The 57671-nt window shown below is 48.3% G+C and carries 47 protein-coding genes (1 of these 47 running past the window's edge); 20 read left to right on the forward strand and 27 right to left on the reverse strand.

The annotated features are described in order from the left end of the window. Positions 1-68: 68 nt before the first annotated feature. The 9 genes from tnpB to FT643_RS20205 form a co-directional block, all read right to left on the reverse strand. Complete coding sequence (gene tnpB / locus FT643_RS20165; RefSeq protein ID WP_156873225.1) at positions 69-287, reverse strand: IS66 family insertion sequence element accessory protein TnpB; 219 nt, start codon at positions 285-287, stop codon at positions 69-71. Then, on the reverse strand, positions 287-580 hold the full coding sequence (gene tnpA / locus FT643_RS20170) for an IS66 family insertion sequence element accessory protein TnpA (protein ID WP_156873226.1): 294 nt from the start codon (positions 578-580) through the stop codon (positions 287-289). Before tnpA ends, tnpB begins: the two co-directional genes overlap by 1 nt. Before the next feature lie 13 nt (positions 581-593). Continuing rightward, positions 594-896 (reverse strand): hypothetical protein, encoded by a 303-nt coding sequence (locus tag FT643_RS20175; protein ID WP_156873227.1) that lies wholly within the window; start codon positions 894-896, stop codon positions 594-596. After that, a complete protein-coding gene (locus tag FT643_RS20180) occupies positions 897-1319 on the reverse strand; it encodes a secondary thiamine-phosphate synthase enzyme YjbQ (protein WP_156873288.1) in 423 nt (140 codons plus the stop codon). Positions 1320-1323: 4 nt separating this feature from the next. Beyond that, positions 1324-1692 carry a hypothetical protein gene (locus tag FT643_RS20185; protein ID WP_156873228.1) on the reverse strand — a complete coding sequence of 123 codons (369 nt, stop codon included), beginning with the start codon at positions 1690-1692 and terminating at the stop codon, positions 1324-1326. A gap of 1 nt (position 1693) precedes the next feature. After that, entirely contained in the window at positions 1694-2212 is a 519-nt protein-coding gene (locus FT643_RS20190) for a hypothetical protein (protein WP_156873229.1), read from the reverse strand. A gap of 90 nt (positions 2213-2302) precedes the next feature. Then, positions 2303-3670 carry a hypothetical protein gene (locus FT643_RS20195; protein WP_156873230.1) on the reverse strand — a complete coding sequence of 456 codons (1368 nt, stop codon included), beginning with the start codon at positions 3668-3670 and terminating at the stop codon, positions 2303-2305. Between the two features lie 2 nt (positions 3671-3672). Continuing rightward, complete coding sequence (locus tag FT643_RS20200; protein ID WP_156873231.1) at positions 3673-5517, reverse strand: site-specific integrase; 1845 nt, start codon at positions 5515-5517, stop codon at positions 3673-3675. Further along, complete coding sequence (locus FT643_RS20205; protein ID WP_156873232.1) at positions 5504-7039, reverse strand: tyrosine-type recombinase/integrase; 1536 nt, start codon at positions 7037-7039, stop codon at positions 5504-5506. Before FT643_RS20205 ends, FT643_RS20200 begins: the two co-directional genes overlap by 14 nt. Positions 7040-7079: 40 nt before the next feature. On the opposite strand from FT643_RS20205, the gene FT643_RS20210 reads away from it, so the two are divergent. The 12 genes from FT643_RS20210 (at position 7080) to FT643_RS20265 (ending at position 22075) form a co-directional block, all read left to right on the forward strand. Then, positions 7080-7667 (forward strand): restriction endonuclease subunit S domain-containing protein, encoded by a 588-nt coding sequence (locus FT643_RS20210; protein WP_156873233.1) that lies wholly within the window; start codon positions 7080-7082, stop codon positions 7665-7667. A gap of 72 nt (positions 7668-7739) precedes the next feature. After that, a complete protein-coding gene (locus FT643_RS20215) occupies positions 7740-9278 on the forward strand; it encodes a type I restriction-modification system subunit M (RefSeq protein ID WP_156873234.1) in 1539 nt (512 codons plus the stop codon). Then, a complete protein-coding gene (locus tag FT643_RS20220) occupies positions 9268-10500 on the forward strand; it encodes a restriction endonuclease subunit S (RefSeq protein ID WP_156873235.1) in 1233 nt (410 codons plus the stop codon). Before FT643_RS20215 ends, FT643_RS20220 begins: the two co-directional genes overlap by 11 nt. Beyond that, positions 10500-11795, forward strand: a complete 1296-nt coding sequence (locus FT643_RS20225) for an AAA family ATPase (protein WP_156873236.1) — start codon at positions 10500-10502, stop codon at positions 11793-11795. The genes FT643_RS20220 and FT643_RS20225 overlap by 1 nt, the downstream gene beginning before the upstream one ends. Next, positions 11792-12274: a hypothetical protein gene (locus tag FT643_RS20230; protein ID WP_156873237.1), complete on the forward strand. Its 483-nt coding sequence runs from the start codon at positions 11792-11794 to the stop codon at positions 12272-12274. The genes FT643_RS20225 and FT643_RS20230 overlap by 4 nt, the downstream gene beginning before the upstream one ends. A 43-nt stretch (positions 12275-12317) precedes the next feature. After that, entirely contained in the window at positions 12318-15647 is a 3330-nt protein-coding gene (locus FT643_RS20235; protein WP_156873238.1) for a type I restriction endonuclease subunit R, read from the forward strand. A 14-nt stretch (positions 15648-15661) separates the two neighbouring features. Further along, entirely contained in the window at positions 15662-16414 is a 753-nt protein-coding gene (locus FT643_RS20240; protein WP_156873239.1) for a M48 family metallopeptidase, read from the forward strand. Between the two features lie 7 nt (positions 16415-16421). Further along, entirely contained in the window at positions 16422-18026 is a 1605-nt protein-coding gene (locus tag FT643_RS20245; RefSeq protein ID WP_156873240.1) for an SAVED domain-containing protein, read from the forward strand. A gap of 11 nt (positions 18027-18037) precedes the next feature. Next, the gene (locus FT643_RS20250; RefSeq protein ID WP_156873241.1) at positions 18038-19300 is read left to right on the forward strand and encodes a nucleotidyltransferase domain-containing protein; all 1263 of its coding nucleotides are present in this window, start codon (positions 18038-18040) and stop codon (positions 19298-19300) included. 1 nt (position 19301) lies between these two features. Next, positions 19302-20960 carry a HesA/MoeB/ThiF family protein gene (locus FT643_RS20255; RefSeq protein ID WP_198043750.1) on the forward strand — a complete coding sequence of 553 codons (1659 nt, stop codon included), beginning with the start codon at positions 19302-19304 and terminating at the stop codon, positions 20958-20960. Next, a complete protein-coding gene (locus FT643_RS20260; protein WP_156873242.1) occupies positions 20957-21442 on the forward strand; it encodes a Mov34/MPN/PAD-1 family protein in 486 nt (161 codons plus the stop codon). The genes FT643_RS20255 and FT643_RS20260 overlap by 4 nt, the downstream gene beginning before the upstream one ends. A gap of 42 nt (positions 21443-21484) precedes the next feature. Continuing rightward, positions 21485-22075: a 3'-5' exonuclease gene (locus FT643_RS20265; RefSeq protein ID WP_156873243.1), complete on the forward strand. Its 591-nt coding sequence runs from the start codon at positions 21485-21487 to the stop codon at positions 22073-22075. Between the two features lie 261 nt (positions 22076-22336). Here the strand turns inward: FT643_RS20265 and FT643_RS20270 are convergent, their stop codons facing one another. Further along, the gene (locus tag FT643_RS20270; protein ID WP_156873244.1) at positions 22337-22549 is read right to left on the reverse strand and encodes a helix-turn-helix domain-containing protein; all 213 of its coding nucleotides are present in this window, start codon (positions 22547-22549) and stop codon (positions 22337-22339) included. Between the two features lie 89 nt (positions 22550-22638). Here FT643_RS20270 and FT643_RS20275 point away from each other — a divergent pair, with 89 nt between their 5' ends. Further along, on the forward strand, positions 22639-22920 hold the full coding sequence (locus FT643_RS20275; RefSeq protein WP_156873245.1) for a hypothetical protein: 282 nt from the start codon (positions 22639-22641) through the stop codon (positions 22918-22920). A gap of 40 nt (positions 22921-22960) precedes the next feature. Here the strand turns inward: FT643_RS20275 and FT643_RS20280 are convergent, their stop codons facing one another. Then, positions 22961-23113: a hypothetical protein gene (locus FT643_RS20280; RefSeq protein ID WP_156873246.1), complete on the reverse strand. Its 153-nt coding sequence runs from the start codon at positions 23111-23113 to the stop codon at positions 22961-22963. A 145-nt stretch (positions 23114-23258) separates the two neighbouring features. Next, entirely contained in the window at positions 23259-23537 is a 279-nt protein-coding gene (locus FT643_RS20285) for a YjbQ family protein (protein WP_156873247.1), read from the reverse strand. A gap of 141 nt (positions 23538-23678) precedes the next feature. Between FT643_RS20285 and FT643_RS20290 the strand changes: the two genes are divergently transcribed. Beyond that, the gene (locus FT643_RS20290) at positions 23679-24200 is read left to right on the forward strand and encodes a 2-thiouracil desulfurase family protein (protein WP_198043751.1); all 522 of its coding nucleotides are present in this window, start codon (positions 23679-23681) and stop codon (positions 24198-24200) included. Positions 24201-24237: 37 nt separating this feature from the next. Here FT643_RS20290 and FT643_RS20295 read toward each other — a convergent pair whose 3' ends face one another. Together FT643_RS20295 and FT643_RS20300 are read right to left on the reverse strand one after the other, a co-directional pair. Beyond that, entirely contained in the window at positions 24238-25641 is a 1404-nt protein-coding gene (locus tag FT643_RS20295) for a mechanosensitive ion channel domain-containing protein (RefSeq protein ID WP_156873249.1), read from the reverse strand. A 30-nt stretch (positions 25642-25671) separates the two neighbouring features. Beyond that, positions 25672-32238: a PAS domain S-box protein gene (locus tag FT643_RS20300; RefSeq protein ID WP_156873250.1), complete on the reverse strand. Its 6567-nt coding sequence runs from the start codon at positions 32236-32238 to the stop codon at positions 25672-25674. A gap of 295 nt (positions 32239-32533) precedes the next feature. Between FT643_RS20300 and FT643_RS23220 the strand changes: the two genes are divergently transcribed. After that, positions 32534-33283 carry a lysophospholipid acyltransferase family protein gene (locus tag FT643_RS23220; RefSeq protein WP_198043753.1) on the forward strand — a complete coding sequence of 250 codons (750 nt, stop codon included), beginning with the start codon at positions 32534-32536 and terminating at the stop codon, positions 33281-33283. 28 nt (positions 33284-33311) lie between these two features. Here the strand turns inward: FT643_RS23220 and FT643_RS20310 are convergent, their stop codons facing one another. After that, positions 33312-34082 carry a sterol desaturase family protein gene (locus tag FT643_RS20310; protein ID WP_198043755.1) on the reverse strand — a complete coding sequence of 257 codons (771 nt, stop codon included), beginning with the start codon at positions 34080-34082 and terminating at the stop codon, positions 33312-33314. 90 nt (positions 34083-34172) lie between these two features. Further along, positions 34173-36626 carry an efflux RND transporter permease subunit gene (locus tag FT643_RS20315; protein WP_156873252.1) on the reverse strand — a complete coding sequence of 818 codons (2454 nt, stop codon included), beginning with the start codon at positions 36624-36626 and terminating at the stop codon, positions 34173-34175. 339 nt (positions 36627-36965) lie between these two features. Here FT643_RS20315 and FT643_RS20320 point away from each other — a divergent pair, with 339 nt between their 5' ends. The 4 genes from FT643_RS20320 to FT643_RS20335 are packed head-to-tail and all read left to right on the forward strand — an operon-like array spanning position 36966 to position 41696. After that, on the forward strand, positions 36966-37445 hold the full coding sequence (locus FT643_RS20320) for a hypothetical protein (protein WP_156873253.1): 480 nt from the start codon (positions 36966-36968) through the stop codon (positions 37443-37445). A 2-nt stretch (positions 37446-37447) separates the two neighbouring features. Beyond that, positions 37448-39037, forward strand: coding sequence for an OmpA family protein (locus FT643_RS20325; protein ID WP_156873254.1), 1590 nt, complete (start codon positions 37448-37450; stop codon positions 39035-39037). Then, on the forward strand, positions 39025-39549 hold the full coding sequence (locus FT643_RS20330; protein ID WP_156873255.1) for a Rab family GTPase: 525 nt from the start codon (positions 39025-39027) through the stop codon (positions 39547-39549). The genes FT643_RS20325 and FT643_RS20330 overlap by 13 nt, the downstream gene beginning before the upstream one ends. Next, positions 39546-41696, forward strand: coding sequence for a putative bifunctional diguanylate cyclase/phosphodiesterase (locus FT643_RS20335; RefSeq protein ID WP_156873256.1), 2151 nt, complete (start codon positions 39546-39548; stop codon positions 41694-41696). The genes FT643_RS20330 and FT643_RS20335 overlap by 4 nt, the downstream gene beginning before the upstream one ends. Here the strand turns inward: FT643_RS20335 and tmpT are convergent. From tmpT to FT643_RS20370, 7 genes are all read right to left on the reverse strand, one after another. Then, entirely contained in the window at positions 41693-42334 is a 642-nt protein-coding gene (gene tmpT, locus FT643_RS20340; RefSeq protein WP_156873257.1) for a thiopurine S-methyltransferase, read from the reverse strand. The genes FT643_RS20335 and tmpT overlap by 4 nt on opposite strands. A 71-nt stretch (positions 42335-42405) precedes the next feature. Continuing rightward, positions 42406-43173 (reverse strand): hypothetical protein, encoded by a 768-nt coding sequence (locus FT643_RS20345; RefSeq protein ID WP_156873258.1) that lies wholly within the window; start codon positions 43171-43173, stop codon positions 42406-42408. 94 nt (positions 43174-43267) lie between these two features. After that, on the reverse strand, positions 43268-45313 hold the full coding sequence (locus FT643_RS20350) for a BCCT family transporter (protein ID WP_156873259.1): 2046 nt from the start codon (positions 45311-45313) through the stop codon (positions 43268-43270). 210 nt (positions 45314-45523) lie between these two features. Further along, entirely contained in the window at positions 45524-46447 is a 924-nt protein-coding gene (locus FT643_RS20355) for a hypothetical protein (RefSeq protein WP_156873260.1), read from the reverse strand. A 270-nt stretch (positions 46448-46717) separates the two neighbouring features. Beyond that, positions 46718-48562 (reverse strand): DUF6055 domain-containing protein, encoded by a 1845-nt coding sequence (locus FT643_RS20360; protein WP_198043757.1) that lies wholly within the window; start codon positions 48560-48562, stop codon positions 46718-46720. Between the two features lie 482 nt (positions 48563-49044). After that, a complete protein-coding gene (gene trhA / locus FT643_RS20365; protein ID WP_156873262.1) occupies positions 49045-49671 on the reverse strand; it encodes a PAQR family membrane homeostasis protein TrhA in 627 nt (208 codons plus the stop codon). A gap of 48 nt (positions 49672-49719) precedes the next feature. Further along, positions 49720-50430: a GDSL-type esterase/lipase family protein gene (locus tag FT643_RS20370; protein WP_156873263.1), complete on the reverse strand. Its 711-nt coding sequence runs from the start codon at positions 50428-50430 to the stop codon at positions 49720-49722. A 114-nt stretch (positions 50431-50544) separates the two neighbouring features. On the opposite strand from FT643_RS20370, the gene FT643_RS20375 reads away from it, so the two are divergent. Next, on the forward strand, positions 50545-52167 hold the full coding sequence (locus FT643_RS20375; protein ID WP_156873264.1) for a Na/Pi cotransporter family protein: 1623 nt from the start codon (positions 50545-50547) through the stop codon (positions 52165-52167). Positions 52168-52180: 13 nt separating this feature from the next. Here FT643_RS20375 and FT643_RS20380 read toward each other — a convergent pair whose 3' ends face one another. The 4 genes in view from FT643_RS20380 to speA are tightly spaced (at most 54 nt apart) and all read right to left on the reverse strand, a layout consistent with a single transcriptional unit that may run on beyond the window. After that, complete coding sequence (locus FT643_RS20380) at positions 52181-53344, reverse strand: iron-containing alcohol dehydrogenase (RefSeq protein ID WP_156873265.1); 1164 nt, start codon at positions 53342-53344, stop codon at positions 52181-52183. Continuing rightward, positions 53344-54735 carry an aldehyde dehydrogenase family protein gene (locus FT643_RS20385; RefSeq protein WP_156873266.1) on the reverse strand — a complete coding sequence of 464 codons (1392 nt, stop codon included), beginning with the start codon at positions 54733-54735 and terminating at the stop codon, positions 53344-53346. The genes FT643_RS20380 and FT643_RS20385 overlap by 1 nt, the downstream gene beginning before the upstream one ends. Before the next feature lie 16 nt (positions 54736-54751). Beyond that, entirely contained in the window at positions 54752-56137 is a 1386-nt protein-coding gene (locus tag FT643_RS20390; protein WP_156873267.1) for a glutamine synthetase family protein, read from the reverse strand. Positions 56138-56191: 54 nt separating this feature from the next. Beyond that, positions 56192-57671 carry the 3' portion of a biosynthetic arginine decarboxylase gene (speA, locus tag FT643_RS20395; RefSeq protein WP_156873268.1) on the reverse strand. The gene runs 419 nt beyond the window's last position, so only the last 1480 of its 1899 coding nucleotides appear in the window; its start codon lies beyond the right edge, outside the window; its stop codon occupies positions 56192-56194.

The following is a 57671-nucleotide window of genomic DNA, read 5'->3' on the forward strand; positions in this document are numbered from 1 at the left end:
GTGGTGTTATCAGAAGATAAGCGCCGGTGGAAATTGCCGCCAGGCATGTTGACCATTGTTAAGGATATCTAAGTAAGATAGTTCGTTGAGTTGGCAACTACGTGGTGGAATGACCGGTTACCCTTAAGATGGGTTTTACGTCGATTGATAAACACAAACAGTTGGCCACTGGCCGGATCATCCTGGAGCTGAGATACCACCAGCGCACTGAGGCCATCAAAGGATTTGCGCATGTCCACCGGCTGGGTATACAACCAAATCCTGACGTTGGGTTCGGGCAGAAACATCAGGGCTGACTCAGTAACAACTCGACGCCATTGCCCAGTTTGAGCGTGACCCTCCAGGGGCGGTCTGGCGCATCGGGCCAAGTATTTAATTCAACAAAGCCCGGCTCAGGCAAAGCCGAAGTGGGCTGTGAATCGTCGGACGCCAGAATGCGCTGTCGCCACTTGCAAAAACTGGCGTAAGGTAATGTCTGCTCCCGACAGAATTGCGCTCCGGACAGGCCGGACTGCTGGTATTGATCGATGAGCGTTTCCCAGATGGCGGCGGATCGTCGAATGTATTTTTGGGTTGGCATTGATATGACTCCATCAGTGATCAGATGGAGTTAGCCTATCGCGCGATATTGGGTAAGTGAAGAACGGTGCAAAATGAGCGGTTACGTATGTTCCATTGCCAATATCGACCGTTTTTGCAAAAGCTCCCACTTTCTCTGGGTTAAATACATCAACGACCATTCTTATATTCGAAGCTACGCCTTGATAATTTTCAGATTTCAAGACTGACAGCACCTCTTTTATGTGCTCATCAAGACTGCCAATTAATGGTTCAAAGTCCTCATAGCTATATCCAGGCCCACCGATATAAATTATTGGATTCCCTTTCTTGCTCACTTAAACCTCTCCTTGAATCGTGACGACCAACGACCGAGGCCCGCCATGATTTCGGTGCTCACACAAGTAGATTCCCTGCCAAGTTCCCATGTTCAGACGCCCTTCGGTTACAGGAACGGTCACACTACTCCCAAGTAGACTGGACTTAATGTGGCTGGGTAAATCATCGCTTCCTTCATATATATGCTTGTAATAGGGCTCATCCTCTGGGACTGCACGATTAAAAAAGCTCTCAAAATCTTGACGAACAGTTGGGTCAGCATTTTCATTAATCGTAAGTGATGCTGAGGTATGCTGTATGAAAATATGTGCAATACCCACCGACACTTGAGATAGCTCGGGTAATTTCCTAAGTATTTCATCCGTGATTAAATGAAAACCACGCTTCTTGGGTGATAACTGTATTTCACGTTGAATCCACATAGTTTCAGTCTCTAATAGGTACAACATTCTTTAAACGCCTGAGTTCTTTTTCCAACTGGGCTAGCTTCTCAATCAGCATCAATTCACGATTCAGCGCTTGGTGATATAGCTCTTTATAATTCTGCTTTTCCGCTTTAGCTCTTCTCAACAATTCTTTCGGTTGTACAGAGTTTGAGGCTGTTTCGATATTCGCAGACTCAATAGCAGCAATTAAATCATCAAAACTTTTTCTAGATTTTTTAATAGATCCCCTTCTGCGGCCAGCTTCTAGGGCTACCGTATCTTTATTGATTGGAGATCCAGCGGGAAGTCTAACTGTGCAACCTAATTTCAGCCGATTCAAAGCATCCCAATAGTCCTGAATTCCAGCCAATTTAACCACCTTTATTGTCAACTTTGCATTTGTATCTTCTTAATATATTCAGTTCATCGCTCTCGATTCTTGAAGCCATACTGTCCGGACTAATAGCTTCAAGCTCTTCTACGAATGCAACCTGACGGTCAATAACTTTATTCAACCGGCTAATTTTAATGATAGAACGGTCACAGTTTGTACACGCCGCAAAAGATCTAACAGCTCTTTCTTTACAAGGCCCTACTTTCGTGCACGCGCCCAAAGGAGTCTCTTTATATGCTATAAGTCCATCCTTGAACTGTTTAACAATTTCGGATCTTTCCAGCGGTAGCAGCAATGAACTATGACTTTTACCATCTAGAAATTTGTCAACGTAATTACCATGGCTTCCATATATTTTTTCGTTTGAATTATAAACACAATCGATATAAGCAATGGCATCAGCCTCCGGCTTTATACTTCTAATGATTCCGGCAATATGTTCACTAGCGCTATATTCTTCGGAGATAGAGGACGAGTTGCAATAATATACTGTCATCTCTCGACCTATATGTTTGAACTGCCGCTTTAACGAAGGCAAAGACACAAGACCAGACTGAGAAACATAATACGCAAGCGATCGCCTAAATTAGTGAGTTGAGAATCGCCATCTTGCATCTAACGCGAATTTTTCTTCTTCGCCCCAAGCACGAAACGGATCGATTTTATCTAAAAACTTTACATCATCATAAGAGATTGAAAATTTATCCAAATCTATTAATTCAAATACTTCCATAACCTTATTTGTAAATGAATTAACATTTACATTTATCCCGTCATACCCAATGCTGCTGCAAATCGGCAGGTACGCCAAGGAAATAAATAAAGGAGTCTCTTTTTCTTTTAAGCCAATTTCCTTTCCTGCTATAAGAGCTAAAGATTTTGCAACTTCGTAGGCCTTTTTTATATCTTTAGATGTAATCCAGGACACTGACTTACTTTGACCAACAAGCTTTCTGGTTACACCATGCAGCTTATATATTTTCTTACCATTAACAAGCGACTCTTTCAGGCTATCGACCTTAAGACTTAGCATCTCACTTCTACGCTTCCCACTATATATCAACAATATAAGCGCACAACCATGCTGTATTTTACTCAGAAACGAGCGACACGCTGGGATATTATCTACTTCATAAGTATCTAATAGATTACTTAATCCATACAATTCAATGGCCTTATCAAAATGAGGTTCAAAGTTTCCGGCTGAAAGGCCTTTCTGTCTCTGATATGCCTTGCACCTTCCTAGGTTTTCATTTTCCAATATTGCAATCAAAAACTCTTTTATCCGATCTATATCGTCATGCACATACCCAACAATTTCCTCAAGCGAGTCTATCAATTCAGACAATATTCTCGGAGGTATAACAGGAAACTGTAGCGAGCTTTTATCTATACGGAACCTGAATTTATCAAGTATATTATTGCATTTCTCATTTAGGAGATATCCTGTCAGATTAGAAGGAAGGCAATACAGTTTTCTGAAAACTGAAATAAACCTATCAACTATGTATCGATGCTTTCTACTAAAAATGTACTCTCTCAAGATATGTTGTTGAGCAAACACATCTCTGAAACCAACACTGCTACCACTACAGAAACTGTCTAAATCTCGAACTAGTTTCATATAGCCCACAAGAGTATTCGCACTTAAAACGCTAGCTCTCCCAGAATCAGAGAAGTACATTAAAATAAATATAACCCACTTCGCATCCAGCCTATTCTCTTTAGATACATTAGCGAACATCAACCTCCCCTGAGACCCAGTTAATCCATACGGCCGAAGATCCCAGGTATCGTTCTTGAAAGTAGATATGGCATCACCAGACTTATTCCTTGAAATAACAAAATCAAAATCTGGAAATACAAAGCTCTTTCCTTCCTGAACAAATGCATCAGGTCGACTACACTCACCATCAGCTATTTCAGAATAATAATTCGCACTAAATATTTTCATAATCAATAGAGGACTTCCATCTCATCAATTATTGACAGCTTTTTCTCCCAATAGGGATCAAGATTATAACCTTGAAGAACAAGACTTTTGACTTTCTGAAGCTCCCTGCCAAAAACTTTTCCAGACTGCTCAATAGCCTCGGAAATATATTTTATTCTAGACATAAGAGCTAAATATTCTTCCTCATTGTCATTCCCAAAAAGAAACCTTGTTTCACTAAGAACATATTGATAACTCAATATCTTTCCATAATCTTCAAGATCAGCATTAACTCTATATCTTTCGCAGAAAAGACACCCTTCCCCTGCTTTACAGTCAGGTTGATATATTGGCTTTGATCCAGATATTAGTTTTGGAGAACCATATTCTAGGCATCGACCCACATTCGTATTCGCTAGCTTTTCACACTCAGCAGAAACCACTTCTCGTTTGTATTTATTAAGAAACTCATTCAACTCTTCTTCAGCGTCTTTCTCTGAACCTTCCGAATAGTGTTTCAAAACACTATCAATGGAATTCTGCAGCAGCATAGAAGTTGTTTCTAAATCACTATTTCGAAGTAGCCAGTCGTTCTTATTAGCCCTCCAAGATCTAGTTGTAATCTTGCCGCTAAAATTAAAACAATTCTCCAACCTGCGATGAAAGTCGGTCGACAAATTCATTTTTACCGGAATCAAATCTCCATATTTCAAGCAAAAAAACAGCCTTTCAAATCCATCAGATCCAGCGAACTCAAGCAAATAATTCCTTAGATCGAGATACCTCCTAAACAGCCGCATAAACTTCTTAGATATTAAAAAACTGGTCACCTTGCCATTGGCACGATATTTAATTGACTTAAATCCCTGAACTTCATCTTCAACATCATATTGATCCGACCATCGCAACTCACATATCTGACCCAACCCCATTCCCGTACTAGCTGAAAACAGCATAATGAATGATTGGGCTGCCAATGTAGCAGCGAATATCCTGCGATTATGAAATCGACCACTATTAGCTTTATTGATGTTATTTAATGCAACGTTTCTATTAGATTTCCTTCCTGGATAGTCGTTTTTAATACGACCGTTAATATAGTCGTAAGCTTGAAATCTGTTTTTCAAAGCAGCTTTAATATGAATATTTGAAGGCCCAGCTATTGGTACCGATGTAGGAAAAAACCAAAAGTAATCACTACCTACTTCAATTTTATATGGAAACCTAATGAAGTTTAAAACCATGTCAGAAAGACTTTCAAAAACATCCATATAAACTCGTAGCAACCGACTTACCAAATCTTCATCGGGCTTTTCCGTAACATTAACCGCAATTGATGACTTTCTTATATTTTTCATATCATCGTATAGGTCAATATCTATATCGCTATACATATATCGACCGATCTCAACAAGCGTTCTCTGCCTTGAAGAGGCGGTGTTTACGTTTATTCTGCTTGCGCGAACATCGTCCCAGAGCAACCTGGTGTATTCTGATAGTGATCTAGTGAATAGGCTTTTATTCGAAAGATCATCACTCTTTTGACTATCTAACCATAAAATGAATTTGTTTATCTCATTTAAGCGTTGAGATAGTGTCGTCTCGCGAACACCCATACTGAATTTATGATGTATAAATTCCAAAACTGCTATAACTAACGGCATCCTTGACTCAGAAAAGCTCTCAGGATCTACCAGTACAACTTGTTTTCTCTTTCTGTAGCACCAAGCTCCGACGTCTACGGGGCTAACATATAGCTCCAAATAAACCTGAATAGTAGACGGATCCATCAATGCCACCTTTCCGCTAGAATCGAATGGCAAACTCTCAACACGGAAACTGGATGTTTTCCTTTCAATCCAGCTCACAACACCCCTCAACCGCCTTCAGTAGAGACTCCAAGTGATCTTCGTATCCGTATTGCAGATGAGCAGCCAATTTATAATTCTTCTGATAATTCAGATATCGTTCCGTTGTAGCCAAATTCGTGTGCCCCATGCGTTGCCGTATATACATTAGTAAGCGGAAAAAATTCGGCTGGTTCTGTGCAGAAATATCATCTAATGGATGGCCAACCAATCGATCCTCCAGTAAATTCATACCAAAAGTAGCCCTGAGATCATGAAACCGGAATTCGAAATCGTGCCCCTGCCGGTACAACTCTGGCTTTAGTTGTTGCCTGATAAACTGTGTAACCGCATTTCCCCTTGGTGGGCTACGGTATAAAAAAGTGAAAGGGTCATTATCTGCCATGTAATATGGCTGACCTGCGCGAGTTAGGAATAGGTATTGCTCCCCGCTTTCAGGATATACATGCTTAGAGGAAGATATGCGCCGCTGGCAGCGTTCAGAATTAAGGTACACCTGTACCCGGCGATACAGAAACAGTGGAACCAGCAACACCATCTGTTTGGCATACTTGGTACTGACAAGTGTGCCGCCGCCAACCTTTATGCGATGCGATACGGCCCCTTGATAAGGTTCGCCCAAAAAGTTCTGCCGACGAAGCGTAAATACAGTTTGCAACCTAGCGCCTGTTGCCAAGGCAAAAAAGAAAGCCAAGATCATCTCGGTATTACCGATTGCATTTAGCGCCGCAACCAACGCCATTTGCTCATCTCTAGGTAAGGGCCGTAACTTACCGCCATCATCAATGTATTCACTGTAGTCATTGGTCGATTTTACTACTCGGAAGGAACGCGTCAGATCTGTGCTTTTTACCGACTTACTGCGTTGAAAACCTCTCGCATCTTTAAACTTCAGTGCTTCATCATTCTCAAGCCACAAGGGTAACTCAAATTTGACCCCATCGCCTTCAATCCATCGATAAAAGTTTTGCAAGCTACTCATCCGACGCTTCGCAGTTTGGGCCTTAAGTTTTCCAAAACGGATCTCATCATGAAGGTAGGCGCAATACCTATATGTAGGACGAGCTCTTGGTCTAGAGGAAATTGTCAAAAAGTCTATTTCCTCTTCCAGCAACCACTGCCTGAAGTGCGCAAGATCGCTCGCAATCGACTCAAGAGTCCTGTGCTTGGCTGGCACAATAGCATTCAGCCTGCTCAGTAAATAGCGATTGGCCTCCACCCAGGGTGAGCCATCAGGGTCAACAATCACCGGATAGTGATAAAACACATCATGTGCCACGTCCTGTGCCGAATGCCGATAGTAGTCACAACCTTTGGCTGCAACACGGCATACATGACCACCCACAGGCTCAATTGTGGACGGCTCGTAACATTCCAGCTTGCGGATCACCTCGATCCTTACACGAAAATTTGACTTCATAGGTAATGATGCAACCATCCTCTGCAACAAAAAGCCCTTGAGCAACTTTCTTTGCATCAAAGGCGATGAAACAACTTTAGCTTGACATTTGGCTAGGATCAACCGATTATTTCTGCATCATTGGCTATGAATAGATGAAGACATGAAGCTCAAACAGGTCGCAACCATCAATGCAGGCTATCCATTTAGGGGGAAAATCCCTGATGTGGCAGGCTCTGCTGTGGTCGCGGTTCAGATGAAGGATGTTTCGCTAACCGAAGGGATTCGTTGGTCAAGCTGCCTGGAAACAGAGCTAACCGGCAAACGTGAACCCGACTACCTCGCCACCGGCGATATTTTAGTGGCCGCCCGAGGCAGCCATAACTACGCCGTACAGGTGGATCAGGCGCTGACCTCTACTGGCAAGCAGGCCGTTGCTGCGCCGCACTTTTTTGTGGTCAGCCTGAAGAAGAAAGACATTCTGCCCGAGTTTATGGTGTGGTTACTGAATCAGGCACCGGCTCAACGTTATTTTGAACAGAATGCCGAAGGCACCTTAACAAAAAGCATTCGCCGCAGTGTGTTGGAAGATGCCCCAGTCGTTGTTCCGCCCCTTGCCAAACAGCGAGCAATCATTGCGATGGCCAACACTTTAGGTGAAGAGCAAAGGCTGATACAGAGGCTAGTAAACAACGGTGAGCGAATGATGGGCGCTATCGCCAACGACTTGTACCAGGCACATGGCCACTAAACAGCCAGCATAACGAATTTAAGACTTGAACCGGGCCAGCCATTGATTGGCCCCACTAAAAGGAAGCAATGGATGAACGATAAAATCAATCAAGACAGCATCAACAAAGCGCTGTGGAACGCCTGCGACACCTTCCGTGGCACCATCAGCGCAGACACCTACAAAGACTTCATTCTGACTATGCTGTTTCTCAAGTACATTTCGGATGTATGGCAAGACCACTACGACGGCTACAAAGCTGAATACGGCGACGAGCCGGAACTCATCGAAGAGATGATGAAAAACGAGCGCTTTGTACTGCCCAAAGCTGCCAATTTCTACGCCCTGTACGAACCCCGTCACGAACCCGGTAACGGTGAGCGCATCGACCAGGCGCTGCACGCCATCGAAGAAGCCAACGGCACCAAACTCAAAGACGCCGGAAAAAGCGTGTTCCAGGACATCAGCTTCAACACCGACAAACTGGGTGAAGAAAAGCAAAAGAACACTATTCTGCGTCACCTGCTGGAAGACTTTGCCAAGCCAGAGCTAAACCTTAAACCGAGCCGCGTCGGTACGCTGGATGTGATCGGTAACGCCTACGAATACCTGATCAAAAACTTCGCCGCCAGCGGTGGCCAGAAAGCCGGTGAATTTTATACCCCACCAGAAGTCAGTGACCTGATCGCTGAACTGTTAGACCCGCAACCAGGTGACAGCATCTGCGATCCGGCTTGTGGTTCCGCCTCACTGTTAATGAAGTGTGGTAGCAAAGTTCGAAAAAATCACGACAGTAAAAACTACGCCCTGTATGGGCAAGAAGCCATTGGCTCCACCTGGTCGCTGGCCAAAATGAACATGTTCCTGCACAGTGAAGACAACCATAAAATTGAATGGGGCGACACCATCCGCAACCCCAAGCTGCTCGATAAAAACGGCGACCTGATGCTGTTCGATATCGTGACCGCCAACCCGCCATTCAGTCTGGATAAATGGGGGCATGACGAAGCCGAACACGACAAGTTCAGCCGCTTCCGCCGCGGCATCCCCCCAAAAACCAAAGGCGACTACGCCTTTATTCTGCACATGATCGAAACCCTCAAACCTGCTTCTCAAGGTAAACCCGGGGGGCGCATGGGCGTGGTAGTGCCACATGGCGTGCTATTCCGGGGTTCCAGCGAAGGCAAAATTCGCCAGCAACTGATTGACGAAAACCTGCTCGATGCCGTGATTGGCCTTCCAGAGAAGCTGTTTTACGGCACCGGCATTCCCGCAGCGATTCTTATTTTCAACAAGGATAAATCCGACGAGTCGGTAATGTTTATTGATGCGTCTCGTGAATTTAAAGCCGGTAAGAACCAGAACCTGCTGACTGAAGAGAATATCGCCAAAGTGGTTGAGACGTATCGTGCAGGCAATGACGTCGATAAATACGCCTACGTTGCCAGCCTCGAAGAGATCAAAGAGAACGATTACAACCTGAACATCCCGCGCTACGTCGATACCTTTGAAGAAGATGAAGAAATCGACTTGATGGCAGTACGTGCAGAGCGTGAGCAACTGAAAGCGCAATTGACCGAGCTGGAAACCGAGATGGCCAAGTATCTTGAGGAGCTTGGTTATGGTGCCTAATGGGTGGAAATTAAGCACTATTGAAGAAATAGCCAACGTTTCTTCTGGTGGGACTCCTAGTAGGAAAAATGACACATATTGGAATGGCAATATACCTTGGGTAACAACTGCTGAGGTTCAATTTAAGGTTATAAAAGATACTTCTGAAAAGATAACCGAAGAGGGTCTTGCAAACTCGTCTGCTAAGCTATTTCCGGTGGATACGATCCTTATGGCCATGTACGGACAAGGAAAAACGAGAGGGCAAGTTGCCAAGTTAGGCATTGAGGCTTCGACCAATCAGGCGTGTGCAGCGATAGTGTTGCACCCTGATTATGAAGTTGATTACTACTATCAATTTCTCGTTAGTCAATATGAAAATATTCGAGAAATGGCAAATAGTGGAGGCCAAGAAAACTTGAGTGGTGGAATCGTAAAGTCCATTCAAGTTCCTGTTCCGCCGCTCCCCGAACAAAAGAAAATCGCCCAAATCCTATCTGCTTGGGATAAGACCATTACCACCACCGAACAACTACTCGCCAACAGCCAGCAGCAGAAAAAAGCTCTGATGCAACAACTGCTCACCGGCAAAAAACGCTTGCTGGATAAGAATGGGGTTAGGTTTAGTGGAGAGTGGCGCGAAGTTTCATTGTCAGACATCTGCCAAATTAACCCTAGGAAATCACCTGCACCCAAAGATGGGAAAGTATCCTTTATTGCAATGGAATCTGTATCGGAAGATGCAAAGCTACTTTCGTCCTCGGTTCGCGAGTATGACGATGTGAGTAAAGGCTTTACGTCGTTTGCCGATGGTGACGTGCTTGTGGCAAAAATCACACCCTGCTTTGAGAATGGCAAAGGAGCGTATATCGAGCAAATGCGAAACGGTATTGGATTTGGCAGTACCGAGTTTCATGTACTGAGATCAGGAGCTAAATCTGACTCAAAATATCTTTATTACCTGACAAACATCTCAGAGTTTCGAGTTCGAGGCGAAGCAAATATGCAAGGTTCAGCAGGCCAAAAACGAGTTACAACAGATTACCTGAAGTCATTGAAAGTAACAGTACCAGAAGAACTGTCTGAACAGAAAAAAATCGCTTCGATTCTATCCACCGCCGACCAAGAAATCACTGCCCTGAAGCAACAACTAGATACCTTAAAGCAAGAGAAAAAAGCCCTGATGCAGCAGTTGTTGACGGGTAAACGAAGAGTAAAAGTTGATGATAAGGAGGTTGCATAATGCTAACCCAGATACACATTCAAAACTTCAAGAGCTATCAAGATCAGGTTTTACACTTATCACCGCTGACGCTGATGATTGGGGCAAATGCTTCTGGTAAAAGTAATGCGCTGGAAGCTTTCCGCTTTTTAGCTTGGCTGGCACAAGGCCAGAAATTATCTGTATTGAAACACAGAGTTGATGATTCTGAGCAGATCCTTCGTGGCCAAGTGAGGGACTTAGGGCATTTGAGCGCAACCGCGTTTTCTTTGGGTTGCACAACGGATGGCGCCAACTGGAATCACTTTGAGGTTGAAGTGTCGTTACGTGACGATGAGTTACATATTTCGCAAGAAACCATCACCTCGCCAAAAGAAAATTTCCCTTTATATAAAATTGAACAAAAATCATCTGGCTTAGGCACTGATGTAAGAGTTGCTTATAACAACTTCGCACGAGGTGGGAAAAAACCCCAGGTAAGCTGCACAGACCAAATTGCTATTCTGAATCAACTTGCGTCTTCAGCTATGTTTGAGGCTGGCCATAAGAAAGCGCAGCAAGAAATTCCAAAAACTACCGAAAAGTTTCAAAACCTACTATCAAATACCCTATTTCTTGACCCTGTGCCTTCACTAATGCGTGGTGACAGCTACCCTGAAAAACGCTTACGTGGTGATTGTGCGAATCTTTCAGGCGTGCTTTTCACCTTGTGGAAAGACGAAGCACTGAAGCCCGTCATTATCGACTTCATTAAAAGCCTTCCTGAGCAGGACGTTAAGGATATCAACTTTTTTGAAGATCGCCGGGGCCAGGTTTCGTTGGAGTTGGTGGAAAGCTTTGGCAATAAAGACAGAAAGTGGTCAGTAGAGCTTCTATCCGACGGCACCCTAAGAGTTTTGGCTATTGCTGCAGCCTTGCTCTCCGCGCCTGAAGGATCAACGGTAGTGATTGAAGAAGTTGATAATGGTGTGCATCCTTCAAGGGCAAAACAGCTGCTAGCAACCATGAGGCAGCAAGCTGATGCGAGAAATGTTCGTTTGCTTCTATCAACACACAATCCAGCCCTAATGGATGCCCTGCCAGATTCATCACTTGGAGATGTGGTGTTTTGCTACCGCAGCAAAACCACTGGTGACAGCCAGCTTATCAGGCTTTCCGATCTAAACGATTACCCTGGTTTAGTTTCTCAAGGTCCGCTAGGTGAATTAGTCACTAACGGCGTTGTAGATCGTTTTGTGAAGTCTCCGATGACGCCTCAGCAGAAGAAACAAAATGCCATGGATTGGTTGAGCCAAATGCAGGGAGATGATGAATGAGTTCGATTTGCATCATAGATACGTCAGTTTTCCTGAATCTACTAAACGTTCCCGGCAAAAATCAGGATAAGGATACAGTTACTGCATCTTTCGTAGAGTATGCAGAACTTGGTGCGACCTTCATTTTACCCATGGCCACAATTATTGAGACTGGTAATCACATTGCCCAGAACGGTGACGGTGGAACAAGACGTAAAACTGCTCAGCGTTTTTGCAAAGCTGTAAAAGGTGCTTTTAGTGGTGATGCCCCCTATCAACCAAGTGAATTTCCAAATTCCGCTGAGGTGTTAACTTGGATAGATAAATTTCCAGATCAAGCAGGAGCGAACAAGTCTCCACAAAAAACCGGTGAAGGTACTAGCTTTGGCGATTTAAGCATTATTGAAGAATTCAATAAATGCGTTAGTCGATTCTCAACGCGAGAGGTCTTTGTTTGGTCTTTAGACAGTGATTTAAGCAGCTACCACCAACAACGCTAATTAGGCTGCACCTCGGGTACCAGGGGTTGAAGAGAGATAACGAATGACACAATACACACCCAAATTTCAGGAAGAATACAGTGCCAAGTTACCGGCGCTGACGTTGTTGACCAACCTCGGGTGGTCGTTTCTCTCTCCTGAGCATGCGTTAGCCGCCCGTGGTGGCAAGGCCGATGAAGTGGTTTTACGCCAAGTACTCCGCAGTGAGCTTCAAAAGCGCACTTTCACCTTTGCCGGTAAGAGCTATCCGCTGTCTGAAAAAGCTATTGATAACTTGATTGCTGAGGTATGTAGCCCTGCACTTAACGAAGGCCTTTTAACGGCCAATGAGCGCCTGTACAACCACTTGCTGTATGGCATCTCTGTCACTGAGTTTGTGGATGGTAAAAAGGCCAACCCGACGGTTGCGCTAATTGACTGGCAGAACCCAGCTAATAACAGTTTTGTATTTACCGAAGAATTTACCGTTACCCGCTCTGGTGGCGTCGGCTCTTCATTTCAAGACAAGCGCAGACCCGATATTGTCTGCTTTGTAAACGGTATTCCCTTAGTGGTCATTGAGGCCAAGCGCCCGGATGGCAAGGCCCGATCTGGAAAAGGGGGAGGCCCCACCATTGACGAAGGCATTTCGCAAAGCCTGCGTAACCAGCGCCATGATGAAATCCCGTTACTGTTCGCCTATAGCCAGATGCTGCTTTCCATAAACGGCAACGAAGGAAGATATGGCACCTGCGGTACGCCCGCAAAATTTTGGGCTGCCTGGCGTGAAGAAGACATCACCGATGCCGAGATGTACGCCATCAAAAACAAAACGCTCAAAGACGAACAGCTGGCAGCTTTATTCAGCCACCGCCCGGCAAAAGACCTGGATTGGTACCAGAGCCTGACCGCTGCGGGGGAGCTTGCTGTGACTGGTCAGGATCAATTACTGATCAGCCTGTTAAGCCCTGCTCGGCTGCTGGAGATGACCCTTTACTTCACCTTGTTCGATAAAAAGGCAGGCAAGATTGTCGCCCGTTATCAGCAGGTGTTTGGCATTAAACGGCTAATTGAACGCATCAATACCCGCAGCAGCATCGGTGGCCGTGAAGGTGGTGTGATTTGGCACACCACGGGTTCTGGTAAGTCATTTACTATGGTGTTTTTAAGTAAGGCGCTGATCCTCCACGAAAGCCTAAAACAATGCCGTATCGTGGTGGTCACCGACCGGGTAGATCTGGAAACACAGCTCAGTAAAACCTTCGCCTCCGGCGGCGAGTTGGCCGGTAAAAAGGACAAAGAAGCGGCAATGGCCACTTCCGGTAAGAGACTGGCTGAACAGATTGGTAAAGGCACGGAGCGAATTATCTTCTCACTGATCCAGAAGTTTAATACCGCTACCAAAATGCCTGAGTGTATCAACACCAGCTCTGACATCATTGTGCTGATTGACGAAGGCCATCGCAGCCAGGGTGGAGAAAACCATATCCGCATGAAGCAGGCGCTGCCCAATGCTGCCTTTGTCGCTTTCACCGGCACGCCATTGTTAAAAGATGATAAAACGACCAATAAATTTGGCCCCATTGTGCACGCATACACTATGCAGCGCGCCGTGGAAGACCAAACGGTGACGCCGTTGCTGTATGAAGAGCGCATCCCCGACCTGGATGTGAATGAGCGCGCCATCGACAGTTGGTTTGAGCGTATTACCGAAGGGCTTTCAGACGAGCAAAAGGCCGACCTGAAGCGCAAGTTTGCTAAAAAAGGCCAAGTATACGGTGCGGATGATCGCATTCGTTTGATTGCCCTGGATATTGCCAACCATTTCGTAAAGAACATCGACGAAGGCTTAAAAGGCCAATTAGCCTGCGACAGCAAAGCCTCTGCGATCAAGTACAAAAAGTACCTGGACGAAGCAGGCTTACTTGAATCTGCCGTAGTAATGAGCCCACCTGATAGCCGTGAAGGCAACACTGCTGTGGATGAAGCCACAACACCGGAAGTCACCCAGTGGTGGAAAGACAATGTTGGCAGCCAGGATGAGCAGGCATACACCAAACATCTGGTCGAACGCTTCGACCAAGACGATTCACTGAAGATACTGATCGTGGTCGATAAACTACTCACCGGCTTTGATGAACCGAAAAACGCAGTGCTGTACATCGATAAGCCGCTGAAAGAGCACAACCTGATCCAGGCGATTGCACGGGTAAACCGACTGCATCCGAAGAAGAAATTTGGCTTGCTCATCGACTATCGCGGCATTCTGGCCGAACTGGATACCACCATTCAGAAATATCAGGATCTGGCCTCCCGAACTCAGGGCGGTTACGACATTAATGATATTGCTGGCCTCTACAGCCAGATGAGTACCGAGTACAAGCGCCTGCCACAGCTCTATAAGCAGTTGTGGGCCATATTCGATGGTGTGAAAAACAAGAACGACATCGAGCAGTTGCGTCAGGTGTTGGTACCCAAGATTGAAGAGCAAAAGCCTTTAGCGCCGGGAGAGAGCGGCGAGCTGGTTGACGTGCATCTAAAGGTGCGTGAAGACTTCTACGAAGCCCTAACGGCCTTCGCCAGCTGCCTGAAGGTAGCGCTGCAATCCGCCACTTTCTTTGAAGATAAGAGCTTTAGCGACCAGGATCGCCGCCACTACAAAGAAACCGTGAAGCAATTCTCCAGCCTGCGCCAACTGGTGCAACAAGATGCCGGTGAGAGGATTGACTACGACGAATACGCAGAACAAGTTAAAAAGCTGCTAGACAAGCATGTGGTGGGTGTCGAGGTTAAAGAACCCGGTGGTGTGTATGAAGTGGGCAAGATGGGGCAAAAGCAACAGCCGGAAGACTGGAGCGAAGAGAAGACTCGTAATGAAACTGACATTATCAAAACCCGCGTAACCCGCATGATTGAACAAGAGCTACGGGATGACCCTTACGCTCAGGAAGCGTTTTCCAAGCTGCTGCGCCAAGCCATTGAAGAGGCCGAAAAACTATTCGACCACCCACTGAAACAGTACATGCTGTTCCGTGAATTTGAAGAGCAAGTACTAGAGAGACGCTTGAACGACATACCTGATGCGTTTGCCGGTAATCGCCATGCCCAGGCCTACTTTGGTGTGTTCAAGAAAGTGCTGCCTGAAGCCTTAGCTGTGTTTGATCAGCAGGTTCAGGATAAGTGGGTCAAGGTTGCCTTTGAAATTGACCAGGCGGTAGAAACCTCTGTCGCGGAAAACTCCATCAATCCACAGAACATCGAAGCCGACATTCGTAAAAAGTTACTGCCACGCATGTTCCAGGAATGCAAAGCCATTGGTGGCGGAATGGATCAGGCCAAGAAGATTGTTGAGATGATTGTTCAGATCACTCGGGTCGGGTTGAACGGTGCTTGAACGGGTATAACCAGATGAATGTGCCGATTAAATCTCAAAGTCAGACCATGAGCTTTTGCTACGGCGACGAGCAGATTACGTTTGAGCGAGTCAAGCGCCCGCAAGCCACAGGCAAGGTATTAATCAAGGTTCATCCCGATTGTCGGGTAGTCGCATCGGCTCCTGTGGGGGCTGAGAGCGAAGCCGTGTTATCTGCTGTTAAAAAGCGTGGCCGTTGGATATACGAACAGCTTCGGGATTTCCGCAAACAGCTTGAATTCACCACCCCTCGGCAATACATCAGTGGTGAGAGCCATTACTACCTTGGGAAACAGTACCTGCTGAAAGTGATTGAAGCGCCTGATCAGGTTCAAGGCGTGAAACTGCTACGTGGCAAACTGGAGGTATCAGTACGAGCGAAGTCCACCGAAAAGGTGAAAGAGCCGTTAACAGATTGGTACAAATCGAGGGCCAAAGAAACCTTCGCCAAGCGCCTCGATGCGATGCTGGAACAAGCCCTTTGGGTAGAGGAGCGACCACCGCTGCGCATACTGACCATGCAAACTCAATGGGGCAGCTGCTCACCCAATGGCCGAATCACCCTGAACCCTCACCTGGTTAAAGCGCCTCGTGAGTGCATTGATTACGTGATTTTGCACGAGCTTTGCCACATAGCGGAGCATAACCACAGTGAGCGGTTTTATCGGCTAATGGGCCAGGTAATGCCAAAGTGGGTAAAGACGAAAGAACGGCTGGATGGGATGGCTTCAGTCTATATTGAATGGTGATCAGTGAATGAAAAATGGAATACAGATGCAAAACAGACTGAAAGAATCTGAAGTTAAGTCGTCAGGTTTATCTGATGCAGAGTTGGCAGCTTGGCTTTCTTTGCGCCACTCGACAGGTAAAACCGTAGTTTATGCTTATGCTAAACATGTCTTCAAGGTTTATGAGCAAAGTGCAGAGCCGTCCCAGTTAGTGGTGGGCGATTTAGGAACGGAGTCTGTACCTGTTCTAAAGACGCTTTCTAAGAAGAATATGCTTAAACGGATAGAGCTTCCTTGTGAGGTGTTAGTAGAAAGTACGACCTCAAGATCTGACTGGATGTTGCTAGACGCGAAGGTCAAAGATATCACTGAGCTAAAGAAAGCAAGGGATGAACTATTTGGCCAAGGCCGAGGAAAGGCGATCTCGCCCCTTACTTCTGCTAAGGTATGGCATGATGCGGGAGGAAGGTGTATGTACCGTGGATGTGGCCAGGATCTTGGAGCCACTCCCTTAACAACGAAAACTGCAAGGATTGCCTATTTGGCTCACATCATAGCTTCCGATCCCGATGGCCCAAGAGGGAATGAGAACTCTCATGCACTATCAGATGTCCCAGAAAACATAATGCTAATGTGTGATGGTCATCATAGGCTCATAGATAGGATAGATGTAATTGGTCATCCAGCATCTGATTTACAACTGATGCGTGATGAACATGCTGCAAAAGTTAGCTTTTTACTGGATAGTTTGAAGTATCCCACTATACAACTTATAACTCTGCTGGCCGATTTAGCTCAAGTGCCAACAAATGTATCTAAATCAGAACTTTGCAACTCAGCACTGAGCCGAAAACTTGGTCCACTTCCAGAAATCAAACACATGATCCGAAGAACCCAGCGAGACGATCGAAGTCGCCCAGGCTTTTGGGGACATTTTCTTCACGAGCATGAGTCAGATGTGCGAGAGCTGATTAGTTTCACAAGCAATAGACCTTCTCAGACATCATTGACGGCACCTGATGCTCTGGGAATCTTCCCACTCCATTTGGTTCCCGTACTAGTTCTTGCAGGAAGGATTATCGGTGAAGCCAGAAATGTAGAGATTTTCCAGTATGATCGGAATTTAAAAACATGGAGCTGGCCAGAACACAATCTGACTCCGGACTCAAAATTTGACATTTCTTATGAAATCGAAAGCCATAATAATGGTGAAGAAACAATCCTTTCTTTCGAACTGACGGCAGAGCTCGACATCAACGCCTTGCCTGAAGAATTGGCGCAAGCCGTCCAAGAAAAGAAAATTGGCTGGGTTAGAATAACCAACGCCACCCCATCCCCCAACTGCATTAATTCAAAAGAACGACTAGAAAATTTTTCAAGCTTAGCCCGACAAGCTATAAAAATGATTCAAGATTCTTGGCGATCAAAGATGGTACATGTATTTGGGGTTTCCCCAGCAAGTGCGATTTTTAAGTTTGGGCAAATGTTACAAGCGGGAAATCATTCAGTATGTAGAGTCTACGATAGACCTGATGGATCTAAGCCATTCACGCCTGCTCTGGATATAACTGGAAATGATGTCTTATCAGTTAGTTCCGAAGGCGAACATCAACATCAAATCAGTCTCAGATAAAGGAGATTAACGTGACAGAAACCCACTATTCATACCTCGTAAATGAGGCGATCATTAGACGGAACGAACAAGCCCAAAAAACATTAATAAAGTCTCTTTCCGTCGAAAACTTTCAGGATTCGAGTCATCAACTGGAAGCGCTAGCTGAAGACATTCAATTAGTTAACGATCATATAAAAGTCGATGAAAGTGTCTTTGAAGACGCCTCCTCTGATTATGAAGACATGGCAAGAAAACTGGTTGAAAAGCTGAATTGGCCTAGCGAGTCAATACGTATAATCCCACAGGGGTCGGCAAGTACCAAAACTCTGATTAGATCACCAGACAATTCAAAGTTCGACATCGACGCTGTGTGTTCTGTTGATCTGTCCATGATTGAAACTAGTGAACCAATGGACTTTTACGAAAAAGTGGGAGCTGCTCTTGAAGAATGGGATCCCGAGCCAAAAAAACGATGCTGGAAAGTCGATTTTCAAGGACGCAGATACTACATCGAATTTACCCCTTCGACTCCGCTCGATAAGGTTCCTCAATCAACCTCCAGCCGTATCACTTTTTCTCCTAGCAATCGCTATAGAAACAAAGCTTTAGCTGTTGTAGATACTCCTTCAAGAAAATGGAAAACATCAAATCCTGAAGGTTTCTCTAGTTGGGTATCAGATCAATCGTCTAGACCTTTACTAAGATGGTTGCTAGAGAAGTCAATGCACGACAGCTATAGCGCAGAGAGTGTCACTCCTGTTCCTGAACAAGAAGTTGAGATTTCTGACACATTGCGAGTGGCAATACGGCTTTTGAAGCGACACAGGGACATGGCCGTTAGACGAAATTACATAGAACCTGATTTAAAGCCTATATCGATAATCATCGTCACTCTATTAACGCAATGTTACGAAGGGTTGGCAGATAAAGGCGCAGTTTATACACACCCAATAGAGCTTCTAATCGATCTAGTTGAGCTAATGCCATATATGATTGAACGGAGAGAAAATGAGTATTGGATTGCAAACCCAACAGTAGAAGGTGAGAACTTTGCTGAAAAGTGGAATGAAAAACCTAGATTAAAGCAGTCATTTGATATTTGGACCAAACTACTTTTAGAGGATCTCAATGAGATCATGGCAGCTACTGATCAAGACTCCAGGAGGCAGACAATAAAAGAGGTCTTCGGATGCACCGCTGCTCAGAGCCCAACTCCACCAAATGGTAGTGGTTTGGCACCGAGAAAACCAAGTCAGCCTCACAAGGCTCCGCCAACGAAAGGATTAGCTTAAATTGGCGGATGAGTTTAATAAATTTCTTAGGGAGCATGAGTGCCTATTGGATGAAATAACGTCTTCCAATGGCGCTCGGCGCTTTCCTCTTCTTATAAACGATCTACCAGCAGGAAGAACCATTGACACGGCATGGATAGATATCCCACTTGGTTTTTCTGATAGAGACCTAGCTACGATTTCTCTTCCCAAAAAATATATTCTTAAGATTCCCCACGTTGAGTCTGATGGCCACCTGTGTATAGATGGAGACCCTGGCCCATTAAGTGGAAGTTCTCCCCAAGCACGTATTGAACAGCTCATTGATCTGTTTTATTCATCGTTTCTAGAGCCGTGGTCACATGGGGAATTGGATAACCATTTTTTCAACGAAGCAATGAATTACTGGGCAATACACTGTTCAAGGTGTTGCACCAAAGCCCAGCCGATAGCAAAAGCATTCACTACCAATCCAGAGCCTTACGCATCAAAGATTTACAAGTCCACTTTTATAGAGAATCGACGAATTGTGATCGCAGGTGATGACTCAAGCATTAGAGGCCGTTACGCCAGCTCACTAAGTAATGGAAATACTATCTCAAGCGTTTTGCTTGCTGAGATACCTATCACATTTCCGTTCGTTCCAGACAGTTGGCCGAAGAATTTAAAAGATATTAAGCGACTAATCAAAGTTAAACTAGGGGTCAATGATGCTGATAATTTTTTTAAATCTGGAGGGCGTAGAGGCAGAAGCATTCACAAAGTTGTTATTTTTAGAGCGCCTGGCTGCGCTTTTGGCTACCTTTTGCCTGGAGGTCCTCCTTCGAAGATAAAACAGGGAAATTCCATAAAATCATTCCCTAGCAGTAGCCTTATTCCTCTCAAAGTTGAAAGATTAGATGTGAGTTGGACTACAGGCAGAGACCAACATCCTGAATATGCGGACAGACAGTTAAAGCACGTGTTAATTATCGGTGCCGGTGCTTTAGGCAGCCCAGTTGCCGAGCAGCTGGCAAAATCGGGAATCGGTAAGCTGACGTTGATAGATGATGATACTTTGACTTCTGCCAATATTGGGCGGCACACTTTAGGAGCAGATTCAATTGGTCTTTCTAAAGTATATCGATTGGCCGAGAGTATTTCGATACGTTGGCCAAGTTGCAATGCCATCGGATTTTCTATGTCTATTCAGCTATGGTTAAAATCCAATACTTTGGAAGATGTTGATATGATCATGGACCTCACCGGGGAGCCCGACGTACGGCTTTGTATCGACCTAGAGCGAAGAAAGCATAAAGTTGACCTCCTCATTGCATGGATGGAACCTTTCGTTGCTTCTGCTCATGCATGCCTGTTGCCGGTAGATAACTATTGGGTAACAAACAACATCGATAGGCTACAGAGCTTGAATGCTGTTGACTGGCCTGATGGAGTAATGCTGAATGAGCCAGCATGCAGCAGCAGCTTTCAAAATTATACGTCTACTGCGGCTACGCACGCAGTTGCCCTGACAGCAGAGGCAGCACTGGACCTTTTAGATAAAAAGATAGATAGCCCCATCGCCAGGCATTGGATAAGAGGGAAAAAATATCTTGATAAATGCTATTCAGGGCTCCGATTTAAGGAATGGGCTGAAAAGGCCTCTGAGTTTGATGGTTTGATGATCGAGAATGACCTATGAGTGAACGTAGTTTCAGGCTACCTGGTGACAGAGGGATTATACAGTTCAGCACAGAGGTTTTAACTCACATGTATAGCCATGCTCAGACTAATTTTTGGAAAACAGAGGCGGGAGGACAACTTTTTAGTGATACGCCAGAAAGTGTCACTGTTTATATCGATATAGCCACTGGACCTTACCCATCAGACAGACGATCACGATACGGGTTTCATCCCGATTTAAATATTGCTAACAGAGACCGTAAAGACAATTTTTTACGTGGATATCATGCTGTGGGACTATGGCATACTCACCCCGAGAGCACACCATCACCATCAGGAACGGACAGGCAAACAGCATGCGAATATTTGCGCTCGTTTAATGGGGAAATGGACGGTTTTTTACTAGTTATAATTGGAAATCGTGGAACGCCGTTGAATCTCTGCGTGTGGTTAGCCTCTATTGATTCAAGTAAACCCTGGATCAAGCTTGATGAAATTTAGAATCGCACCTATAAATTTCTGTGCATTTTAGAGCAGCTGCATATGAAAGCCTCTATATCTCAAAAGACTATTCTACTTGTGGATCTCGAATGTACTTGTAACGAGGTCCCACCTTTACCTCCAGAAGAAATGGAGATTATCGAAATTGGTGCTGTAATGGGAATATTAGATAGGGATTGCTTCGAGCTACTGGATGAGCGGCAGATCTACGTGCATCCGCAGTGGCATAGATCATTGACGCCTTTCTGTATAGGTCTAACTGGAATCCAACAACAGGATGTAGATCAGGCAACACCGTTGAAAGATGCAGTACAATTGTTGGAAGATTGGGTGGCCGAGTACCACATCAAAACCTGGGGGAGCTGGGGAAAATTTGACCAGCGTCATTTTAGCTCTGAGACCGGGCTCAAGGAACTCCAGAATCCCCTTGAGCCACTTCAACACATCAACATAAAGCAGTTATTTGCCAGGAAACACGGGCATAGGGTTGGACTCGCGCGAGCAATTCAACTATCTGGTCTTGAATTCCTAGGTCGTCAGCATTCAGGTATCGATGACGCCAGGAATATTGTTCAGATACTGAAAAATGATCATTTGTTAAGGGCGGCGATTTTGAGCAGAGCAAAACTGTAGTGGCCAACCACAAAATGCGGGTAGCTCAATTCGTAGGGAACCAACGGGCACCGCTCTATAACTTCTAGCGGTGCCCGAGTTTTTGGTAGCCTGAAGAACAGATCTATTGCTTTGGATTTCTTCGACCCGTGCCTCCAATTGATCAATGGAGTATGATGAATACGCCCTCAAGCCGGAGGCCCGTTTCAATATCCAATTTCTGAAACACAAAGCAAGAGAAAGTCCAATCGACTACTCAATTTAAATCGCTTTTATGTAAAATTAATCTTCTAGCAGCTCACTCGCGTTGATGTTTAACGCCTCAGCAATCTGATAGATTTTAGTCAATGTAATGTTTTTTTCGCCGCGCTCAATATGCCCCATATAGCTTCTATCCACGCCAGCAATGTCAGCAAGAGCTTCTTGTGATAGCTCTTTTGATTTTCTGATTTCTCTTACTTTCTGGCCGAAAGCGACCAAACGAGCATCTTTCATGAAAGCCCTGCCCAAAAGACAGGACTATCACTTTTTGATGCCTATTGATCCACGGACTATAATACCCATTTTCAACTGAGGACAACAACGTGAACAATAGGCTGTGGCAGGCGAAATCACTATTATACTCTTTGCCTTTAGAGAAACTCATAGAACTGTCTCAGGGGAAGCTGGCAATAGTCTGGAATGGGAATGCTTTTCAGATGGACGTAGCCGATCATCGGCTGCTTCAAGTTCTCTTTTCAGGGGATGAAAACTGGCTGGATACCCACGTTCCCGACGACGAGCGAGAAACTGAGTCAATACGTGCTTATCTCATTTCCTATATAAATGAGATGTTTAAATACATTACCGAAGATTGGGAGTGGTAACCCCCATGAAAATCCATGCTAACTCATTGATTATAAAAAGCTATTGTAATTTATAATTTCTACGAATTTCTGAAAAGGCTTCTCTGCCATCAATAACTTTGCCTGTTTTTAGAACTTTTAGCCCTTCCTCAATCGCCTTTTTTAAATACCGCTCTTTTTGTCTTTCTTTGGTATCTGGACTTTCCTTACTCATAGCAGCCTCGGCGCAAATATAGTGCTAAAAATTAGTTAAATGCTACCCCAACTTAAATCGATTAAAAAGCGCTCCAATCCTAATCTCTAGCTGAACAATGAAGCTGTCCATATACTCGTATATAACGCGGTACGATAATCAACACTTATATAACCCGTACATCGCTTCCTTCCAGCGTGTGCCGATAATAGGGTTGGTTTTCAGGCACCATATGATTGAAATGGGACTCCAGATCCGCTCGCACATCGGGATCTGCATTTTCATTGATACTAAGAGAAGCCGACGTGTGCTGAATAAAGAAATGGGCCAAACCCGTCTCATAATCCCGTAACGGCTCCTGGATAGCGGCCAGGATTTCAGGCATCACCAGGTGAAAACCTCTCGGCCTGGGCTTGAGTGTGAGTTCAATCTGTTTCCACGACATTTAACGGACTCCTGGGTCGAATCATGGCCCCCTATGCAATTTCGGACCGCATAGCAGCCGAATTCACTTTAGAGGATCTTTACTGTATCTGATCTAAGGTTCACCATACCCAAACGAACCTGGATGAGGAAGCTGCACCCGATGACCCTGACAACCCATAACCCGACGTTGCCACTCGTAGGAATCAGCAGCTGCTTAACGGGCAACAGAGTGCGCTACGATGGCGCTGACAAATTCAATGGGATTGTTGCTGAGCATATCCAACCCTTTGTGAACCTGCTGCCACTTTGTCCGGAAAGCATGGCCGGATTGGGCATCCCGCGGCCACCGGTTAACTTAGTTCAGGCGGGCGAGCAAATCCGAGCACGGGGCAGGGACATTGCAAATTTGGATGTGACAGAGCGGCTGCTTTCCATGGGACAGTGTGTCGCCAACGCTTATCCCGAACTGAAAGGATTTATCGTACAAAGTCGTTCACCCAGCTGCGGCTTTAACACCACGCCGGTCTACACCACGGATCAAACTGAAGTCCTATCCCACCAGGGCAGCGGCTTGTTCGTGACAGCGTTGTTACAGTGTATGCCGGAGCTGCCCATCCTAAATGATTCCGAATTAACGCCGTATAAAATCCAATGTTTTTTGAAGCAGATCCAACACCCCTGAACCCCATAACGAGCCCAACGCCGCAAGCGATCGCCTTTTATTCTTTGGCTACATTGTCGTTAAGCAAATCAGCTTCCTGAGCCGCTTCCTGCTGAATTTTTACGTCCAGCTCCGTATCTTTTTCGACACCAATTGCGTGATTGATTTGCTGGGTTACGGCTTCGCTGGCGGGGATATCAGTAACTGGCGCTCTCACGCTGTCATCCGCTTTTCTTTGCGTGGTTTGCTCCAGCATGCTCTCGGCCATTCCCTGCAAGCGCAGGCGATAGATCGGTTCTGGCATTTCAAAATCGGCTGCATCAAATGCATCTTTTACATTCTGAATAACCGCGCTGCGCACCTTTAGAAAATCAAATCGTAGCTGATCCGTCCAACCATAAACCGTTAGGACCACATTAGAATCGCCCAGGGTTTCGATGTGACAAGCTGGCGCCGGTGACGCAATTACGCCTTCTGTTTGCAGCGTAGTTTTAATGGCCAACGAACGGGCCGCCGTCAGATCCACACCCGTATCAACACCCACCTGAAAGCGGAATCTGCGTTCAGGATTACGCGTATAATTAGTAATGATACCTTTATATACAATCGCGTTGGGAATACGCACATGGTTGCCGTCGAATGTCATCAAAATCGTGGCTCTGGATGTAAGCCGAATGACTTTACCTTCATAGCTATCCAATACGATATGGTCATTGGGTGAAAACGGCTGACGCACACTTAGCAAAATACTGGCAAGATAATTTTCAACTGTGTCACGAATGGCAAAGCCAACTGCCAAACCCAGCAGCCCGGCCGCACCGAGCAATGATCCCAACAACGCAGTTGCATCCAGAATCTCTAACGCAACGAACAATCCCGTTACTATTAACAAGGCTCGGGTAACTTGCTTTAGCAAATCAACGATGAAGGCATTGTTGGAAAAACGCTGAAAAAAACCATCCCAACGCAACACCCAGCGGGACAACAACCAGAAGCCAATCATCACGATCAACGCGACCATCAGCAATGGCAGATAAGCGATCCACTGATCCGTGCGCGCGACGAAGTTATCCAGTGCATGACGCAGACGCACGCTGATGGTTTTCACTCGGATAGTGCGATCCTCAACCTCCACCACCCCTTCCACCTGGGATGCCAATTCAATCGCTTCGGTTTGGGCGGCTGTGGTTAGCAATTCTCCGGACAACGCCACCACGCCACTGTTGACCTTGACCTGGATTGACTTCAGCTCTTGAATGTTGGAATAGATATTCTTTAAACGTTCTTCGATCGCGGCGTCAGTTTGCGCGTTGTCGGTCACCGAAATGGACTTGGTTTCATTAGTAGTCGGCAGGTCTACTTTTTCCCCGGTCCAGATATCCTGAATGGGATCCGCACTTGCAAGTGGACCCCATACCATCGCCGTGACCAGCGTTAGCAATAGAAATAATTTACGTAGCATAATGGTCCCCCCCAGGCCTGATCCGGTTTATCAATCACTGATTTCGTCAGTTGACGTCGATTCCCGTACCGAGCCGGAAAGGCCCGACAACAACGACGTCAACTCACTCAGATCCAACGGTTTTACTAGATGATGATTAAACCCGGCTTCTGCGGTTTTTCGTCGATCTTCACTTTGCCCCCAACCGGTTAACGCAATTATCGTAATTTCACTACCCCAGGGGCGCAGGCGAATTTCGCGAGTGGCCTCATATCCATTCATATTTGGCATTCCGATATCCATCAATATAACATCGGGCCGAACCTTTTCTGCCAACTGAATAGCGTCCCAACCATCATGCGCAACAAACACTTCATGGCCCAGTATTTCTATTAGCTGCGTCAAGGTACTGGCGGCATCTTTGTTGTCATCTGCGATCACGATTCTCAATTCTGCTGTCATATCCAACGTCGCTTGCTCTGCTGGCATACGCTCACTCACCGTATCGGTTTCTTTCAGAATTGGTAAACGAACAACGAATGTACTGCCTTTGAGTTCACCTTCACTCTGCACTGAAATACTACCGCCGTGCATTTCCACCAATCGTTTCACTAAGGTTAACCCGATACCCAACCCGGCATACGTCCTTTCAATCGGGTGCTCGATCTGGGTAAACATTTCAAATATTCGTCCCAGCATCGCCGGGGGGATGCCAATTCCGTTGTCTTTTACGGAAATACTAACCCATTCCCCATTCGGTATTACCATAAGCTGAATTTCACCGCCATCCGGCGTGTACTTGGCTGCATTATTTAACACGTTGGATATAACTTGCGCCATGCGATGCGGATCAGCATGTAAATAAACCGGGTTTTCAGGCAGACGCACGGTTAGTCTATGCCCCGAATCCACGATAAACGGATTAGAGGCTTCAACCGCACTTTTAACGATATCCGACAACGCCACTGAAGCACGCTTTAGTTCGAGTTTGCCCCGGGTGATGCGCGATACATCAAGCAGATCATCGACCAATGTAATCAATTGCAACGTCTGACGTTCCATAGTGGAAAGGGTTTCGTCGACGTTGACTGGATTTGCCTTGGTCATTCGTAGAAAATCGAGCCCCGTACGGATTGGTGCAAGTGGATTTCGCAATTCATGAGCAAGCGTCGCTAGAAATTCATTTTTTCGCTCGTCCGCTTCTTGTAGCAGCTGTTGGGTCTCCCGCAACTCTGTAATGTCCGTATTCGTTCCGAACCAGTAGACAATAACTTCCCGTTCATCACGAATCGGAATCGCCCGTGAAAGAAACCATCGGTACTGACCATCATAGCCCAGCAAAGGAAACGTATCTTCCCAGACCTCGCCGGATCGGAGCGCGTTCGCTATACTGCCTTTCACCTGGCTGATATAGTCCGGATGAATTGTTTGTAACCAGCCCTCGTCTCCCATCTCTTCAAACGGTCTGCCGATGTAATCAAGCCAACGCTGATTAAGCCAAGTCACTTTGCCCAGCACTTCACACGTCCAGGCCAGCTGACTCATATTTTCAGCCAACATACGAAAGCGTTCTTCACTTTCTCCCAACGCCTGCAACGCCGCTTGCAACCGGGTAGAATCATAGTAATAACAGACAACACCGAATTGACCGTCCGCCAGAACAATGCGATTGACCTGCCATTCGTAAGACTCTTGTTCGCCCAAATCCTTACGTTGCTCTGTCAGACTGGGTGCCAGATAGGGCTCCCCTGTGTTGAGGGTATGGCGAAAAATGCGAATGGCATCCTCGGCAAAGGAAGGCGGCCAAATGGTGCGCATGACCTCCGCAAAATCACGCCCGATGACCGGCTGTACGTTCTGGAAGGCGGGCATCGAACCGAGGCTGACCAGCGCAATACGAAAATCCGAGTCCACCACATAAATACCCAACGGCGATTGCTCCACGAGGGTTGCAAACGTTTCAGCATTACGTATCTGTGCTTCCTGGGCGCTCTTCCTTTCGGTTATATCCGTCGCTGCACCAAACCACTCGATAATGTCTCCGCTATCACTCAAGATCGGTATAGCCCGGGTTAATGTCCAGCCAAGAGAGCCGTCCTGGCGGACAACCCGGTGTTCAAACTCAAGGACCTGCTTGTTCACTGCGGCGATTTCTAACTCCGCTAGCGCGGTAGCCAGATCGTCCTGATAGATATAGTTCTCTATCCACTTATCAGATGGCCGGTTTGCGTCCCTAATAAACGCTCGCCCTTCTATTTGGTGAACCTCATACCAGTTTGCGCTGACCCGAAAAACCATATCAGACGTGGCCTGAGTGAAGACACGAAAACGTTGTTCGCGCTCGCGCAGAGCTTGCTGCGCTCGTGGCCGGTCGATAGCAATACCCGCAAATCGTGCCACCGATTCCAGAGTGCTGATTTCCGCTGTTTTTGGGGAACGTACTTGTTGAAAATACACCGCGAAGGTACCAAGTAACGTTCCGTCCGCTGCGGTAATCGGTTCGGACCAGCAGGCATGCAGCCCACTGTCATGAGCAAGTCCACGAAAATCCTCCCATAACGGGCTGCTACCGATGTCGTCGACGATGACTCGCTGATGAGTATAGATAGCGGTACCACAGGAGCCTGCGGCAGGGCCTATTTCTATTCCATCAATAGCCCTATTATAAAAATCAGGAAGTCGCGGAGCTGATCCAGTGGCAAGCTGAGTTCCACTCGCATTCAACAGAAGAATCGATCCAATTGCGCCCACTATCTGCTTTTCTATTAAATTGACCAGCTCAGGAAGAATCTCGCTTAGTTTCTGCTCTGTGGTGATCATTTCCAAGATCAGCGCCTGACTTGAGCGAAAATACTCGGCCAACTTACGCTCGTGAACATCGAACACCGCACCGACATATCCGAGGTAGTGGCCACGCGCGTCGAATCTGGGCCGACCGGCATCGATCGCCCAACGGTACTCGCCATTATGGCCTTTTAGGCGATAATCGAACGAGAATTCTCGTTGCGCGCGATTTGCATCTGAAAAAATAGTTCCAATTCGGTCCCGGTCTTCGGGATGAACGGCTGCGAGCCAGCCTAACCCCACCCCCTCTGCTTCTGTTTGCCCGGTGTATTCATACCACCCGCGGGAAAGAAAAGTGCAGGCACCTTCCGGATCAGAAACCCAGAGCATGGTGGGCGCATTATCGGCCATATGGCGGAAATGGGCTTCACTTTCGCGCAACGCATTCTCCATGATTTTGCGCTCACTGATATCACGAAACACCAACACACAGCCCACCAACTTACCGTCGTGGCTAATGATTGGCGCAGCACTATCATCAATTGGAAACTCATGGCCTTGTTTATGAATAAGAAGCGTGTGATTCGCCAACCCTACGACCACACCGTCACGCAGCGCTTTCAATGCCGGATTCTCGACGTTGTCCCGCGAAGTTTCATTAACAATACGGAATACGGATTCGAGGGGTTGCCCCATTGCCTCATTGAGCGTCCATCCTGTAAGCGCCTCAGCGACGGCATTCATATTGGTAATACAGGCGTTACTATCCGTTGCGATCACGGCATCACCGATACTGCGAAGTGTAATGGCCAGCAGGTCACGTTCATTACGCAGTGCAATTTCAGCTCGGCGACGTGCGGAAATATCCCGAGTCAGTGCTAACTGCACAAAATCTCCATTCGAACGTTTTAATGCAACAGCATGGGATTCCATATGGCGCCGGGTGCCCTGGTAACCGATAATATCGAACTCCAACTCACCGCGCTCACCGGCGCAGATTCGTTCGTTAAAGGCCTTGAACGCATCGCGGTATTCCGGTGCGATAAGATCGTAAACACAACCACCAATCACTCTCGCGCCCTTGCTTACTTCAATCATCTGCTGTCCGGCGTCGTTCATTTGCAGCAGGGTGCCCTGTTTATCGACAATTTTTATACATTCAGGCGTGTTTTCAATGACAGCCCGCAAATGGCTTTCACTTTTATGCAATGCGGTTTCCGACACTTTGCGCTCAGTTACATCCATCGCGACGCCATCAAGTCGAACGCTATTGCGAGACTCGTCGACAATGGCATAGCCCCATTGTTCAAACCAGGCAGTATCGCCGTTGTCCGGCCGCAGGATGCGGAATTCAAAATGAAATTCGCTAGCGCTGTCGGCTGCATTTTCGATAGCCGTACGGACAAACGCACGATCATCAGGATGCACTAAATCAAATGCGCTTTGCAGATTCTGGATGCTGGAGTCCGGTAACACGCCAAAAACGGTCTGGGCATTTTGTGACAACTCGAGCTTGTCCGTTGCCTGATCCCACTCCCAATGCACCATACGGGCGACTTCAAGCGCCAGTCGTAATTTCAACTGGTTTTCACGTACCTGTCTGGCAGCTTCGGTCCGTAGTTTGCTGATTTTAAGGTAGGAGTCCACACGCACCAACAGCTCCCGTGCGCTAAAGGGCTTAACTAGATAGTCATCGGCGCCGGCTTCCATACCGTCGATACGACTTTCCGCTCCCGCCCGTGCGGACAACATAATCACGGGAATCTGTTGCAAATCGGGATCATCGCGAAGCAGGCGGAGAAGCCCGAAACCGTCCAGTTTGGGCATCATTACATCGCTCAGCACCAAATTCGGCCGCCTGCGGCGAATCACCTCCAAAGCCGCTTCGCCGTCTGCAACAGCAACTACCCGGTAGTTTTCCGACAACAGGCGTACAATGTACTCCCGCATATCCGCATTGTCATCCGCCACCAATATCAGCGGAGGCTGGCCTTCGATCGTGTCTATTTCCAACGCCTCATCCGGAAGCCAGCGTAGCGCTTCTTCTAAATAGCGTGAAGCGCTTCCTTCAGCAAACGGTGCGGGTACGAATTCTGCTACTTGTTCGGCAGGCAAATGATGTTTACCGAACGGAATGTGAATTGAAAACAGGGTACCTATATCGATCTGGCTCTCTACCTTGATCGTCCCCCCATGCAACTTCACCAACTCCTGCACTAACGCCAGTCCGATACCGCTGCCTTCGTGGGTACGCGAGCGGACATTCTCAATTCTATGGAAGCGGTCGAACAAATGAGGCAGCTGGTCTTCCGCAATACCAGTACCGCTATCTTGAACACACAGCTCTACGCCTTCTTCCCAGGCTTGTAATGAAACAGACACACTGCCCTCAAAGGTAAATTTAAAGGCGTTGGAAAGTAGATTCAGAACAATTTTTTCCCACATTTCCCGATCGAGATATACTGGCTCGGACATAGGCGGGCAGTTTATTATCAGCTTTAATCCACCTCGCTCAAGTGCGGAGCGAAACACACTGGCCAGATCGATGGTGAAGCCGGCAATATCCGTCGGTTGAAAAAGCGCGTTGTTGCGTCCCGCTTCGACACGGGAGAAATCCAATAACGAATTCACCAACCGAAGCAAACGCAGGGCATTCCGGTTTACCACTTCCAGATTTGCCTTAACAGATCCCGGCAGTGGTTCCCCCACCCCATTCAACATCTCCTCTATCGGACCTAACATTAAGGTCAGCGGCGTGCGGAACTCATGGCTGACATTGGAAAAGAAAGTGGTTTTTGCCCGGTCTAATTCCGCCAGCGCCTCGGCGCGCTTTCGTTCCTCTTCGTAGGCCCGGGCGTTGGCAACAGCAGTGGCTATTTGCCCGGCCACAAGCTCAAAAAACCCCCGGTACGCATCGTCAAACTCCAATCTCGGGCTGACCATCGCCACCAGAAATCCGGCGAGCTGGTTTTGACCGGGCTTCGAAAGTGGCAATACCACGGCCTTTTGCGGCACTTCCGGCCAGATACCCGCCGGGGCTTCGCCAAAGTGATGGCCCAGGTTTCCAACTTCAACACTGCGTCCGCGCTGTACTACTTCCTGGAATGGCCAGTGAACACCGCGCTCTGATATATCCACTCTATCGACACATATTGGCAACGTCGGGTCGATCCCAGTCACCCCTTCCAAGGTTGCATGCTGACCATCGTTTTCTAAAAGATAAACCAGTGCGACAGGTAGATCCTTGCGGCTGTTTTGCAGCACCCGGGCAACATCCTGACATGCCTGCGTCACCGTCCGCACCGATTCACTAGTGCGCGCGGCAAGCTCACGCAAGGTGTTTAAGCGACGTTCACCAATCACTCTTTCTGTGTCTTCAGTAACAACACATAGCAGGCCGCCAATGCTGCCATCGTCTGCGGACAACGCGCTATAAGAAAAGGTGTGATACGTTTCCTCCAGGAAGTTGCGTCGTTGTAGGAATAACAACAAACTTTCATCCCAGGTCGCCTCACCGGTTTGTAACACCGATTCGGCCCGCGGGCCGAGGTCTGACCAGGTCTCCGACCAGACGTCTTTTGCCGGTCGTCCGAGTGCCCAAGGATGCTTGGCACCCAGCGTCATTTCTGCGTAGGCATCGTTGTAAAAATAGGTTAATTCCGGCCCCCATCCAAGCCACATGGCGTAGCGCGAACCAAGCATAATTTCCACTGCCGTTTTCAGGCCCTGAGGCCATTGCGCACGCGGTCCGAGAGGCGTGGCCGCCCAATCAAAGTCCCGGGTACGCCGTTTCATTTCATTAGGTTCAGGGACAATTCTATCTTTCTGACTCATAGTGTTATTTCAGAACTCGTACTCAAGGAGACACAGGGTAGATGTACTCTGGCGGGCTACGCTTTGACTGGCATTTTATCCCGCATCCATTGGAAGGCTGGTTAGAAAGGCTTAGTGTATTGAAGTAGTGGTCCGCTGCCAAGAGATCTGAATAAGGCTAGCGCTTCAGACTAATCGACTGCTTCATTGAGGCTCGACCCAGGCGGCACCCGGCGCGACTGCGCTCCTAAGGGGAGGCGATGGATACTCTGCTTTCTCAGGTGCTAAATTCGCATTGCGATCGCTGAATCCGAGCATGGGCAAGCGCAAAACGATTGCCTTCATGTCCGATGCCCGGGTATTCGGTATTCCCATTATTGGAAAGAATGCGCGTCGCCTGGGGTTTAAAGTGTCGTCCATTAAAACAGTACAAAGCTGCCTTGAGGCCGGCGAGTGGGTAATATTGCCACCGGGAGGAAACACCGATCAATTGCGTTCGATCTGGCATCGCAATCAAACTCGCATGTATAAACTTCAATATAGAAATGGTGAATTCATCAAAAAACCGCAAACCTGGTTTGTGCACGCAGCAGCCCCGTTAAAAGTGAACGCTTATCCCATTTGCGTTGCAGGGGCCCATGAAGTCACTCCGATTCTGTGGGAGAGCAAGTTTATTTTTCGATACAGCGGTCTGGTACGATTAAGAGGTGGTGAATTCTGGCCAGGGTTTCCGCTCTCATTAAACCACTTTATCAATCTCTACGTTTTTTATCTCACCGGGCTGATGAGTTCTCCGATCGCTTGGCTGCTGTTTCTTTTTACCAATATTTATATCGACCTTTTCTACTCCTATCCTTTAGCCTTCCCTAAAATCACTGTTCGCTGCGGACAGACCATGGCGCTGCAGTATTCCGATGAGACACTGTCGCTCAAACAACGCAAACAAGAGAACCTGGAGATGCTGAGGAAACTCAATCAACAAGCCAACGACTGCTTATCCGAAATGAACAAATCGCGCCCGCTAATGGGACGAATGCCCTGCTACAAGCCAACTGTCGACTATTAATAACCAGGGCACAGCCACCAAACTTTACTTAGGTATTTTCAATTTTGTCTTGAGTAGATTGTTGCGGTGATTTTAAATTACGTGCAGTCACGTCGTTATAATCCGGATGCAATGTGCCCATCAGCTTGTCCCAAAACAGGAACTGCGTAGCGTAATTGCAAGTGAAGTGCTCATGGTGCTGGTCATGAAAGGTAACCGCAGCAAAAGGTGACGGGGGCAGGGTCAGCATACCGCCGTACTCATAACCAGCGTGACCAAGCATGCCGGTTACCTGGTCATATATTTTATGAACCAGTATCACCAACGCGGTTGGCATCGGCAGAACCAAAGCTGCGAACACCCAATAGCTTTGTGTCAGAACTCCGTCTAATAGGGTGTCGCTGTTATTCGACCAGACCACAGGGGATTTGGAGCGATGGTGCCACAGATGAATACGCCTATAAAATCGTTTGGTATGAATGATCCGGTGTACCCAGTAAAACCAGGTGTCATATAAGAACATGGACACCAACAGCCAGAGCACAAAAGAAAGGATCGAAGGTTCCCACGCGGACACCACAGTGAACCCTTCCTGGTTCAACCAGATGGCGCTACCCACGAAAAACGATATCAGCAGCAGTGATTTAACACTTTGCTTGATATCGCGTTTGACCAACTCCAGCTTTAGTTCTTTGTCTTTTTGGATTTTCGCCAAACGCGTTGTCTTGATGTCGTTACTAATGAACCAGCTTAAGCTGAAATAAAGTGAAATCAGAATCGTGTAGCAGCTAAGCCACCACTGAAAAAAAGTTAAATTCATAAGAGTCAATCCGTTCATTTATACGAGTTATTGTGAACGTTCGCGTACCGCAAACTTGCGGCCCCAGTCAACATCTATGAACAATCCTTGTTATAGTTCATCACCCTTCATCTGTGCAGAGTCATAGGAACTAACAGCGGGTAATGCCGCCGCTAGCTCAGGTCCAAACGGTTTCAATCCTATTATTAAAATAGGCATAATGAAAATATCGAAAACCAATGCCAATACCATTGCAAGTGCCAATAACAGTCCAAACCAGACCTGAGCTGACATCAGTGACAGTAGAAGGACACAGAGACCCAAAACAAGACTCAGCGTCGTGATTATCAATGCCCTTCCTACTTCCTGAACCGCATTTACATAGGCTTGGCGGTAATTGCCTATTTTCTGAAATTCCAACCGAAAGCGGGTGACCAAATGTATCGTGTCATCTACCGCGATACCCAATGCAATGGTCGCAATAAATAATTTGGTTGTATCGAGAACCACGCCGTACAACCCCATCAATCCCGCCACCACAATAATGGGGCCCAAATTCGGGATCATACTCACTAACCCCATTTTTAATGACCCATAAATAACGGAAATAACGAGCGTTATCGCGATCACCGCAATAGTCAGACCTTCTATCTGACTGAAGTTTATATAAGTAAGCAATGTAATTAAAAGCGCCCCCATCCCAGACGTGGATTTTTCACTTTCAGTTAACCGGTGAGCAGCCAAGTATTCATTCATCTGCTGCTCAAACGACTGCAGCTCTGACGCATAAACCAGTTGCGCACGAATCTGAAGCAACGCTTTAGAGTAGTCTTCCGATACGAATGAACGTAAGTCTTCTCCTCCGGAAATCTCATACACCAGCAGATATTGAGATATCAACTCACGGCTGTCCGGAATGCGATAGTAAGCCGGATCGTCGTTGTTCATGCTTTGATTGAGCTCTTTTACCAAATCAACAATGGATGTCGATTTTCTAACAAGAGGAAAATGGGTCTCCACTTCCGCTTGCAACCGCTCCAGTTCTTTCAAGAACTCCGGATTTTTAATACCGCCTTCTTTTTTTGTATCCAATAAAAAGGCCAGAGGATTCAGGCCTGTCATCGTATTATCGATTTTAACCGCATCCACTTTCACCGGCACCCTATCGGTGAAGTCCATTAGCCAATTGGAGTCGACCCGAAGCTTACTGATACCCCAAAATGATACAGCTAAGACAACCAGAAAAAGACTCATTAACTTCTTGCTGTTGTTCAGCGTGAATTGCGCGCATCCCGAAAGCAGATTATTCAGAGTCACAGGTGCCGGTTTTGCGGGTCGCCTGGTAGCGGGGGATTTCATAAACGAAAGGAAGAAGGTGAGCAACACGACCGATAGAAAGAAAGCAGAGAGCACACCAAAACTCATGTAAATACCAGCGTGAGCAACGGTTCTGATGGGCGTCAAGCTCATGGAAGCAAACCCCACCATGGTGGTAATACTGGTAAGCAAGCATGGTGTGCCCACCAGATACAGGGTCTCGTACAGTGCTTTTTCCCGATCTTCATAGCGTCGCGCCAGTATTAGAAATTCCGACGTGATGTGAACAGCATGGGCAATGCCCACGGCCATCAACAAAACCGGGGCAATGCCGAACCCCATATCCAGATGCCAGCCCATTGCTTCTATGAAAGCAACGGTCATTACGAATGAAAGGATAACAACACCGATGGGGGCGATGACCGCAATGAGATTGCCCCGGAAGAAAACCCCCAGTATCACGGCAATAATAAGCAGACAAACCACCCCAAGCGAACCGAGTTCATCGACCAGAATTTCGTTATACGCGGCATTCAACGGCACATCGCCAGACACGGAAAACGGGATATCGGCGTATTTCGGATTTTGGAGAATGTCTTCTAATACTGCATTGGAAACCATGGGGTAAAGATTATCCATGGCACTGCCCTTCTCGGGGTCGAATTGGATCTTTTCAAGGGGATCGGTACTGGTGCGGCTCATTTCAACCAGAATACCGCCCCAGGCGAGATCTTTGCTGTAGAGGTTGCCTTCGTATAACTTACGCTTTTTCAACGAGTTGGATAGCTCAAGCAAACGCTTCTGAGACAACGGCATTTCTTCGTCCAGGCTGCTGATAATCAGATCATCGCCATCCACCATCATCAGCTCTGCATTGGTGACACTCATAACCCGGCGCACAAACGGCACCTTGCTATCTATCTCCGCAGTGAGATCCTGTATTTTATTGACCAGCTCGCGGTTAAACACGCCGTGTTCATAGCCGGAAGCATCGTACATGAGGTAGATAATTTCATCCGATCCGAAGTTTTCCTGATGCACCTGATACGCCAAATAGGCGGGGTCAGACTCGTCAAAAAACGCTTCGAAACTATTGTCCGTGCGGACCTGCTGAGCAAGATAGGAACATCCGACTAAAATCAATAGGCTAACGGCACCCACCAGCCAGCGATTACGGTAGGACCAGGCTGCCAGTTTTGCAAAGGTAGTATTAAGTGAAGAGAACCAAGGTTTACGTGAAGACTGCATTCAACACCTAGAATTTATTTTTATGTGGTCGTCGAAGTGTTACTTTACCACGAATGCTTTTCCGCGTAATAATTGTTCAATCTATAAGTTTCGGTCTTTTACCAGGACCCATGAAGCGGATTGTCCCCGTTCAGGGCATGTGCACCGCCGCTGCACGACAGTCCCGTTTCAAAGCGCTTTCAGCTGCATCTGGACATTATTGCGCTCCTGTTGATCACAAAAATTGATTAGATTTTTTTTTATGCCATGCTACTAATATCGGCCAACGATTCGATGAAGATTCGGTGACTCACGCAACTGGCTCCAGATCATTCAGAAAATAGCTCAAAAGGGGAAAAAATGAGCAAGGAAACCGCCGTCCAGGAAAGCACACAGACTCAGACCCACGAAGCCCCAAAGCCCGCCGCGGCAGACGCTAGCCGTCAATTGCATGAAATACGGGATCTCCTGTTCGGGGAACAACTAAGGGCAACTCATCAACGCGCAGAAGAGCTCGAATATCGCCTGCAACAACAATTGCAGGATATGGCATCTGCCTTCAGCAGTGCATTAAAACAACTGCAGGACGACACCCAGCAGCGACTGGCAGAAATGAGTCAACGGCTTGAAGCTCTTGATGAAAAACACACCCAGCAAGCGAAAAACCTGGCGCAGGATATTACAACTCTGTCCGGTCAGGTGGCCGACAATCATCAGGAACTAGCTGATCAGCTTGCGGCCACGTCCAACGATCTGAAAAACAATAAAACCGATCGGAAAATGCTGGCAAATCTACTCTCAAGCATGGCAAATAATTTAAGCGTTGATGAGCAGATTTAACCATGGCCGGAGTGAAAGACCCGCAGGTGCAAGGCTCTGCTGAAACCACTGCGCAGCCACTGGGTGATGATTTCGATCGTCTGCAACAATTAATTCTGGGACCGGATTACAGCCGCGCGCTTCGCTCTATCGCCGCGCAATCAGAAACCGACAGGGTAGCTGCGGTGGTTGCCGAAGCGATCCAGCAACGAGCGCAAACGGACCAGGGTGTGCAGCAGGCCATTGAGCCTGCTGTGACTGCCAGCTTGGATCAGATGATCCAGAAGCAGCCACATCGAATCACCAATGTGCTCTACCCCATTATCGGCCCAGCCATTCGCAAGTCAGTTGCTGCTGCACTTGCGGAAATGATGAATAACCTCAATGACATATTGAGCCAGAGCCTGAGCATGAAAGCCTGGTGGTGGCGTATAGCAGCATGGCGATCGGGCATCAGTTACGGCGAGTTTGCTTTACTGAAAACTCTGCTTTATCAAGTGGACCAGGTGCTGTTAATTCATAAGGACACCGGCCTGCTGATTGCCGAAACCAATACCGAATCCGTCATCAGCGAAGATACCGAATTAGTGACGTCCATGCTCACCGCCATCAATGATTTTGTTTCCGACTCATTCAAACAACCGGGCTCGCGAATTGAGAGCATTCGTTTTGGTGAACACACGATTGAAATCATCGTCGGGCCAATGGCGGTGCTCGCAGCAAAAGTCAAAGGCAGTGTAACGCCGGCTCTGGTTAATAATTTGAATGAGACCCTGGAGGTCATTCATCAGCGCTTTTTCTCCGAGTTAGAGTACTTCGATGGCAATAAAACGCCCTTCACTGAAGCCCAGCCACTGCTCAGCACATGCCTGCTTCACAAAGCCCAGGAAAAACCTCGTCGCAAACCCTGGCTCGCCTACGGGTTAGTTAGCTTATTGATCATCGGCTGCTGCCTGAAATTCGGCTACTGGTGGTACGCAGAGCAGAAAAAAGCCGATATCGTGCAGGCCATTAAAAAGCAGCCGGACTACATTCTGATTAATCAAAGCCAAACCGGAAAACAGTTGAATTTCGTTCTATTACGGGACCCGGCAACCCCACCCCCCGAAGCGTTGCTGGCGGCCATGGACACGGCTCCCTGGCAGGTCGGCATCGAGGCCCATTCTGCGCCGTTGCATCCCACTGCGATTCAGACCGCTCCCGAGCCGACGGCCGGCCAGCGCTGGCGCGAGCTGGTGGCGAAAGTACAATCCACCAGGCTGTATTTCAGCGTGGACTCAAACCAATTATCCATTGAAGAAGCCAATAAAATTCCGCTACTGGTTAATTCGCTTGAAAGCATCGCCGAACTCGCTACTACGCTCGGAATCAAGCACCACCAAATTGTCGTTACTGGATTTGCCGATCCTTCCGGCGACCCGACCGCCAACGCGGCCATCAGTCGCAACCGCGCTCAAGCGGTGGCCGACCTGCTGACGACAAATGGACTCTCTGAAAACCTGATCACGGTTTGGGGAGTGGGTCACCTTAACGCTCTGGACATGCCCACCGAAGACCAGCGCATCGTAACGATCCAAATACTGAGTTCGGAACCCGCCTCATGGACACCCTGATCAGTAAGAAAATCTGTTTGCTCGGCTCGTTTTCAGTGGGTAAAACCAGCCTCACCAGGCAGTTTGTACACAGTATATTTAATGAAAAGTACCACACCACTATCGGCGTCAAAGTGGATAGTAAAATAATCCACTGCAATGACCAGGATATCAAACTCATTATCTGGGACCTGGAAGGAAAAGACGAATTCAGTAGTCCGAGCCCATCCTATCTGAGAGGCGCTTCCGGCTACATACTGGTTGCCGACAGTACCCGTCCGCAAACCTTTCAGACCCTGCTTGAGTTGCAGAAAATGGCAGTCGAACAGCTCGGCAATCAGCCGTTTATACTTCTCCTCAACAAGACCGACCTGGTGTCCGAACAGCACCTGAAATTCGACGATTTACCCCCTGAAATAAAACAACACTGGACCGTCTTTGAAACCAGCGCAAGAACCGGTAAACACGTCGAGTTGGCTTTTAAGAAACTGACCACAATGATGATGGCTCCCAGCTTGGAACAAAAATCATGAGTACCCTGTTGCCGGATGTCCTTTGCAAATTGAAAATTGCCGTATTGGAGTTTGAGCATGAACTTGGCTTCAAAGTTGTCGGCTCACTCCCGGATTGGTTTCAAGCGATGTTTCCGGATGATGGCGCGATGTGGTATGACCTGGCCAAGCGAAGCCCATTTCTGGAAAACTTTTTAGTAGATGCTCGGGCGCATTGGGAGCGTCATTCGGAATTACCGATCGATTCCGGCATCTGGTCAGAATACGATACCGGAGGCAACGAACACCAATTACAAGCAGTCGCATTGTCGCTTGGCGAAAAGCCGGTTTTAGTGATTACGGATATTAGCGACAGCTTTGCCGAGCAGCATCGCGTTTATCAACGCGCCCGCGATATTGCTTTGGAGAACGAGAAACTGATGCTGGAGCTGAATCGGCAGCAGCGAGAACTCCAATCGGTCATTGCCAACAAACTCGCCAGCCCTGTTCCGCAGCCCAATCTTCAGGAAACCATTGAACACTACAGCTCCGCCATACTAATACACAACACCGACGGTCATTCGAATTTAATGAACCGCGCACTGCACAACATCTATTACCATGACAGTGAAAACAGCAGCCTGACTCACTCGGTGCTGGATACCTGGATAACCGAGGCACAGAATGCCTATCCCGAGCTTGAACTGGCAGTGGCCAATGGCGCTTACTGGGAAGGTGATTTCACCACAACCGATTTGAACGGCATTAAAAAACGCATCCGATTATCACTGGGCCCCATTAAAAGCAGCACCGGACAGGTCACTCAATACATCTGCATTGCCAATGACATCAGCACTATTTGCAGAAACACCCTGGAAGTAGAAGCGGCAAACGAGCTGGATTTAACGACCCACTTACCCAACCGGCACTATTTCTGGAAGCAGATGACCAATCAGGTCGAGATCAGCGCCCTCAATCAAACGTCGTTCGCGCTGCTGTACATCGATCTGGATCATTTTAAACGGGTGAATGAAAGCCTGGGGCATCATGCCGGTGACTATTTACTAAGTACCTTCGCCGCTCGACTGAACAATAATGTAAAGCAAGGCGATATTCTGGTGCACCTGGGTGGCGATGAATTTGCTGTCATTGCCAATGTAGACCACCGGCAAAAAGCCGAAACCATCGCGCGACGCTTACTGGACGCCCTCGATCCTGTTATTACCATCGACAATACCCAGGTCACGCTATCCGCCACCATCGGTATTGCTTTTTTTCCTGATGACGGCAGCGATGCCACCACCTTGATGAAGCATGCAGATCTGGCGATGTTTCACGCCAAAGAACTGGGGCGAAATCAGTATCAGCATTTTAATGCGCAAATCCATTCTCAATTCTTAAATCGCCTGACCCTCGAAAACGACATCGACACGGCACTCAGCGAAGATCAATTCGAACTTTATTACCAACCCCAGGTTTGTCTGGGCCACGAGCCCTTTCTGCGGCTGGAGGCGCTGATACGCTGGCATCACCCTGAACATGGTTTGATTACGCCCGCTCACTTTATGCCAATAGCTGAAAAATCAGGACAGATTATCGAAATCGGCGATTGGGTAACCCGCGAAGCCTGTCGCCAAGCTGTGATTTTTTCTGAAAAACAAATTAACGTGGTCGTGGCCATTAATGTTTCAGCCCACCAAGTGCGGCGATCCGACTTTGTTCCCAACGTATTGGCGGCACTCCACGCCTCTAGCCTACCGCCAAAGCATCTGGAATTGGAAATCACGGAGACGAGCTTTCTGGAAGATATGGAATCCGTTATTGCTACACTCACCGAATTGCGAGCGAAGGGAATCACTATTTCTATTGACGATTTCGGCTCCGGCTTCTCCTCTTTATCCTATTTAAAATCGTTGCCAGTTGATCACATCAAGCTGGATCAAGGTTTCGTCCGTGAGCTACCCAACCATGAGGAAAGCAAAGCCATCACGGTGTCGGTTATCCGACTTGCTCATGAACTTAATATGAAAGTTGTGGCGGAAGGCGTGGAAACCGAGGCGCAACTGCAATTTTTACGCGGCCAACAGTGCGACTATGTGCAGGGTTTTTTATTCTTCAAACCGATGGCCGCGGGCCGTATTCCGGATCTATTCGACAGTATCCGTAACGCCAACATCAATTACCACTAGCAATTTCTGCGCAACAACCACGCTGTTTCGGTCGCCTCGATTTTACCTTTCAAGCCGCCATCGACGGGTCGCGTTTGTGCCGCATGCAAATCATACTTATCTGCGTATTGGCGATTGATTTCTTCGGTGTCCAAAGAAAACGGGGGCCCGTCAAACGCGTCCTGATCGTATTCAAATGTAATCAACAATTGGGGTGCTGACGAGGTAATTTCAATCAAATGCGCTGAGTACTGCGCGCGCATGGCGGGCGGCAACGCCACCAGCGCTGCGCGATCATAAATGGCATCCACCGGCCCGAGCAGCGCTCCGGTCAACTCGAATATATCCCCCACAAACAGGTCCACATTATTGCTGTGAAAGCGTTTGAGATTACCCGCTTGCGACACTTGCGGTTGCACGCCCAGATCCTCAAACAAAGCCATTATAGCCAGCTCACTTAGCTCAGCGCCTGCAACCTCATAGCCATTATCCAGCAACCATTTAATATCCAGCGTCTTTCCACACAGAGGAACGAAAATACGCCCCCCCTTCTTTATCCCTAACGCAGACAAATGAGACTTCAGCAAGGTATTCACTTCATCCTGATGAAAGCCAATCTCACCTGCCCGCCACTTATTGTGCCAAAATTGCGTTTCCATTACGGCTCCGGTTCAAGAATTCCAAATTCGGAATCGTACAGAGGATGCTTCACCCTCTGTACGAGCACTCATCACTTAAACAACGATTTTATTTTATCAACGTCATCGTCACTGAGCTTTTCCTTGAGCTTTTTCTCAATGGCGTCTTTCGCTTTTTCTTTCGCTTCCGCTTCTGCATAATCCCGCACGGCTTCTTTTGCCTGCGCCAGCAGAGGTTCCATTGCAGCCGTTGCAAGCTGGCTCGGTGTCAGGCCATTATCAGCACTGCCCAGGTCCGTGAGCGCGACGGTGGGCAGTTTGATGTCGTTTTCTCCCAATTGAGGAGAGAGAAAATGGATATTACCACCACCAAAGGTGAACTTTTTCACCGCCAGTCTAAAGTCACTGGGCACCTCATCCGATTGCTCCGCCGGTGCAGGCTCGGAAGCGCCAGATTTGGACCTTACGTTATTGAGCAGGGTCTGTAGATTGATATCCCGAATCCCGGCTTGCTCTGCCAACAATCGAATATCACCCACCAGCACCTCGTTAATAACCAGAACATCTTTGCCGACACTACCGATATCCAGCTCAATGGCAATCTCGCCCAGGTTCATCGCATCCGCATCGCTAAAACCTTCGGGGTTGGCGATGCCCAGCCCATACAATTCAGCTCGCCCCTCCGTCAGCCGGATTTTCACATCTTTCAGGGTCACTTCCGTTCCGATTACCCTGGTGCCCACGTCCTGAACAACCGATTTAACAATTCCGTCCAGATTTTTCAGGCCGAAATAAACCACTATGGCAACCACTACCAGGAGCGCTGCCAATACACCAAAAATAATCTTAATTGCTTTCATATTTAAACCTACGTTAGAAGTTAAACCCGGCCCGCCAGCGCGGGCTACTGCATATTTATCACAGATTGGTTGTTATGTGAAAAAGCCTGGTCTGTCAGTCTTGATCGCCTTTTTTGCTGGCGGTCAGTAAATCGTCGTGTTGCGCCATATTCCACGGTAGCTTACCCGGAGTCACCCCCAGGAAGTGAAGATAATTTTCGAACTGGTCCAGAATATCGCGAATCAGATCGTTCTGATCGTAACCGAACACATCATAGGAGCGTCCGCCACGACGCAAAAAGACTTCCGCTCGACAATACACTTTATCACTGCGGGCACCGAGCTGTGGCGTCGTATAGGCAAAATCCGGCACCGGAATGGTCACCAGGCGGATATCGTATATAAACCCCACATGCCCTTCCCGTTCCACCACCAATTCCGCGCGAATTAATGCTTCGTCAAATTGCACTGCTGCGTCCCAGCCGCTGTTACGCAGCTCCTCGACAACCATATTCATGCTGCTCATCGCGGTATCGCGAACAAACGTTTCCACTTCATTCCGCCCAGGAAAACGAATCATTGCCGTCAATCGATGACGCCACTGGGACCCCGTAAGATGCCGGTTGGTCGCCATGTGGCTCTGCAAGCTGCTTTCGCGATAGCCTTCAATCACCAGCGCGCGCCACATCCCCACGGCCGCCAGCAAAATGACGACAGTGAAGGGCAGCGCACTGACAATCGTCATGGTTTGCAACGCGTTCAAACCTCCGGCCAGTAACAGCACGGAGGCGATAATACCTTCGAGTGAGGCCCAGAATATACGCTGCCAAACGGGTGTTTCCAGCACGCCACCGGAGGCAAGCGAATCCACCACCAGGGAGCCGGAATCCGATGAGGTAACAAAAAAGGTAATGATCAGCAGCACTGCCAAGAAAGAGATCAGGCTGGACCAGGGCAACAGATGAAATAGCTGGAACAGCGCTACCGCCTTGTCCGCCTGAACCGCCTGCACCAAGGACGTTTTACCCTCTTCCATTATCAAGCTCAGCGCAGTATCGCCAAACACCGAAAACCATAAAAAAGTAAATAAACTCGGTACCAGCATCACGCCGAAAACGAATTGACGGATGCTCCTGCCGCGGCTGATTTTGGCAATAAACAAACCGACGAACGGCGCCCAGGCAATGGTCCAGCTAAAAATAAACAAGGTCCAGTTGCCGATCCAATCGCTGTGGGTGTATGCCTGCAGATTAAAAGTACGCTTTACAATTCCACTGAGATAGCTGCCGGTATTTTGCAAGAAGCTTTCCAGGATATGAATGGTAGGGCCAACGGCGAAGACAAACAACAACAGTAACACCGCAAGCGCAATGTTCAGGATTGAAAGCCGCTTCACTCCTTTGTCCATGCCTGCGACAACTGACACACAGGCTGCTGCCGTTACCAAAGCAATGGTACTGACTTGCACCAGATTGCCGACCGGAAGCCCCCAAAGATAATTGAGCCCCGCGTTAATCTGAGTGGCTGAAAGTCCCAAGGTGGTGGCAATTCCGAACAGGGTTCCCAGTATCGCGAAAACGTCAATTGCATGGCCGATGGGACCGTAGATACGCTCGCCTATGAGCGGATAAAAAGCCGAACGCATGGACAGCGGCAAACCATGTCGGAAAGCGAAATACGCCATCACCAAACCGACCAATCCGTAAATTGCCCATATATGAAAACCCCAATGAAAAAAGGCGATCTGCATCGCCTGTTGCGCGGCATCAACCGTTTGTGCCGCGCCCGCTGGGGGCTCTGCATAATGGAGTACCGGTTCCGCTACCCCGAAAAATAACAATGCGATTCCGTATCCGGCCGAAAACAACATAGCAAACCACTCCAGAAAGGTGTATTCCGGTTCACTGTGATCGGGACCGAGCTTGATATTGCCCCAGGGTGTTAAACTGATGCCGATAATAAAAATAAGAAACAACGCCACGGCCAGCATGTAAAACCAACCAAAATTTTCAGTAATCCATGCTTGAGCGTTGAGGAACAGCACACCGGCCAAATCGGGGTTACTAATAGTTCCGATAATCAATAACAGGGAGACAATAACGGCGGGGACAAAGACAGGAACAAGAATCGTGGAGGTTCGTAATGCTTTGGCTTTTGTCATAGATATCCGTCCCTCTTTTAGATCGTGCTATCTAAAATGGCAGAAATTGACACAAAAACCAAATTTTCCCATATCAGGTTAACTGAGCAATCAACCTCATCTGCAGACGGCCAGCGCGCTGTATCCAAGGGATAACAACGCGGGGGGCAGTACCAAAAAGTGATAATTACACAGATTGTAACCGCCGCCCGGCAATTCGTTTCATCCGCCTCAGCGGGACGCCGCCTCAGCCTCATAATCCGCGTAGGAATGTTTTAGTGTAGCGTGATTTAGCAGCATTTCAGCTTTCAGCGTGGCCCCGTTGGCATCATAGATGCGGGTACGTATCCAATAGGATTCTGTGCGCTTACTTTCAGACAGCGCAACCACCTCCCTGCGGATCAGATAATCCTCCCCGACAAACAGTGGGCCGTCGATCATGCGTATCTCCTGATCTGCAAACAAGCCAATTACCGGCTGCTTGACAGGAAATGCGGCCAGATCGCTACTGTATTCCGCTAGCACGCTTACCATTTCCAAAGGGATAATGGCGCGCCCCCAGGGGGTAGACGCGGCATCGGAAAACCAGGCCGAATTCTCGGTAATGCGTTCCAGTTTTTGCTTCAACGAAAACGGATACAAATTTCCCATATTCTGATCCGCGCCCATACTGACCGGCTCATCTTCTTTGCCGGTCATACCCACATGCAGATCGGACAGAATGATCAGTTGCTGCGGAGGGCGCAATTTGGCCATTCGCTGGTCCAGCAAGCTCTCGCCATCATCCGGACCTAAACTGGCGCTGGCTTCCAGCACGACAGTACCATCTGCTTTTTCAGCCCAGGCACGAACCTTATTCACACCGGGTGCCGGGCGTTCCACGAAAGCACGTACCTGTTCGCCTTCCACCACCATATTCTGAAAGTGGGCAGAGAAACAACCGCGCTCAAACCAGGCCTGGCCCCATATATCCGCCAACAACGGTGTGAACTGACTGAAGTGGGTCGGGCCTTCAATCGGGCCGGCTCGAAAACCGAGTTTTTCCGCCATATTGTCGTCATGAATGGACGTGTGTCCACTGTACTCCTGGTCGGCCAGCATCTGTTTGGGTTCACGCAACGGGCCGCATAAAAATAGGGGTGTATCGAAACTCATATTCAGTCCTTAGTCAGTGTGTAACGAAAGGAAATTAATACCTGATTGTATAACCAGAGAACGGAACCAGATGATCACTTTAACCAAAACGGCCGCCGGGGGTAAGGTTGTGTCCGCTATTCTGCGCACCTTCTGAGCGCTGAATCAGAGGTCGGGTTTATAACGACAATTCAATGGCGGTTTACGACGGGTTGCCAGGAAGGAAGCCTGCTCCGCACGCGACAAGACAATCGCGACCGGAGCAGGTGGATCGTTTGCATTATTAACTTATTATTTGGGCACCGCGCCGGTGATCCGGACCTGGTAATTAAGTCCCTGCGCTTCCGGACTGCTCGAACTGGTACGAAAGGCATCGTATTGATATAGCGTGTCAGGCGTATTCACCACCACCAGGCTCACTTCTTCATCATGACTCAAACTGACCTGCCCCGACCCGTTCGCCAGGGTGACATAACGTGTTGCTCCGCTGCTTGCGCGCACGGACAACGTTGCATTGAAATTACTTTCGGCGCGACCATTTCCAAGATTGGTTATCTCGACACTGACGTTGCCAGCTCCGTTTACGGAAAGCGGAATTATATTGGCACCACCGTATTGCGGGGCACGTGCCGACTTCACTTTATAGGTCTGGTTGCCGACGGAATCCAGGTTGGAAAAATTGAGCCGGGCACGGCTGTTGAAAAACGCCTGCTGTGCTTTGCTATGGCCGATATCCAGGTATGCCATGCGTGCCCAGTAACGACCCAGAACGGTTTGCGCACTTACCGGGCTGACATTGCGTTCCAGCACATGCAACGGAGTTTCATTATTACGCTTGTGATTGCGCATCAGGTCCGGTACGGCCATTTTACCTAACCCCGGATAGCCATCCGGATTGTTTGTCAGATAGGTCAGGAACGGCCAGGCTTCGTAATAATTCTGATCACTCACAATCATCAGATGGGCTTGTCCAATCACTTTATTCAGATCAATGATGGTGCCACCATCACCCAGGCCGAAACGCTGACGCACATCATTGTAGGAAGCCGAATTCAGATAGGTATCCGCCACCCAGTTAGCGACGGTCTCCCACCAGGCACCGGTACGGGTTTGATCCACCCATTGGTACTCCGTGAGCGCCAGCGAATGTCCGAATTCATGTACCGTCACCCGCGGAGCAGTTAACTGACTGGCAAGCACCTGCAAATAACTTAAACCGGCGCGGGCGTCATACAACATAACACCGCCAGCATTCATATAAGAGGATGGATACAAATTCATTTTAAAATACGGGCCATCATCGGAATGAACCGACAATCCCGGCGACCGGAACCCCCAATCAGTCACAAAAAGATCGTACGCCGATTCCATATGCGCCAGCGTCAAATCCAGGTTATTTTGGGAAAAGTTGCCCAGCCCATTCGCGCCGTAATAAACACGGAAACGGGCAGAATCCTTATAGGGTGTGTTCGACGCAGTAATACCATCAAAAACATACTGATTGGTAACGGCCTGAAAATCCGCTGGTTCGTTCGGGTTCGGGTTCGGGTTCGGGTTCGGGTTCGGGGTCGGGTTCGGGGTCGGGTCTGGTGTCGGATCGGGATCGGGATCCACAACAGCATCACAATTCGCTGCGCTCAGCCCTTCGCCCTGCAAGCGGATACTGTCAACCAAGGGTAACCCTTCATCTGAAACAGCAACCAGGCGGATCGTATTCGTCCCCGCCGAGAGCAGCACACTCGCCGTCATCTCCTGCCAATCTGCCCAGCTGTCACTGGCTTCGAACGACAGCGTTTCCATGTCCATATCACCAATCTGAGTTACCGCAACCCGTGCAGCGCCGCTGGCGTTTGCAAAGCGCACCACCACATCATAAGAACCCATTTGCGCTGCGGTTACCTGCCAAACAATGGCGGTGCCGGGTTCGTTGACTGTGTTGCTGTAACCATCGCCCCGATAGCCCGAAACGTCCGCATCAATGGTGCCATCAACCCGGCAGAACCCGGTTTGATGCTCTTCAATGGTCACTGAATTGGCCGCTGGCGGTGTCGGATCCGGTTGCGGAGCCGGGGGATTAAAGGCCAAGACCGGATTGACAAGCAACATCGTTGTCACGGTCGACAATATACGTTTCATAAAAGCTCTCATGTGCCGGGAATGATGGTATTAAGACTGAGCAATGCGAAACATTGTAAGGCGAGTTAATTTAAAAACCGTTGAGCGTTCAAGGCAAACGGCCTTGGAGCAACAGGTCCTGTCCTGAATTCTATTTACGATGTGTTTTTAAACAAACGATTGCCTTTGGGCAGATGAAAAAAAGGGGCAGATCAAGCAGCCCCAAAAAAAATCCACCTCCTCCCGAAGATGGACACGCTGCCTACGGCAAAACGTACAGTCCCTGTCTCATTAACCGCTCTATAAATTACACATTTTTATTTCGCTTTTTTGTTTTAGTTAAACCTCTTGTTGAACCCTTGCCATGCTATCGCCATAGGGGTACCGAATACCTTGCGCCCGATCACACTCTGACAACAGAAGTTGTCAGTTATAGGCGCAACATTCAACAGGTGCAATAGGAGGATATTACGGTAGGAGTATCAACTTTAGCGCTGCTCGCTTCAGCGCACGTAAGCGATGATCGATACGAAGTGGCAGACCGAACCGGTCAATACAAACAAATGCCAAATTCCGTGTGCATGGCGAAGCTTGTTCATACTGTCCAGGACATAAAACAAAATCCCCACTGTATAGGCGATTCCACCAACGGTAAGCCATGCCATTCCCGGTGGTGGTATGGCCGCCTGTAGATTGGAAAACTGAACCACACACAGCCACCCCATCACCAGATAGATCACTATTTGCAGACTTTCCATACGCTTGGGAATAAAGATATCCAGCAATAACCCCAGGATCGCCAGCCCCCACTCCAGAGCCAGAATAAGGTGCCCCTTACCTTTAGCAAGGGACACCATCATGTACGGCGTATAGGTACCGGCGATCAACAAGTAAATAGAAACATGATCAAATTTTTGAAACAGTTTTTTAAGTTTAGGGGGATGAAAGCTGTGATAAAGCGTGGACATGGTATACAGCAACACCAAAGTAAAACCGAATACCGAAAAGCTGACGATCATGGCAACGTCTTTATGGTCGATGCTCACCGCCAATAACGCGCCGAGCCCAACCAACGCAAAAACAGCGCCGACCAGATGAGTAATGCTGTTAAATTTTTCGCCGTAGTACATGAAAACTCACACGCTGGATGGTCAGGAAAGAGGGCCGGGGACTGCTCGCTAGTTCATAAAGTTTTCGGCGTATTTCAGCAAAGACGGCAAAAGAACTCTGGATATCCTGAAGTAGCCTGGTTCATTCGGATGTAACCCGTCTGCGGTAAATTTTTCCTTAAGCAGCCCTTCTGTGTTAACCAGTTCCGAATAGAGATCCACATAATCCGCCTGATACTGTTGTGACAGTTTCTCCAGACCCTGGTTTATTTGCAGAATAGAATCCGTCGGGTGAGTTTGGACATGGCTGTCCCGAACCGGGAGCAAGCTGCACACTATAATCTTTATACCTTTGCTTTCAGCCTTGATAAACATGGCCTCGATATTGTTAATAATCTCAGTTACAGATTGACCATCGGCCAGATCGTTGGTTCCGGTCAGTATAATCAGCACTTTGGGGTTGAGGGCGATTACATCTTTATCGAACCGGTTCAAGGCATCCAATGCCATTTCACCTCTAATGCCTTTATTGGCAATAGGTAATACCCCGAATGACATTGCCATGGGCCAGTTACGAACCAGAGAATCCCCAAAAAAGACGATACGTCCGTTGTCATAGATTTTATTTTCAGATAGCCGGTGTTCCCAGACTTCCTTTTCTATTAGTGAACGATATTTACTTCTGAATTCGAACATTTTCCAACTTGAAAGCGTCAATCCGATTAAGGAAAGAACCAGGCAAGCGGTCAAAAACCAACAAAGCCTTTTCATATTACTCATAAACAACCTGTACGTATTGCAACTCCACCCAGCCACGATCGACCAAGCAATTCACTCATTTTCACCTAAACTATATAAGAGAATAGTTCTTCTTTACCAAAAAAGGAGCAAAAAATGGACCAACTGATCATGCTTTCCGGCGCAGTTGCTTTATTGCTATGGGGAATTCGCATGGTAAGAACCGGGGCGGAACGTTTGTTCGGGAGCCGGATCAACTCCTATTTCAGAGCGTTCACCAAACACCGCCACTCTTCTTTTTCACTTGGTTTTTCCACCACACTGATACTGCAGTCGTCCACCGCCACCCTGCTGATGGCGGCGGGTTTTTTCAGCTCCGGTGCGCTTACTCTGCTGGCAACCTTGGCTATCGTGCTTGGCGCTGAAGTGGGCTCAAGCTTGCTGCCTCTTATTTTACATGTTGCCATAAAAGAAGTGGGTCCGTTTTTCCTGATCAGCGGCTACTTGTTCTTTACATTATCTTCCGGGCGCCAAGGAAAGCACCTGGGCCGAATCCAACTGGGCATCGGTATGATTCTGTTGGCACTGAGCCTGATTGGCAGCGCCCAGCAAGAAATTAGCGGCCTGTTTCCCTTGATCAATAATCTTGCCACGGACGATCCGGTGCTCACACTGCTACTGATGGCGTTGTTCTGTTGGCTATTACATTCTTCGGTAGCAGCGGTACTGTTGATTTCCAGTATGGCGGCTCAATCTGCACTGAGCCTGGACAATGGCTTGTGGCTGATCCTGGGGGTTCACCTGGGGGCAGCCCTGCCCGCCTTAAGCAGCGGATGGTCGCAGGGTGAAGCCGTGAAAAAGATTGTAATAAGCAATCTCGGTTTTCGGCTCACTGCTTTTGGTATCGGGTTGATCGCCTATCATTGGTTACTCCATTCCGGTTACAAACCCCAGTTGTCTGCCACCACGACCATCGCGCTTTTTTATTTTGCGACAAATGCACTCAACAGTCTTATCTTATTGTTGTGTTTGCCGCCCATTGCTCGGCACGTTAACCGACTTCGGTTTGAAGTAGCTCCCGGCGTTGAAGCGAACAGCTCGCTGCCCATTTATCTGGAGCCCGGCGATAAAGCCAACCCGCCACGGGCGCTGGCGAATGCCAGCAATGAGTCGTTTCGTGCTGCCGACATAACCTATCAGATGTTAAGTAATACGTTGCAAGCCTTTCAGGATCAGGAATTGATTAAAGAAATTGTGCTTCTGGACGACCACCTGGACGCGCTGCATCGAGAAACGACACTTTATCTGACGTCGATACACAAAGATAAAAACACAGAGCAATCCAACCAACAACTGCATTCTATATTCAGCTACTTCACTAATTTGGAACATGTAGGCGATATCGTTTCCCGCAGCACCATGTTACTGGCGAAACGCAAACAGAAAAAGTCTCTTGAATTTTCTGCAGAAGGCGAAGCCGAATTGCAATATTTACATGAAAAGTTACTGGTTATTTTTAAATTATCCCAGGCGGTGTTCGCCAGCAATGACCCTCAACTGGCAAAAGAACTGATTCAGGCAAAGCGTACTTTCCGGCAACAACTTATCAGCGCCCGCCAGCATCATGTTAACCGATTGCAGGAAGGCAACGGAGCCAGTATTGCCTCATCGCAGATTCATCTGGACATTCTGCGGGACTTCCGTTCGATCAGTTCGTATTTATCGATGGTAGCCTATCCGGCTGTGAAGAGAGATGACCTGACCGCTTCCAGCCCGTGAGTCATTGAGACCGCTACAAAGTGCCGTCTACTGCCGCTAAGAAGAGCTGCCGGTATTGCGCCTGCGTCAACCCGACCGGGTTGCCAGCAGCGCACGGGTCTTTTACCGACATCGCTGCCACTAATTCAGCTTGCGACCCGTCAATTCCGATGTCCGCCAAGGTATGGGGAATATTTAAAGCCGTTCTCATTTCCAGTACCCAACTTAAAAATCCGTCAAAGCCCGATTGCGGCAAATCCAGATATCGGTTTAAGCGGGTAATGCGCTCGTCTATCACGGCGCAATTGGCTTGCAGTACATAGGGCATCAGAATCGCGTTAAGCAAACCGTGATGCGCATCAAAAAGCGCCCCTAAACTGTGAGCTATAGCGTGCATGCCGCCCAAACCACGTTGAAACGCTGTGGCACCCATGGCGGATGCGACCAGCATTTGCGTGCGCGCCGGCAAGTCATCGCCGTGGTGATACGCCCGTAACAAATGTTCTTTGATCAGACGCATCCCTTCAACAGCAACGCCTTCGGCGAGAGGATGATAGAACGGCGCACAATAGGCTTCCAGGTTATGTGACAGCGCATCCATACCGGTGGCAGCGGTCAAGGCCGGAGGTAATCCCACACACACCACCGGATCGAGCAAAACCAGCTTTGGCGTCATACCCGGATGGAAAATAATTTTTTTAACCTTGTGCTGTGCATCGGTAATAACCGATGAGCGACCCACTTCGGATCCGGTGCCTGCAGTGGTGGGTATAGCAATAACCGGTTTGATGGCGTCGCTGTCTGCTTTTGTCCAGTTGTCTGCAATATCTTCAAATGCCCAAAGAGGCTGAACCTGGTCCGCCATAAAGGCGATGGCCTTGCCTGCATCCAGAGCCGAACCGCCACCAAATGCAATCACGCTATCGTGCCGGCCCTGTTTAAAACTTTGCACACCGAGCGCCACGTTTTCACCAGTAGGGTTGCTTTTGATGTCGCTGAACAAAGCCACGTTCAATCCACCTTGCCTACACAGTCGCAGCAGCTCATCAACCATGGGCAGCGCGGCCAAACCAGGATCCGTAACAAACAACGGCGCGCTCATCCCCAGACGTACACATTCTGTCGCGATTGCTTTTGCACGATGCTCCCCTACCTGAATTGCAGTAGGAAAGTTCCAGGCAGCCGTCAGATTCTCCATCACACGTCTCCGCGTTTGATATGGAAGGACTTGGGTCGGGTCAAATAATGAAAACCCAATACCGACAGTGTTCCGCCTCTACCGGAATCTTTTACACCGGTCCACACCAGAGCCGGATCCAGGTAATCACAGCGGTTAACAAAAAAGGTGCCGGTCTCCAGCTGCTCGCCGATTTCAATTCCAGCCACTTCGTTCTGCGTGAACACCGCAGCGGACAAACCAAATGCAGAATCATTCATCAATTGAATGGCTTCTTCGTCATGCTCGACCATTTGCACCCCCACCACCGGGCCAAAACTTTCTTCCGTCATTACCCGCATGGAATGATCGACGTTGGTAAGCAATTGAGGAGCCAGATAGGCGGTACCGGCTTTACTTAACGGGAAGCGGGCTTCATCAATGTGCGCATGGGCACCGGCGGCTATGGCGTCAGCGATTTGTTGCCGCACAAAATCCGCCGCCGCGCTGTTGACTAACGGGCCCAGCGAACAGGTGTTGTCATCAGGTCGCTCCAGTTTGTATTGCTCAACCAATGCGACCGCTCGCTGCACAAATTCTTTATACACTGACTTGTGCACGTAAATTCTTTCTATGCCACAGCAGCTTTGTCCCGAATTAAAAAATGCACCATCAATGACGGTCGCCACCGCCGCTTCAAGATTGGCGTCGTGTCTCACATACGCAGGGTCCTTACCGCCTAATTCCAGGCCGACTGATTTAAAATGCCCAGCAGCGACCTGCTCTACTCTACGCCCGGCTTGCACGGACCCGGTAAACGCGATGTGCCGAACAGCGGGATGGGTAATTAGGGCTTCCGTGGATTCATGGGTTAGATGCAAGCACTGAAACACGCCGTCAGGAAATCCGGCCGCATGCGCAGCGGCGACCAGTTGCTCGGCGCTTAAAGGGGTTTGTTTGGAAGGTTTCAGAATAACCACGTTACCGGCCAGCAATGCCGGTATTACGCTGTTAATCGCGGTGAGATAAGGATAGTTCCAGGGAGAAACCACCAACACCAAACCTAACGGATCGCGCTTTATAAAGCGCTGGAAGCCAGCCGAATTTTCAATTTCAATGTCTTTTAACGCTTCTTCAGCCGCTTCAATCATATAGCGGGATCGCTGCACTACTCCATTCACTTCGCCCTCGCAATATTGGATGGGCCTGCCCATTTGCCAGCAGATCTGCTCTGCGATGAGGTCCGTCTTGCCAGTGAATTCTTCCAGTAGGGCATTGCACAGATGCCTGCGCTCTTTGAGAGAAGTATTGCGCCAACCGGTTTTTGCTTTTTCGGCTTGCGTTACAGCCTCGTCTATCTGTTGCCGGGTGGCGTATTCCCGTGTGGTGTATTCTCTGCCGTCAACCGGTGATACAACGCTGAATCGCGACATACTCTATAGCCTCAGATTATATAATCTCGAAGTAACGTTTCATTTCCCAATCAGTCACATGCTTGCGGTATTCCTGTGCTTCCCAAATTCGGGTAGCGGCATAATGCTCGACGAATTCTTTACCGAACAGAGCCTCCGCTACTGCAGAGCCTTGCAATGCATGAGCGGCGCTTTCCAGGTTGGTGGGAAACGCCATCTGCGCCGGGAATTGTTGCTCGTACGCGTTACCCGTTACCGGCTCTTCCAGCTTTAAGCCTTGTTCGATTCCCATCAGGCCAGAACCTAATGCGGCTGCCAGGGCAATATACGGATTGGCATCAGCAGAACCGACCCGGTATTCAACACGCTGAGATTGTTCAGAGCCCGGAATTACGCGCAATGCCGTTGTTCGGTTCTCCACTCCCCAGGTCGCATGAGTGGGCGCCCAGAAGCCCGGCACCATACGGCTATAGGCATTCACTGTCTGGGCAAACATCGCCGTGAGTTCAGGCATATAGCGCTGCTGCCCGGCCACAAATTGCTGCTGCAGCGGGCTCATACAGTATTTGGCATGGGGTTCAAAGAAAACCGGGGTGTTTTTCGGATCACGCAACGAGATGTGAATATGCCCGCTTTGGCCCGGGTATTGGTTGGAGCACTTCGCCATAAAGGTGGCCATCATCTGATTACGCTGCGCCCAGACTTTGGTAAAAGTTTTGAACAACACGGCCTTATCGGCGGCGTTCATCGCCGTGTCCACGGCCAAAGCACCTTCCAAAACACCCGGTCCGGTTTCCGTATGCAGTCCTTCCAGGGGAAAATTCATTTGCTGGCACATATCCAGAAAATCTTCATACATTTGCGCATGGACAGAACTACGTAGCAGGGAATAGCCAAACATGCCCGGTGTAAAATGCTGTAAATTCCGATAGCCTTTTTCGCGCACGGATTCCGGTGTCTCGTTAAACAGAAAAAACTCATACTCAAACGCCGAGAGTGCATAAAAGCCCATATCTTCCGCTTTTTCGACCACGCGGTTCAACAATCCGCGGGGGCAAATCGCCTTGGCCTGGTGATCAAACTCGGCCAGAAAAAACAGCATGCCGTTTTCACCATACACATCACGGCAGGTCTCCGGCAGTATCCGCACCGGGGCATCGGGATATCCGGTTTGCCAACCGGTGTACTGCACACCCACATTTTCATAGAGCTGATCGTTACTATCCCAGCCCACCACCACATCGCAAAATCCGAACCCTTTATCCAGCGCTGAAAAGAATTTTTCCCAGCTCATATATTTACCCCGGATCACACCATCCATATCCGTGATGCCCACTTTGACATGGCGCAATCCGCGTTGTTGAACAATGGCTTTCGCCTGTTCCACGGAACGAATGGTTCTGGGATCGAGTGTTGATGTCATCGTGTCGTGACTCCTGGCATGACGTTCACAAAAAATTGAATAAATATGGCAGCACTATTCCAGATAGGTGTAACCGGTCAGGCCTTCGCGCAGCTCTTTTAGATAGGCGGCCTGTTCTGCACGGCTCAGTTGGGTTTGCAACAAGCGCTCATGAATCTGCTGCTGCAATTGCATTGTGTCGAATTGCACATAACGCAGAATATGGTCAACGGTATCGCCCTTCAGGGTATTCAGTAATTGGAAGCCGCCCTGCTTGTCCAGCGCCACATCCACTGCGTCCGTATCTCCGAACAGGTTATGCATATCACCCAGTATTTCCTGATACGCGCCCACCATGAAAATAGCGATCGACATTCCGGATTCCGGATTACCGGCCGGCAGCGGCAAACTCGTCGCCAGGTCGTTGGTATCGACATAGCGATCAATACGGCCATCGGAGTCACAGGTTATGTCCTGCACGATACCGCGCCGGGTTAACGGTTGGTCCAGTCCGCTGGTTGGCAGCAACGGAAAAACCTGATCGATGCCCCAGGCATCCGGTATGGACTGGAACAAAGAAAAGTTGAGAAACACCTTATCCGCCAGTTTCTCATTCAGTTCGTCCTGAATATCGCGGTGTGCACGGGAGCTAAGATCCAGTTTGCTACGTAACTCCTGACAGGCGGCTCCGTAAATTTGCTCGGCCTGCGCTTTTTGTTCCAGAGTTAACACCCCGTGGGTATACATGTCCTGTGCTTCGCCCAGGCGATAGACCACTTCAAAATACAGTTCTGACAATGAGCGGCTACGTGTGGCGCCCTCTATCTGATGAAAACAGCGTGCCAGTTCCTGCAACACTACCGGTGCTTCCGCGTCAGGCTCAGCGGGTTTGGTGGCCGGCGGGCTTTCCACCCCGATGACATTACTGACCAGGACTGCATGATGGGCCGTCAGAGCCCGCCCGGACTCTGAAATCACATCCGGTAACGGCAGATCGTCCTGCGCGCAGATTTCCCGCAGGGCTACCAGAATGTTATAGGCGTACTCTTCCATGGAATAGTTCATGGAGCAAAAGCTGCGGGAGCGGGTACCTTCGTAATCCACACCCAGGCCCCCACCCACATCCACCACGCTCACATCGCAGCCGGCCTGACGTAATGCCGAGTAATAACGAGCGGCTTCCTTCATGCCTTTTTGAATATCGCGAATATTGGAGATCTGCGAGCCCAGGTGAAAATGCAGTAGCTGTAACCGGTCCAGACTGTCCTGTTCACGCAGGGTTTCGATGACGTCCAGAATTTGCGTGGCAGACAACCCGAACTTGGATTTTTCGCCGCCGGTATTTTGCCAATTGCCCTTACCGATCGAACTCAACCGGGTGCGCAAACCAATACGTGGCTTTACATCCAGGTCACGTGCTTCATCCAGCACCAGTTTCAGTTCGCTGAGTTTTTCCACCACGATATAAACCCGACGCCCCATTTTTTCCCCGATCAGGGCAAGGCGCACAAACTCACGATCCTTGTAACCGTTGCAGACGATCACCGAATTTTCC

Origin of the sequence: Ketobacter sp. MCCC 1A13808 (assembly GCF_009746715.1) — a bacterium.
In the GTDB taxonomy this organism is placed as follows: Bacteria; Pseudomonadota; Gammaproteobacteria; order Pseudomonadales; family Ketobacteraceae; genus Ketobacter.

What these genes read in the sequence shown, in the direction of transcription:
- tnpB (WP_156873225.1), bottom strand. Translation starts at nt 287, where the DNA reads ATGTTTCTGCCCGAACCCAACGTCAGGATTTGGTTGTATACCCAGCCG.
- tnpA (WP_156873226.1), bottom strand. Translation starts at nt 580, where the DNA reads ATGCCAACCCAAAAATACATTCGACGATCCGCCGCCATCTGGGAAACG.
- FT643_RS20180 (WP_156873288.1), bottom strand. Translation starts at nt 1,319, where the DNA reads ATGTGGATTCAACGTGAAATACAGTTATCACCCAAGAAGCGTGGTTTT.
- FT643_RS20190 (WP_156873229.1), bottom strand. Translation starts at nt 2,212, where the DNA reads ATGACAGTATATTATTGCAACTCGTCCTCTATCTCCGAAGAATATAGC.
- FT643_RS20195 (WP_156873230.1), bottom strand. Translation starts at nt 3,670, where the DNA reads ATGAAAATATTTAGTGCGAATTATTATTCTGAAATAGCTGATGGTGAG.
- FT643_RS20210 (WP_156873233.1), top strand. Translation starts at nt 7,080, where the DNA reads ATGAAGCTCAAACAGGTCGCAACCATCAATGCAGGCTATCCATTTAGG.
- FT643_RS20215 (WP_156873234.1), top strand. Translation starts at nt 7,740, where the DNA reads ATGAACGATAAAATCAATCAAGACAGCATCAACAAAGCGCTGTGGAAC.
- FT643_RS20220 (WP_156873235.1), top strand. Translation starts at nt 9,268, where the DNA reads ATGGTGCCTAATGGGTGGAAATTAAGCACTATTGAAGAAATAGCCAAC.
- FT643_RS20225 (WP_156873236.1), top strand. Translation starts at nt 10,500, where the DNA reads ATGCTAACCCAGATACACATTCAAAACTTCAAGAGCTATCAAGATCAG.
- FT643_RS20230 (WP_156873237.1), top strand. Translation starts at nt 11,792, where the DNA reads ATGAGTTCGATTTGCATCATAGATACGTCAGTTTTCCTGAATCTACTA.
- FT643_RS20235 (WP_156873238.1), top strand. Translation starts at nt 12,318, where the DNA reads ATGACACAATACACACCCAAATTTCAGGAAGAATACAGTGCCAAGTTA.
- FT643_RS20240 (WP_156873239.1), top strand. Translation starts at nt 15,662, where the DNA reads ATGAATGTGCCGATTAAATCTCAAAGTCAGACCATGAGCTTTTGCTAC.
- FT643_RS20245 (WP_156873240.1), top strand. Translation starts at nt 16,422, where the DNA reads ATGAAAAATGGAATACAGATGCAAAACAGACTGAAAGAATCTGAAGTT.
- FT643_RS20260 (WP_156873242.1), top strand. Translation starts at nt 20,957, where the DNA reads ATGAGTGAACGTAGTTTCAGGCTACCTGGTGACAGAGGGATTATACAG.
- FT643_RS20265 (WP_156873243.1), top strand. Translation starts at nt 21,485, where the DNA reads ATGAAAGCCTCTATATCTCAAAAGACTATTCTACTTGTGGATCTCGAA.
- FT643_RS20270 (WP_156873244.1), bottom strand. Translation starts at nt 22,549, where the DNA reads ATGAAAGATGCTCGTTTGGTCGCTTTCGGCCAGAAAGTAAGAGAAATC.
- FT643_RS20280 (WP_156873246.1), bottom strand. Translation starts at nt 23,113, where the DNA reads ATGAGTAAGGAAAGTCCAGATACCAAAGAAAGACAAAAAGAGCGGTAT.
- FT643_RS20285 (WP_156873247.1), bottom strand. Translation starts at nt 23,537, where the DNA reads ATGTCGTGGAAACAGATTGAACTCACACTCAAGCCCAGGCCGAGAGGT.
- FT643_RS20290 (WP_198043751.1), top strand. Translation starts at nt 23,679, where the DNA reads ATGACCCTGACAACCCATAACCCGACGTTGCCACTCGTAGGAATCAGC.
- FT643_RS20295 (WP_156873249.1), bottom strand. Translation starts at nt 25,641, where the DNA reads ATGCTACGTAAATTATTTCTATTGCTAACGCTGGTCACGGCGATGGTA.
- FT643_RS20300 (WP_156873250.1), bottom strand. Translation starts at nt 32,238, where the DNA reads ATGAGTCAGAAAGATAGAATTGTCCCTGAACCTAATGAAATGAAACGG.
- FT643_RS23220 (WP_198043753.1), top strand. Translation starts at nt 32,534, where the DNA reads ATGGGCAAGCGCAAAACGATTGCCTTCATGTCCGATGCCCGGGTATTC.
- FT643_RS20310 (WP_198043755.1), bottom strand. Translation starts at nt 34,082, where the DNA reads ATGAATTTAACTTTTTTTCAGTGGTGGCTTAGCTGCTACACGATTCTG.
- FT643_RS20315 (WP_156873252.1), bottom strand. Translation starts at nt 36,626, where the DNA reads ATGCAGTCTTCACGTAAACCTTGGTTCTCTTCACTTAATACTACCTTT.
- FT643_RS20320 (WP_156873253.1), top strand. Translation starts at nt 36,966, where the DNA reads ATGAGCAAGGAAACCGCCGTCCAGGAAAGCACACAGACTCAGACCCAC.
- FT643_RS20325 (WP_156873254.1), top strand. Translation starts at nt 37,448, where the DNA reads ATGGCCGGAGTGAAAGACCCGCAGGTGCAAGGCTCTGCTGAAACCACT.
- FT643_RS20330 (WP_156873255.1), top strand. Translation starts at nt 39,025, where the DNA reads ATGGACACCCTGATCAGTAAGAAAATCTGTTTGCTCGGCTCGTTTTCA.
- FT643_RS20335 (WP_156873256.1), top strand. Translation starts at nt 39,546, where the DNA reads ATGAGTACCCTGTTGCCGGATGTCCTTTGCAAATTGAAAATTGCCGTA.
- tmpT (WP_156873257.1), bottom strand. Translation starts at nt 42,334, where the DNA reads ATGGAAACGCAATTTTGGCACAATAAGTGGCGGGCAGGTGAGATTGGC.
- FT643_RS20345 (WP_156873258.1), bottom strand. Translation starts at nt 43,173, where the DNA reads ATGAAAGCAATTAAGATTATTTTTGGTGTATTGGCAGCGCTCCTGGTA.
- FT643_RS20350 (WP_156873259.1), bottom strand. Translation starts at nt 45,313, where the DNA reads ATGACAAAAGCCAAAGCATTACGAACCTCCACGATTCTTGTTCCTGTC.
- FT643_RS20355 (WP_156873260.1), bottom strand. Translation starts at nt 46,447, where the DNA reads ATGAGTTTCGATACACCCCTATTTTTATGCGGCCCGTTGCGTGAACCC.
- FT643_RS20360 (WP_198043757.1), bottom strand. Translation starts at nt 48,562, where the DNA reads ATGAAACGTATATTGTCGACCGTGACAACGATGTTGCTTGTCAATCCG.
- trhA (WP_156873262.1), bottom strand. Translation starts at nt 49,671, where the DNA reads ATGTACTACGGCGAAAAATTTAACAGCATTACTCATCTGGTCGGCGCT.
- FT643_RS20370 (WP_156873263.1), bottom strand. Translation starts at nt 50,430, where the DNA reads ATGAGTAATATGAAAAGGCTTTGTTGGTTTTTGACCGCTTGCCTGGTT.
- FT643_RS20375 (WP_156873264.1), top strand. Translation starts at nt 50,545, where the DNA reads ATGGACCAACTGATCATGCTTTCCGGCGCAGTTGCTTTATTGCTATGG.
- FT643_RS20380 (WP_156873265.1), bottom strand. Translation starts at nt 53,344, where the DNA reads ATGGAGAATCTGACGGCTGCCTGGAACTTTCCTACTGCAATTCAGGTA.
- FT643_RS20385 (WP_156873266.1), bottom strand. Translation starts at nt 54,735, where the DNA reads ATGTCGCGATTCAGCGTTGTATCACCGGTTGACGGCAGAGAATACACC.
- FT643_RS20390 (WP_156873267.1), bottom strand. Translation starts at nt 56,137, where the DNA reads ATGACATCAACACTCGATCCCAGAACCATTCGTTCCGTGGAACAGGCG.